This is a genomic window from Pseudomonas rosaeacicularis, assembly GCF_057128745.1.
Window position 1 is genome coordinate 1 of record NZ_JBSKHT010000013.1, and the last position, 57,671, is coordinate 57,671.

Below are 57,671 nucleotides of genomic sequence, written 5' to 3' on the forward strand. Positions count from 1 at the left end.
ACTTCGTCCAACTACTTGATATTCAAGAAGTTTTCCGTTTCGTCTGCGCCGGAAGTGGGGCGAATTATAGACAGATCCTCAGGGCCGTCAACCCCCTAGTTCATTAAATTGTCATATCGGTCAGGAACAGCAATAAAAGCAGGGATTACACCGCGCAGCGAGCCCCCATATATATAGCAATGACAGCAAAGGAACGCGAAACGGGAAAGCCTCACAACTCACCCTCCCGCGTAGAGATGCATATTGCCCAGGACGCTCAGGCCTCCCCGCCCACAACCAGCTTCACCTAAAGCAAAGCTATAGCTGCTAACCTTGCCCCAATCTGCCCCAATCAGTCGACTTGACTGAGCGCCTCACCCACTGCATCGAACATGCGGTCCAGATCCTGCGGCTTGCTGTTGAAAGTCGGGCCGAACTGCAAAGTGTCGCCGCCGAAGCGTACGTAGAAACCGGCTTTCCAGAGTTTCATCGCAGCCTCAAATGGGCGCACGATGGCATCGCCGTCACGGGGAGCAATCTGAATCGCACCGGCCAGACCATAGTTTCGGATGTCGATGACGTTCTTGCTGCCCTTCAATCCGTGCAGCGAGCTTTCAAAGTGCGGAGACGTTTCCGCTACCTGTTGCACCAGATTCTCACGTTGCAAAAGGTCGAGCGCGGCGAGACCAGCGGCACATGCCACCGGATGGGCTGAATAGGTGTAACCGTGAGGGAATTCCACTGCGTACTCAGGCGTCGCCTGATTCATGAACGTGTGATAGATCTCGCTGCTGGCAATCACCGCACCCATAGGGATCGCGCCATTGGTGACTTGCTTGGCGATGCACATAAGGTCCGGGGTTACACCAAAACTGTCAGCGCCGAACATAGAGCCTGTGCGGCCAAAGCCAGTAATGACTTCATCGAAGATCAAAAGGATGTTGTGCTGATCGCAGATCTCGCGCAGCCGTTTCAGATAGCCCTGTGGCGGCACGATCACACCAGCAGAACCGGCCATCGGCTCGACAATCACCGCGGCGATGTTTGACGCATCGTGCAGCTCGATCAGCTTGAGCATCTCGTCCGCCAAGGCAATGCCACCCTGCTCAGGCATGCCGCGCGAATAAGCATTACTGGCCAACAGCGTATGCGGTAGGTGATCGACATCCATCAACTGACCGAACATTTTCCTGTTGCCGTTAACCCCGCCCAGGCTGGTGCCAGCGATGTTTACGCCGTGATAGCCCCGAGCGCGGCCAATCATCTTGGTCTTGGACGCCTGCCCTTTCAAACGCCAGTAGGCGCGGACCATCTTGACGGCAGTATCAGCGCACTCGGAACCTGAGTCGGTGAAGAACACATGGTTGAGATTGCCTGGTGTCAGATCAGTGATTTTCTCAGCCAGTTGGAACGACAGCGGATGACCGAATTGAAAACCTGGTGAGTAGTCCAGTGTCCCCAACTGACGTGACACCGCTTCCTGGATTTCTTTACGCGTATGTCCCGCGCCGCAAGTCCACAAACCGGACAAGCCGTCGTAGATTTGCCGGCCCTTGTCGTCTGTCAGGTAACTGCCCGAAGCCGCAACGATCAGTCTCGGATCGCGATGGAAATTGCGGTTTGCGGTGTAGGGCATCCAGTGGGCATCGAGCTTCAACTGGCTGGCCAGGGACATGTCAGACGTTTCGGGCATATTCATTAGATTGGACCTCACAGGTGTGTGGGTAGGCTGTCTTTCAAGATGCAAAAGCAGGGCCGGGTTGCAGCTAAACTGCCACGGGCATAAAGTCTGAAAAATCCTGCTTTTACGATCTTTAGTTAGGTGATGACTAAACTATGAGTGCCCGCCGTCCCGACCCTCTGGCGCAAGTCAGTGATTTCGACATCCGCCTGCTGCGCATCTTTCGCAGCGTTGTTGAGTCTGGAGGTTTCTCGGCCGCCGAAAGCTCATTGGGTATAGGCCGTTCGGCCATCAGTCAGCAAATGAGCGACCTGGAGCAAAGGTTGGGATTGCGCCTGTGTCAGCGAGGGCGTGCCGGGTTTTCTCTGACAGAAGAAGGTCGTGAGGTCTACCACTCGGCTCTGCAACTGCTCAGTGCTCTAGAGAGCTTTCGTACAGAGGTGAACGGGCTGCACCAGCATTTGCGCGGCGAGCTGAACATCGGTCTGACTGACAATCTCGTCACCCTCCCCCACATGCGCATCACACATGCTCTGTCCCAATTAAAAGAACGCGGGCCGGACGTGCACATTAATATCCGCATGATCGCGCCCAACGAGGTCGAGCAAGGCGTGCTCGACGGGCGGCTGCATGTCGGCGTGGTGCCACAGGCCAATGCGTTGTCAGGGCTTGAGTATCAACCGCTCTATAGCGAGCGATCGTTGCTGTATTGCGCGGTAGGACATCCGCTTTTTTTTGTGGACGATACGCAACTGGACGACGAGCGCTTGGCAGACCAGGAAGCCATAGCGCCCACCTTCCGCTTGCCTACCGACATTCAGGCTCATTACCAAACGCTTAAATGCACAGCCAGCGCTTCGGATCGTGAGGGGATGGCGTTTTTGATTTTGACCGGTCGCTACATCGGCTATCTGCCGGATCACTACGCGACGACTTGGGTGCAGCAGGGGCGACTGCGCGCGCTAAAACCCAGAGACCGCTTTTATGACCTGAGCCTGGTAACCGTAACCCGCAAAGGTCGTCGCCCTCATTTGGTGCTCGAGAGCTTTTTGGAAACGCTGGCTGCGACGAGATGAGGCCTTTTTACTCTGTGCAGCGCTTGCGGCTAACTCAGGAGTTCGGCAGAAAAAATTTTAATTGCATGATTTAAATTAGAAAAACCCTAACGGGAATGCAACAACCTGATCAGTTGGACAGCTTTTTGCAGAGCTGACCTCGGATCCCCCTCGCTGAATCATCGTGCTACTTGCCCAAAGCAGCATGACCGACAGTCAGGGGGATCCGGCTCACTCCAAAAACCGAGAGTCCAGCATGCAACCCGATCCTTCCAGCAACAGCGAACTGATTTACGGCCTCAACGATCGCCCCAAACCATTACCCGCCACACTGGCCGCCATTCAGCACGTGCTTGCGGCGTTCGTTGGCATCATTACGCCCCCGCTGATTATCGGCTCAACGCTCGGGCTTACTGATTACTTGCCGTACCTGATCAGCATGGCCTTGATGGTTTCAGGTGTAGGAACCTTCATCCAGGCCCGCAGGCCGTTCGGCATTGGCGCTGGAATGATTTGTCTGCAGGGCACCAGCTTTGCGTTCTTGGGCGCGGTCTTGTCGGCCGGCTTTATGGTCAAGCAGCGCGGCGGCAGCCCGGAAGACATCATGGCGATGATTTTCGGTGTGTGTTTTTTCGGCGCCGCCGTGCAGATCGTCCTCAGCCGTTTTATCGGACAATTGCGCCGGATCATCACGCCATTGGTGACCGGTATCGTCATTACCCTCATCGGTGTGAGCCTGATCAAAGTCGGAGTGACCGACCTGGGCGGCGGATTTAACGCGCCGGACTTCGGCGAACCTATCAATCTTGCCCTTGGGGCCCTCGTGCTGGTTGTCATCATCCTGCTCAACCGCTCGACTGCGCCCTGGATTCGCCTTTCGGCAATCATCATCGGGCTGGCAGTGGGCTGCCTGGCTGCCTGGTTCAGCGGAAAACTAGTGCCGCAGTCGATCGCCCACGTTGCGCTGATCAGCATTCCTGCACCATTCAAGTTTGGTTTCGCCTTCGACTGGACCGCTTTCCTGCCTGTAGCGCTTATTTATCTGATCAGCAGTATCGAAACCGTGGGCGACCTTACTGCCAACTGCATGCTGTCCCGTGAGCCAATCAAAGGCCCCGGCTACATCGCCAGACTTAAAGGCGGCATTCTCGGCGACGGGGTCAGTTGCATGATCGCCGCCACGTTCAGCGCGTTTCCCAACACCACATTCGCCCAGAACAACGGGGTGATCCAGTTGACCGGCGTTGCCAGTCGCTACGTCGGCCTTTACATCGGCGTAATCCTGTTCATGCTTGGTCTGTTTCCAGTTATCGGCGCGATCCTGCAACAGATCCCCAAACCTGTACTGGGCGGCGCGACACTGGTGATGTTTGGCAGTGTCGCGGCGGCGGGCGTACGAATTCTGGCGCAGTCGCCGCTGGACCGCCGGAGCATGCTGATCATCGCTACCTCGTTCGGCGTAGGGCTGGGAATTGCGGCGCAACCTGCCCTGCTGCATCACCTGCCAAAGCTGGTCCAGAACCTTTTTGATTCGGCCATCACCAGCGGCGGCCTTACCGCCATCGTCATGTGCCTGCTGTTGCCGGAAGCCAAACAGGCCGCGCCTAAACAAAAGCATGAGATCGAGGCGTTAGAGCGCTAATTTTCCACCGCGAACGCTTGTCGGATCGTCGCGGGTGCGTTATCTGTTCACACCGTCGCACCCAATGATCCCTTGGAATCGCACATGACCCTTGAAGTCCCTGCACACAATCCCGGCGCCACGAAGCCTGCGAGCCGCATTCGTCAGAAAAACGAAGAAGCGATCATGAAAGCGGCCGAAGACGAATTTGCGCGTCACGGTTTCAAAGGCACCAGCATGAATACCATCGCGCAGAACGCCGGGTTGCCGAAGGCGAATTTGCACTATTACTTCACCAACAAGCTGGGCCTTTATATCGCGGTGCTGAGTAACATCATTGAGTTGTGGGATAGCACGTTCAACAACCTCAAGGCCGAGGACGATCCCGCTCTGGCGCTGACTCATTACATACGCGCCAAGATGGAGTTCTCTCGCCGACAACCGCAGGCGTCACGCATCTTCGCGATGGAAATCATCAGCGGCGGCGAGTGTTTGAACGAGTATTTCAGTCAGGATTACCGCACCTGGTTTCAGGGACGTGCCGGTGTGTTTCAGGCCTGGATCGACGCGGGAAAGATGGACCCGGTCGACCCCGTTCACCTGATCTTCCTGCTGTGGGGCAGCACCCAGCATTACGCCGACTTCGCCACCCAGATCTGCCAGGTCACAGGCCGCACACGCCTGACCAAGCAGGACATGGAAGCGGCGGGCGACAATCTGATTCGCATCATTCTCAAGGGTTGTGGCCTCACGCCTCCTACGCTTTGAATGCTCGAAACCTCGTGCCGTCAGTTGGAATTTTTTAATGCCTTTTACCCTTGTCGGCCCTTGTGAATGGCGTGAAGACATTCGCAAGAGCTGCTTCATCACCCTCGCCGCGCCAATCAATACGCCGGCTGACGCGCAAACCTTCATCGAGCAAAACAGCGACCTCAATGCCACGCACAATTGCTGGGCGTGGAAGCTGGGGGCTCAATACCGCAGCACTGACGACGGCGAGCCCGGCGGTACCGCAGGGCGACCGATTCTAGCGGCGATAGACGCTCAGGACTTTGATCAAGTGGTGGTGCTGGTCATTCGCTGGTACGGCGGCATTCAACTGGGCACCGGAGGCTTGGCCCGCGCTTACGGAGGGGGTGCCAATAAATGCCTGCAACAGGCAGAGCGTCTGCCACTGATCCATCGCGTGATGGTGCAGTTTGACTGCAGCTTCAGCGAACTGGCTGTGGTGAAAGTAAGACTGGCCGACATCAACGCGTTGATTCAGGAAGAGACCTTCACCGCCAACGGTGTGGAGCTGTCCGTTGCCATCGGCCCGGAACACTTCGACGCGCTGCAAAAGCAGCTTGCCGACATCAGCCGCGGCCGCATCATGCTGCATCGCGACCCTGTCCAATAAGGTCATCACTCAACTGTCACACTTGCCCACATCTACTGTGCATCCGCCTGTGGACAAGCTGAGCACATCCGTCTGCGGCCCCTGTTTTATATGGCTTTGAGACAGCTGATCAAATTTTGATCAAACATCTTATCCACTGCTTAAAAATGTCGAAAAACAGTGAGTTAGCGCGCCTTATCGCGACTCGATACTAGCGATTCTGTGGTTATGCCCATTCATTGAGCTTTCGCACATAAACGGTGGATCAACCTGTGGATAACCCGTGCAATCCTGCCTGTGGGGCTTGGGATATCTCGCCCGGTGAAGGTTGGTTGTTTTTTGTACAGCGTCAGCGGGTCATATTAAGTCGTCCTGAATCCAAAGTGCCCTGAACTGGTGCCTTGACCATACGGCTGCGCACTTGTAGGAGCGAATTCATGCGCGAGAAATACTGCGGCAACACGCCTGAGTGTTGAAATACCGACGTCTGGCAAATGAATTCGCTTCTACAGGGGCCAACCCTGGGTAGCGATCGGTGGAAATGTGGAAAACCTGACCGCCTGGCCAGGAAATTGCTAAGTGATCAGGCGATCCAATTCCAACTCGAGACATTCATGTCCAGTCCAACGGCCAATAAACGTCTGCACTTGCGTCACATCACCAAACGCTACCCCGGCTGCGTTGCCAACGACGCTATCGATCTGATGATTGAACCCGGCGAAATTCACGCCTTATTAGGTGAAAACGGCGCCGGCAAAAGCACATTGATGAAGATCATCTACGGCGTCGTGCAGCCGGACGCAGGTCAGATCATTTGGCAGGGCGAGCCAATGACCATGCGCAATCCCGCTCAGGCACGGACGCTGGGCATCGGCATGGTGTTCCAGCACTTCTCGCTGTTCGAAACCCTCACGGTCGCGCAGAACATTGCCCTGGCTTTGGGGGCAGCAGCGGGCACGCCAAAGCAGCTTGAGCCGAGAATTCGCGAGGTCTCCCAGCGCTACGGGATGGCCGTAGAACCACACCGACTGGTGCACAGCCTGTCCATTGGCGAACGGCAGAAGGTCGAAATCATTCGCTGCCTGATGCAGGACATTCGCTTGTTGATCCTCGACGAGCCCACCTCGGTGCTGACGCCGCAGGAGGCAGAAGATCTGTTCGTGACCCTGAGAAGGCTCGCGGCAGAAGGCTGCAGCATTCTATTCATCAGCCACAAACTGGGCGAAGTCCGTGCGCTATGTCACAGGGCTACCGTGCTGCGGGGAGGCAAAGTTTCCGGGCACTGCATCCCTTCACAATGCAGCGACCTGGAACTGGCGCGGCTGATGGTGGGTGATGCCGAGGGGCTGGTGGCGCAGTACCCCAAGGCCGAAGGCGGCGCGGCGTTTCTACGCGTCGAACAATTGGCCTGGCGCAATCCCGACCCCTTTGGCAGCTCACTCAAAGACATCAATCTTGCGGTGCGCAGCGGTGAGATCGTCGGCATCGCAGGTGTCGCGGGCAACGGCCAGGACGAGTTGTTGGCCCTGCTCAGCGGCGAACAAACCCTGAACAAGATCGAATCTTCGCGCATACGTTTCCGCGAACTGAATGTGGGCCATCTGCGCCCGGATGCTCGCCGCCGGCAAGGTCTGGCGTTTGTCCCGGCGGAACGGCTGGGCCACGGCGCCGTGCCAGAAATGAGCCTGGCCGATAACGCGCTGCTCACCGCGTTTCAGCAAGGGTTGGTCAGCAAAGGGCTTATCCACCGAGGCAAAGTGCAGGCCTTGGCTGAAGCGATTATTGAACGCTTCGCCGTGAAAACGCCGAATGCGCAAACACCCGCCCGCAGCCTGTCGGGAGGCAATCTGCAGAAATTCATTCTCGGTCGAGAAATCCTGCAGGCGCCGAAGTTGCTGGTCGCGGCACACCCGACCTGGGGCGTAGACGTGGGCGCCGCGGCAGCGATTCATCGTGCGCTCATCGCCTTGCGCGACGCGGGCGCAGCCATTTTGGTGATTTCCGAAGACCTCGATGAACTGTTCCAGATCAGCGATCGGCTGGGCGCCTTGTGCAGCGGCGAACTTTCACCGCTGGCACCCACCGCAAGCGTCACCCAGGCGCAAGTCGGCGGCTGGATGGCTGGGCAGTTCGAGGGCGCATCCGCCCGATCCTTTCAACCTGACGCGTCGTGACACGACTGACGGAGATTCCGATGCTGCTTTCCCTGGAACCGCGCGGGCAACAATCGCGCCCCATGTTGTGGTTTTCCCCTTTGCTGGCTGCTGCACTGACGTTGATCTGCGGCTCGCTGCTGTTTTTGCTGCTGGGTCTGGACCCGCTGCTGACGCTGCACACGCTGCTAATCGCACCGGTCAGTGATCTCTATGGCGTTTCGGAGTTACTGGTCAAAACCCTGCCGATCCTGCTGTGCGCGCTAGGCCTTGCCGTGGTGTATCAAGCGCGCATCTGGAACATCGGCGCCGAAGGGCAATTGCTGATGGGCGCGCTGGCGGGAAGTGCCGTGGCGGTCAACATCATAGACATAGAAAGCCGCTGGGCACTGGCGCTGATTCTGCTCACCGGAGTGTTGGCAGGGGCTGCGTGGGCTGGCCTGACCGCTTGGTTGCGCACTCATTTCAACGCCAACGAAATCCTCACCAGCATCATGCTCAATTACATCGCGCTGAACCTGCTGCTGTATTTCGTACACGGCCCGCTGAAAGATCCTGCTGGCATGAACTTCCCAGAGTCCGCGATGTTTGGCGACGCAAGCCGTTTGCCGCTGTTGATGGAAGACGGCCGGGCGCACGCGGGGGTGTATTTCGCGCTGCTGGCGCTGGTCGCGGTCTGGGTACTGCTGCAACGCAGCTTTGTGGGATTCCAAATCAAGGTGCTTGGCCTGGACAAACGGGCAGCCGGCTTCGTCGGGTTTCGCGAGAAACGTCTGGTCTGGCTGGCCTTGCTGATCAGCGGCGGCCTTGCGGGTTTGGCAGGTGTGTGCGAAGTCACTGGTCCCATTGGCCAACTGGTTCCGCAGGTGTCGCCCGGGTACGGCTACGCAGCAATCACGGTGGCGTTTCTTGGCCGCCTCAACCCCATCGGTATTTTGTTTTCCAGCCTGTTGATGGCGCTTCTTTATCTGGGCGGCGAGAGCGCGCAAATGACGCTCAATCTTCCACAGGCCATCACGCAGTTATTCCAGGGAATGATGCTGTTCTTCCTGCTGGCCTGCGATGTGCTGATCCTCTACCGGCCGCGCCTCAAGGTGCGCTGGTCTCGCCGCCAAGCGGCACCAATCGCCGGAGCCGTGTGATGGATATCGATCTGTTGAGCAATATTTTCTTCGCCACGGTGCGCTGCGGTACGCCGTTGTTGTTGGTGGCGCTGGGCGAGTTGATCTGCGAAAAAAGCGGCGTCCTCAACCTTGGGCAGGAAGGCATGATGCTGTTTGGCGCGGTGATCGGGTTCATCGTCGCGCTGAGCACCGGCAATTTGTGGCTGGGCGTACTGCTGGCGATGCTCGCGGGCATGCTGTTGTCATCGCTGTTCGCTCTGGTTGCGCTGGTGTTCAATGCCAATCAAGTGGCAACCGGGCTGGCGCTGACGATATTCGGCGTCGGACTTTCCAGCTTTATCGGCGCAGCCTGGGTCGGGAAGCCGCTGCAAGGTTTCGAACCGCTGGCGATTCCGTATTTGAGCGATATCCCGCTGATCGGTCGGATGCTCTTTGCTCAGGACATTTTGGTGTATCTGTCCTTCGCGCTGTTCGCTTTGGTTGCGTGGACGCTTCTGAAAAGTCGTGTCGGTTTGATCATTCAGGCTGTAGGAGAAAACCCTGACGCCGCCAGTGCGATGGGGTTGCCAGTGCTGCGGGTGCGAACAATGGCCGTGTTGTTTGGCGGGGCGATGGCGGGGCTGGCTGGCGCGTATCTGTCGCTGGCCTACACGCCAATGTGGGCCGAGAACATGAGCGCCGGACGCGGCTGGATCGCCTTGGCGCTGGTAGTGTTTGCCAGTTGGCGAGTATGGCGACTATTGCTAGGCGCTTACCTGTTCGGATTCGCCAGCATTGTGTATCTGGTAGCGCAAGGGATTGGCCTGGCGATCCCGTCCAACTTGCTCGCCATGCTGCCGTATGTCGCAACCATCGTGGTTTTGGTGATGCTCTCACGCAATGCTCTGCGTACGCGCTTGTATGCGCCGGTTTCGCTGGGGCAGCCTTGGCAGGCCGGCCACTGATTCCGAGTTTGCGAATGTCCAGCGGGAGGGAGCTTGCTCGCGGAGGGCCGCCACATTCGTTACATTGTGTCGCTCGTATTGGCGCAATCGCGAGCAAGCTCCTTTTCACAGCCTCTTCATAAAGTCGACGACCGTTGCGCAGGCAGATCAAATTCCTGCCGACGCGCGCGGTCCACTTTTCTGGAAGCTGCATTTCGTTTTCTGCACAGGAGTTACCCTTCATGCCTGCCAACAAAACTGCCCTGATCATTGGCGCGTCCCGAGGTTTGGGTCTGGGCTTGGTGCAACGCTTGACCGAGCAAGGCTGGAACGTCATCGCCACCGTCCGTGATCAACACAAAGCCGAAGAGCTGAAAAAAGTCCCCGGCGTGCGCATCGAGACGCTAGACATCGATGAGCAATCCTCGCTGGAAGTGCTTTCCCTTAATTTGAAAGATCAGACCTTCGATCTGCTGTTCGTGAACGCTGGCGTCATGGGCGCAGCCCACCAGAGCGCGGCGAAATCCACCGCCGCCGAGTTGGGCCAGCTGTTTCTGACCAACGCCGTCGCACCGATTCGTCTGGCCGAGCGCTTCGTCGGTCAGATATCTGAAACCGGCACCATCGCCTTTATGAGCTCTGTGCTGGGCAGCGTCGCCATCCCGGATGCGCCGGAAATGGCGCTGTACAAGGCCAGCAAAGCTGCGCTGAACTCGATGACCCATAGCTTTTTCACGCAACTGGGCGATAGCAAAATCACCGTGCTGTCGATGCATCCGGGCTGGGTCAGAACCGCGATGGGCGGCGAAGGCGCTGATATCGACGTTGAAACCAGCACCAGCGGACTGGTGGAACAGCTGGGCGCCTATGCCGGCAAAGGCGGGCATCACTTCATCAACTATCGTGGCGAGACGATTGCCTGGTAATACCTGAAGCAGTCGCCTGATCTGTAGGAGCCAACTTGTTGGCGAGAGGGTTTGTACGCCGGCAGGCCCCCTCGCGAACAAGTTCGCCCCTACAGAGCTCTCGTTTGAGTTGATTAGCCGATAAACGATATCTAAACTCCCATCCTCGCCCGGCGTCACTCGAAGCCGCAGCGACCCTGGATCAGCAGACAGGGCAACACTGAGCTGGCGAACCTGAACCCATTTTTCAGAGGAGCCGGCCAATGCCTGCGATCCGTATCTGGTTAAAAAACCCGCTTGCTGTTTTCACCGCCAATGACCTCGACGCCCGAGGCGGACTGGTCATCGAGGGCGGCATCATCACTGAGCTGCTGGCCAGCGGCGAGCAACCTTCGCAGCCCTGCGATCAAATCTTCGATGCCCGCGAGCATGTGCTGCTGCCGGGGCTGATCAACACCCACCATCACTTCTACCAAACCCTGACCCGCGCCTGGGGGCCGGTGGTGAATCAGCCCTTGTTCCCGTGGTTGAAAACCCTGTACCCGGTCTGGGCGCGCTTGACCCCGGAAAAGCTCGCGCTCGCCAGTAAAGTCGCGCTCACCGAACTGTTGTTGTCGGGTTGCACCACCGCTGCCGATCATCACTATCTGTTCCCGGACGGGCTGGAAAACGCCATCGATGTTCAGGTGCAAAGCGTGCGCGAGTTGGGCATGCGCGCGATGCTAACGCGGGGTTCGATGAGTCTGGGCGAGGACGACGGGGGCTTGCCGCCGCAACAAACAGTGCAGCAGGGCGAGGTCATTCTGGAGGACAGTCAGCGCCTGATCAGCACGTATCACGAGCGTGGCGACGGCGCGCAAATCCAGATCGCCCTGGCGCCCTGCTCGCCATTCTCGGTCACACCGCAGATCATGAAAGAGAGCGCCGCGCTGGCCGAAAAACTCGACGTCCGCCTGCACACACACCTGGCCGAAACCCTCGACGAGGAGGATTTTTGTCTGCAGCGTTTCGGCCTGCGCACTGTGGACTATCTGGACAGCGTCGGTTGGCTCGGACCGCGCACCTGGCTGGCCCATGGCATTCACTTCAACCCCGATGAAATCGCCCGACTGGGGCAAGCCGGCACCGGCGTGTGTCATTGCCCGAGTTCGAACATGCGTCTGGCTTCAGGGATCTGCCCGACGCTGGACCTGATCGCGGCGGGCGCGCCGATTGGGCTGGGCGTCGACGGCTCGGCCTCCAACGATGCATCGAACATGATGCTGGAAACCAAACAGGCGCTGTATCTGCAGCGACTGCGCTATGGCGCTGAAAAGATTACGCCTGAGTTGGTTTTGGGATGGGCGACCAAGGGTTCGGCGACATTGCTGGGCCGCAGTGATATTGGCGAACTGGCTGTTGGCAAGCAGGCGGATCTGGCGCTGTTCAAGCTGGATGAACTGAGGTTTTCAGGCAGCCATGATCCGGTGTCGGCTTTGTTGCTGTGCGGTGCAGACCGCGCAGATCGGGTGATGATCGGCGGTCAGTGGCGGGTCATCGACGGGCAGGTTGAAGGGTTGGATGTGCAGGGATTGATTGCTGATCATCGGCAGGCGGCGAAGGAGTTGATCAGCGGTTGACACACCTGGATCGATAACCCGTGGGAGCGGACCTGTCCGCGAATACAATCTGACTGGCAAAGATATCTGTCGAGCTTGCCGGCCTCTTCGCGGACAGGTCCGCTCCCACGAATCAGTACGATGCCTACAGCCCCAGACAAGATAACATAATGAACGTCGCGAACAGCACGAAGTGGGTCATGCCCTCTATCGCGTTGGTTTCGCCGTCGTTCAGGTTGATCGCGCTGACCAGCAAGGTAATGAAGATCATCACCGTCTGCACTGGAGTCATCGCCATTTGAAACGGCTGGCCAGTGTACAGCGCCATGGCTTCCATTACCGGTACGGTCAGGATCACTGTGGACAACGAAGCGCCCAATGCGATGTTGACCACCGATTGCATACGGTTGGCCAGGGCTGCGCGCAATGCCGTGAGAATCTCCGGCGCCGCTGAAATCGCTGCCACCAGAATTGCCGTCATCACGGGCGGCGCCCCACTTCCTTCCAGCCCCAGGTCGACGGTCTTCGACATCACCTCGGCCAGCGCGCCAATCACCACCACGCCGAACACCAGAATGCCGATGGACAGCGTGAGGTTGACCGGCTTGGCCTCTTGCTCTGGCTGGTCCTTGCGGCGCTTCTTGTCGGGGTAGCTGTAGCTGAAAAAGTAACTGTGCGGGCCGACCTGCATGCGCAGGAACAGCGTATACAGCACAACCATCGCGCCAATGGTGAACGCCGAATAGATCTTCCAGTCACCTTCGGGAATGAACTCCGGCACCACCATCGACACGCCCATGGCGGTCAGGATCATGACGCTGTAGGTTCGCGCCGAATCATCGTTGTAGGACTGTTCGCCATGCTTGAGCCCGCCCATCAGCGCGGCCAGGCCCAGAATGCCGTTGATGTCGAGCATCACGGCTGAGTAAATCGTGTCCCGCACCAGCGTTGGCGAAGGCTCGTTGTTCATCATGATCGCCAGGATCACCACTTCAACCAGCACCGCCGAAAGGGTGAGGATCATGGTGCCGTAGGGGTCGCCGACTTTTTCCGCCAGCATCTCGGCATGGTGTGCTACGCGCATCGACGCACACACGATGAAACCAACCAGCACGATGCCTGAGATCAGTGCGACGGCGTGGCCGTGGCTGAGGAATTGATGTTCGAAGCCATACGCGAAAAACGTCGCGATGAGGGCCAACAGGAGAAACTTTTCTTGCTTGAGAATCGCGCCCATTGTTGCTTTACCTTTGCCACAAAAGCCGCGGCGTCCATGAGTTGATCGAGGTCCGAGCGCTTGAGAGTGCGGTTTGTGTCCAAAGGTTTCAAGGCAAAGGGCAATAAGCGGCCGTCTGCACCAGTTCGCGTCGATATGTCGCAGCTGCGCACCGTCGCGGGCCGCGTTCGTAGCAAGCAACCGGCCCGTGAGGGGCTCAAATCCTCAGTCACACGCTTACTTGTCTAACTGGTCAGCTTTTTGCATTGATCGCCTAGCCCGCCCAGACGGCCTGGCCAACAAGACCCAAGGAGCTTGACCTGCATGCTTTCCACTCTCCACTCACGTCGTCCGCTGAAAAAATTACTGTGTGCCATGGCCGCTGTCGTTGGTCTGGGTTCCAGCCTGATGGCGATCGCAGCGGATCCGCTGAAAGTCGGCTTCGTTTATATCGGCCCGATCGGCGATCACGGCTGGACCTATCAGCATGAGCAAGGCCGCAAGGCGATGGCTGATGCACTCGGCGACAAAGTGACGACCAGTTTCGTGGAGAACGTGCCTGAAGGTGCCGACGCCGAGCGAGTCATCCGCAACATGGCCAAGGGCGGTTATGACCTGATCTTCACTACCTCGTTCGGCTACATGAACCCTACGCTGAAAGTCGCCAAGCAATTCCCGAAAGTGACGTTCGAACACGCGACCGGATACAAGCAGGACAAGAACATGGGCACCTACCTGGCCCGCACCTACGAAGGCCGTTATGTGGGCGGGTTCCTGGCAGCGAAGATGACCAAGACCAAGAAGATCGGCTACGTGGCGTCGTTCCCGATCCCGGAAGTGCTGCGCGACATCAACGCTATTCAACTGGCGCTGGACAAATACAACCCCGGCACTGAAATCAAAGTGGTGTGGGTTAACTCCTGGTTCGATCCGGGCAAAGAGGCTGATGCCGCAAACGCGCTGATCGATCAGGGCGCTGACGTGATCTTCCAGCACACCGACAGCCCGGCGCCGATCCAGGCGGCCGAGCGTCGCGGGGTCTATGCCGTGGGTTATGCCTCGGACATGGCGCACTTCGGGCCAAAGGCCGTGCTGACCTCCATCGTCAACAATTGGGGCCCGCACTACACTCAAGCGACCCAGGCCGTGCTTGATGGCACCTGGAAATCCCAGGATTACTGGGGTGGCTTGAAGGAAGGCACGGTGCAGTTGCCGATCAGCGATGTGGTGCCCGCGCAGGTGAAAACCGAAGCAGAGAAGATCATTGCTGACATTGAAAGCGGCGCCTTTCACCCTTTCACCGGGCCGATCAAGGACCAGACCGGCGCCGTGAAAATTCCGGCGGGCAGCATCGCGACCAATGCAGAACTGGCGTCAATGAATTATTACGTGGAAGGGATCAAGGCGGATTTGCCGAAGTAACCCCTGCAGGATCGGACCATTGTAGGAGCGCGCTTGCCCGCGATAGCGGTGTTTCAGACGACATCAATGTTTCTGGAATAACGCCATCGCGGGCAAGCGCGCTCCTACGCAGACCACCACGGAGCCCTCATGAACCCGCTTCCCATCATCGACATCTCCCCGCTTTACGCGAGCGACGACCAGGCTTGGCATGAAGTCGCCCGGCAAATCGACAGTGCCTGCCGCGAGTGGGGATTTTTCTACATCACTGGTCACCCCATCAGCGCGCAACGCATCGAACAGGTCATTGGTGCGGCCCAGCAATTTTTCGCACTGCCAAGTGCAGACAAACTGAAGATAGACATCACTCAAAGCCAGCACCATCGCGGTTACGGCGCCATCGCCACCGAACAGCTGGACCCTGCCCTGCCCAGCGATCTGAAAGAAACCTTCGACATGGGCCTGCATTTACCGGCGGACCACCCGGACGTGCTCGCAGGCAAACCGCTTCGTGGGCCCAATCGCCACCCAGACCTGCCAGGCTGGGAGGTGCTCATGGAGCAGCATTACAAAGATATGCAGGCCTTGGCCCTGGCGTTGCTGCGAGCCATGACGCCGGCGCTGGGCACCGACCTCGACTTTTTCGATCAGCGCTTCAAGCAACCCGTGAGCGTGCTGCGCATGATTCATTACCCACCGCGCCACACTGCCACCAGCGAACAACAGCAAGGCGCTGGCGCCCATACCGATTACGGCTGCATCACCCTGCTTTACCAGGATGTAGCGGGCGGCCTGCAGGTTCGCGACGTGCGCGGGCAGTGGGTCGACGCCCCGCCGATTGCCGACACGTTCGTGGTCAATTTGGGAGACATGATGGCGCGCTGGAGCAATGATCGGTACGTGTCGACGCCGCATCGGGTCGTCAGCCCGCTGGGGGTGGACCGTTACTCCATGCCGTTTTTTGCAGAACCCCATCCCGACACGCGTATTGAGTGTCTGCCAGGTTGCGCCGACGCGGAGCATCCACCGCTCTATCCGGTCACCACCTGCGCTGAATTTCTGCTGTCACGCTTTGCCGACACCTACGCCTATCGACGCGAACTGGAACCACCTCTGTAGGAGCGAACTTGTTCGCGAGCGTTGATTCGTGACACCGCCCATAAATGGCTCGCCAACACGTTGGCTCCCCCAGCGTTCAGCAGCGAATGAACCTTCTGGTCAGGTTTTGCCCAGCCAGCGGACATGACTCTGTAGAATGCCGACCATTGCACCTGATGAGAAAAGCACATGTACGATTGGTTGAACGCCCTGCCCAAGGCAGAACTGCACTTGCATCTGGAGGGTTCGCTGGAGCCCGAACTGCTGTTCGCACTTGCCGAACGCAACAAGATCGCCCTGCCCTGGAACGACGTCGAAGCCCTGCGTGGCGCCTACGCTTTCAATAATCTGCAGGAGTTTCTGGACCTCTATTACCAGGGCGCAGACGTGCTGCGCACCGAGCAGGATTTCTACGATCTGACCTGGGCGTACCTTGAGCGCTGCAAGGCGCAGAATGTGATTCACACCGAACCGTTCTTCGACCCTCAGACCCACACAGATCGCGGCATCCCTTTTGAAGTCGTGCTCAACGGCATCGCTGGCGCTCTGAAAGACGGTCAGCAGAAACTGGGGATCAGCAGCGGCCTGATCTTGAGTTTTCTGCGCCACCTGAGCGAAGACGAAGCTGAAAAAACCCTCGACCTGGCCCTGCCGTTTCGCGATGCCTTCGTGGCCGTAGGGCTCGACAGCTCGGAAATGGGCCACCCGCCGAGCAAGTTCAAACGCGTCTTTGATCGTGCGCGGGGTGAAGGCTTTTTAACGGTTGCTCATGCTGGCGAAGAAGGCCCGCCCGAGTACATCTGGGAAGCGCTGGATCTGCTGAAAATTCAGCGAATCGACCACGGCGTTCGCGCTATTGAAGATGAACGTCTGATGCAACGGATCATTGACGAGCAGATCCCGCTGACGGTGTGCCCACTGTCCAACACCAAGCTCTGCGTGTTCGACGATATGGCCCAGCACAACATTCTCGACATGCTCGAGCGCGGCGTGAAGGTCACGGTGAATTCCGATGACCCCGCGTATTTCGGCGGTTATGTGACGGAAAACTTCTACGCCCTGCACACCCATCTCGGCATGACTCAGGATCAGGCAAAACGCTTGGCCCAGAACAGCCTGGACGCGAGATTGATCAAACCCTGATCAGGACAACCTTCGCCAGCGACCGGCTCGTATCGGGCGCATAAAAAAGGGGCAGCTTTTGAGCTGCCCCTTTCATTCTCCCGGCGGCGAAGAAATCAGGTCAGGCGGCCGATGCGATTTTGTTGATCTCTCGCTGACCGTCCGAAGACACCTGCAACGTGCTGGATTCCTCCGTCGGACGCAACCAGCCCAGTTGCATGAACAGTTGCAGCAGACCTGCGCCCAATGCGCCTCCCAGATGCGGATTCTGCTCGACGCAGTCGGCGCAGGCACAGGCTGTTTCGCGCTGACTGTGCGCCAGCGCCGTCACAAAAATCCCGCGCTCGGCAAATTTGGATATGCCCACGCTGGTCACCTCCAACCGCTGCTCCGAATGCTCAATCCACCCCGCTCCCAGCATGCGGTTGTACAAGTCTGTACCCATTTCGCCGCCCAGGTGATCGGCGCAGATACGTGCGCGACGCAGCGCCATGACGGGCAACGGCGCAGGAGCGCTGCGACTGATCACCTGAGCGCTCACCATCGACGCACTGGCCAAGGCCTCAACCGCAGCACCCACCTGCGGTGCTGCCAGTCTGAAAAAGCGCTTTCGACCTCGTGCTTCCTGCTTGAGCAGACCGCCCGAGGCCAGCCGCGCCAGATGCGCACCCGCCGAGGATGTTGAAAGTCCGACCAGCAGCGCCAATTCATCCGCTGACCGAGAAGTCCCGTCCATCATCGCCCACATCATTGCGCTGCGCTTGGGGTCAGCCAACAGCGCGGCTATGTGGCTAATGCAAGGTGCGTTTTCCATGTGTTAACTCCCTGTTGAAACAATCGTCTATAGCGATGACATAGTGACATCGATTTGCCAGCGGCCAAGACGCTAAGCCGCCAAAAGCAAAGCCGTAATTAACATGCCAGCCTTTTTCATATACCCACTACATCGCGTCTAACAACGTACGTAATCGATCCAGTTCAGCATTATCAAATTTGCTGATTGAGATCAGTAAATGAGCACATGATGTCCGGCTGGCAAGCTCCCTACAGATTGCCTGCCATAACCCTTACAGCCCCATGTACGCACTTTTAATGCGACACACTTGGGGCATCAGTATAAGCGTTGCGTGCAGGATAGAAATTGGACCAATGCCGGCAAAGGCAGAGCAGCGGCATCCGACAGGCAGAACCCGGCACAACGTTGGCAAGACGTCGCAGATAAGATTTATCGGGTTTTCGCCTTGAAAGCCGCTCCATTTCGAGCCTGCCCTGAAATTGAATAACAGCAGGTAATTTAGCTCGAGGTAATTGCCTACAACGATTGCTCCAGGTTCCTTCATGAAAAACAGCTTTATCAAATTTCACACACAGCATCAAACTCGGTACGGACGCTTTCAATTGGCGCAGCCACAGACCTAACTTGTAAGACATATCCGCGACACAAGTAGTCCAAGCCTGCAAACTTGGAGTCGAATTCGTCTGATACATGAACAATGAAAAGTTCGCTCACACATCAATATCAGACGATTCCAATAGCTGCTATTGGAGAACACCGCCGCATTCCCCTCAAAACATCTATCTCATTCAGACTCGCACATCGGTGCGCACTGTCACCCCATCGCGCATTTTTTGCAGGCGACGAGTGAACACGGCCAGTGCCACAGCGAGCACACCACAGAGGCTGATGACCGTTGCCATTGGCACCGCAGTGCCGTCGTGCAGCACGCCGACCAATGCTGCTGCGCCTGCGGCCACGCTGAATTGCAGACAGCCCAGCAACGCCGAAGCACTCCCCGCGCGCTGCCCTTGCCCGGTCATTGCGCAGGCAGACGAGTTAGGAATGATGAAACCCAGACTGGCGATGTAGACGAACAGCGGCACCAGCAACGGCCATAGTTTTGCCGTGTGCATGTTGGCAATCAGCAGCATCACCAGCGCCGCCGCCAGGTACACCCAGACGGCCCGCGACAGCAGCCATGCCGGCCCATAACGACCGACCATCCGGGCGTTCACCTGGGCGGTCAAAATAAAGCCTGCGGCGTTGATCCCGAACAGCCAGCCATAGTGCTCCGCGGGCACGCCATAAAGCTTGATAAAGACGAAAGGGGAACCTGCGATGTAGGCGAACATCCCGGCTATAGCGATGCCGCCAGTCAATGCATGACCCAGAAATACGCGATCTCCCAGCAGCCGCCGATACTGCGTGAATGCGCCGGAGAGCGGCTGACGCGGATGATTGGCAGCCATGCTTTCCGGCAGCCCCAAAGCGACGGCCAACGAGCTGAGCGCGCTGAATACTGTCAACACCAGGAAGATCGACTGCCAGCCATATACGTTGACCAACAGGCCGCCGAGCATCGGCGCGAGAATCGGCGCCAGGCCCATGACAAGCATCAGCTGTGAGAAGACTTTGGCCGACTCCACCGGATTGCATTTGTCACTGACAATTGCCCGCGACAACACCATCCCGGCACACCCGCCCAACGCCTGGATGAAGCGCGCGCCGATCAGCCACTCAAGGCTTGGGGCGAACGCACAGGCGAGCGACGCCACGGTGAACAATCCGACGCCAAACAACAGAGGAATACGCCGACCGAACCGATCTGCCACCGGCCCATATGCCAATTGCCCGATGCTCAACCCCAGAAAATAGGAGGCAAGGGTGAGCTGCACATGTTTTTCATCGGTGCCGAATGCCAACGCGATGGCTGGGAATCCGGGTAAATAAAAGTCGATGGCCAAAGGGCCAAAGGCGCTGAGCGCGCCAAGAATCAAAATGGTTCTGAGGTTCATCCGGCTTCCAAAGCTGTTCAAGCAGACTGGCTAGTCTAACGCCCTTGAATGATCGCAGGCCGTCTAGAGGAAAATTACTAAAATTTTTTTCAGAACGCTCTGCCGTTGGGCGTAATGGCTGAACTAAACGCGCTGTACCGAGCATCGGTTAATGCATTTCTCACCGCGTATTCACGAGTAACTCACAAATCCGCTTCTAGACTTTCCTTAACTATTGAGGGATAGCAAATGAACGCGCGCTGGGTTGTGCTGTGGTGTGTGGTAGTGATTGCCGGCTGTCAGTCTTCTCATGACCAATTATTGGCTGAAGGTTATCCCCCCGCCTTTGCTGATGGATTTCAGGACGGCTGCGGGAGCGGCCGGCAGGCTGTCGATGTGATGAAGGGGCAATTCAAAAAGAACGTGCCGCGCTATTTGAAGGATTCGTTGTACGCCCAAGGGTGGGGTGACGGGTTCCGGCAATGCCAAGCCATGCTGGAAAATCAGAACAGTCAGGATCAGGGCCGCGCCAGTATCTGGAACGACCGCGACCGGGACTGGGACCATCAGACGACCCAAGATATGGGACGCGCTTATCGCTCTAAGTGACATTGGTCATCAGGCTGTCAAAAGTTGCGGCTGAACATCCAGCGAAACTATTACGGCCCAAGCGTGGCCCAACTTTCATGACCTTAACATGGGAGAACGTCATGAGCAGGGCTTTTGTCAACGAAGACAACGCTGCCGCGCAGGCCGATCAACCGGTCGAGCGCCAAGTCAGCGAGCAAACCAATTACGTTACTGCCAGTGGTCTGGCGCAGCTGCAGGTCCATGTGGCATCGCTGCAAGCGCAGCACAGCGAACAATCTGCGCTGGGCGAACAGGCGGATAAACAGCGGCAGGCGGATATCGAGCGTGATCTGCGCTATTTCAATCAACGGCTGCAAAGCGCGCAAGTAGTTACGCCAGCCGTGTCCACGGAAAAAATCCAGATCGGCAGCTGGGTAACGTTTGCCGACGAAGATGATCAGCAACAGCGTGTCCAACTGGTGGGCGAAGATCAGGCCGATGCCGGCAGTGGCTTGATCAACTGGGCCTCCCCCTTGGGACGAGCGTTGCTCGGCGCGCAGACAGGGGATGAAGTGAACTGGAAACGCCCGGCGGGTGATCAGGTGATTGAAGTCGTCGCCATTGAGGCGGATGTTTGATAGATGACTGCGCCGACCTCGCCGGAGCGAACCTGTCCGCGAAGAGGCCGGTTCCTTCAACCGAGAACTGACCAATCACAATCATCGCCAGAGCAGACGCATTCGCGGACAGGTCCGCTCCCACGGGATTCGCGTCCGGCGTGGTCGTGAGAAAACTTTGATGTCGCCCACAAAAAAACGGAGCCCGAAGGCTCCGTTTTTCATGACACCGCTGTAATCACGCCAGTTTCTTGTGACGCACGCGGTGCGGCTGGGCTGCAGCTTCACCCAAACGTTTTTTACGATCAGCTTCGTACTCGGTGTAGTTGCCTTCGAAGAAGATCGCTTGCGAATCGTCTTCGTAGGCCAGGATGTGAGTCGCCACACGGTCAAGGAACCATCGATCGTGAGAGATCACAATGGCAGCGCCCGGGAAGTCCAGCAGCGCTTCTTCCAGCGAACGCAGGGTTTCAACGTCAAGGTCGTTGGACGGTTCGTCGAGCAGCAACACATTGCCGCCCTCTTTGAGCGTCAACGCCAAGTGCAGACGACCACGTTCACCACCGGACAGATCCTTCACGAACTTCTGCTGATCGCCGCCCTTGAAGTTGAAGCGGCCCACGTAAGTGCGCGACGGAATCTCGTAGTTGCCGATCTTGATCTGATCAGAACCGTCGGAAATCTGTGCGAACACCGTCTTGCTGCCGTCCAGATCGTCGCGGCTTTGATCGACACATGCCAGTTGTACGGTTTCACCGATTTCGATGCTGCCCGAATCCGGCGCTTCCTTGCCCATCAGCATGCGGAACAGCGTGGACTTACCAGCACCGTTACCGCCGATAACCCCAACGATCGCGCCTTTGGGCATGGAGAACGACAGGTTGTCGATCAACACGCGATCGCCATAGCCTTTTGAAACGTTCTTGAATTCGATGACCTTGTCGCCCAGACGCGGGCCGGCCGGGATGTAGATCTCGTTGGTCTCGCTGCGCTTCTGGAATTCCTGCGATTGCAGTTCTTCGAAGCGTTGCAGACGGGCCTTGGATTTGGATTGCCGGGCTTTGGCGCCTTTGCGCACCCACTCCAGCTCTTCTTTCATGGCCTTTTCGTGGGCCGACTGCTGCTTGGATTCGGCAGCCAGACGGTCGGATTTAGCTTCGAGCCAGCCCGAGTAGTTACCTTCGTAAGGAATGCCCGCGCCGCGGTCGAGTTCCAGAATCCAGCCCGCCACGTTGTCCAGGAAGTAACGGTCGTGCGTGATCGCGACGACAGTACCCGAGAAATCATGAAGGAAGTGCTCCAGCCAGGCGACAGAATCGGCGTCCAGGTGGTTGGTGGGTTCGTCGAGCAACAGCATGTCCGGCGCCGACAGCAGCAAACGGCACAGCGCGACACGACGCTTTTCACCACCGGAGAGGTGTTCGATCTTGGCGTCCCACGCTGGCAGACGCAGCGCATCGGCGGCGACTTCCAGTTGGCGCTCAAGGTTGTGGCCGTCGCTGGCCTGCAAGATAGATTCGAGCTTGGCCTGTTCGGCGGCCAACTTGTCAAAGTCGGCGTCCGGCTCGGCATAGGCGGCGTAGACTTCGTCCAGACGCGCCTGGGCATCCTTGATTACGCTGACGGCTTCTTCGACCACATCGCGTACGGTCTTGGTCGGATCCAGCTGTGGTTCCTGAGGCAGGTAACCGATGTTGAGCTCCGGCATCGGGCGCGCTTCGCCATCAAACTCGGTATCGACACCGGCCATGATTTTCAACAGCGTGGATTTACCCGAACCGTTGAGCCCGAGAACGCCGATCTTGGCGCCGGGGAAGAACGACAGCGAGATGTTTTTCAGGATTTCCCGCTTCGGCGGAACAACTTTGCTCAGCCGATGCATGGTAAAGACGTATTGAGCCATGAAGTAAAAACCTAGCGTATGAGACTGTGAATAAGGCCGCGAGCTTGAGGTTGCGTCGCAGATTTGTCGCAGCTTTGCCTCAAGTGCGGCATTTATTTTTCGACCGACACTTGCCGTCTGGCTATTCCGGGCCTTGAATTGAACAGGCTGGTCCGCAATAGCGGCGCGTACACTCAAGTGCGATGAGTAAGCTGGAGCAAAGCTTGCAAGCGTGGGATCACGTTTGCAGAAGTCGGACACGCTGCGCGTCGGGCAAAGCTACCCGAATGCGCTCGACAGGGCAAACCGTAAGGCCCAATGGGGCTGGCAGTTCGCCACAAGGCAAGGCATGCTAGCCGCCCTTTTGGCGTCAAGCTTATAGTGCCTTTCGCACCCGCTGATTCAGTCCAGTAGTCAGGATCAAAGTTTGCCAACGACACCTGCGGTTCCCTCATTGCGCTCTGCAAAAAGCGCAGCATCCTCGCCTTGGCGGGGCTCGCTCAAAGGCATGTTGGCAGTATCAATGCTGCTCCTGCTCATGCTGCTGTTGTGGCAATTGATCGAGCAGTTTCACCAGACCCAGGCAAGTCAGCGCCAGCGCAGTGTCGATTACAGCGTGCAAGTGGCCGATCGCCTGAGCCTGAACTTGGCGCTCACCGCGCAGGTCGCCCTGAATCTGCTGGACGATTCCAGAAACAGCCCACACACCGCCGACCAACAAGCGTCACTGCAAGCCCGGCTGCGCAGTACCCTGCCTGCGCTAACCAGCTTCGACTGGATCGACGCGCCCGGCACCATTGCGCAGCAAAGCGCCAGCGTTGATCCGGACGCTGCGTTCGTAGCGCAGACCCTGGCGAACAATCCGGACCACCCTTATTTCTACGCAGATGCGCCTGATGGCACGCAGCTTTATCTGTTTATTCGCCAGCCGGGCACTGACAGCCGCAGCTATTGGGTACTGCGCTTTACCACGCAAATGTTCGAAGCGTTAACGCGGCACAGTACCCAAGACTTCCAGCCTGTCTGGCGGCTGGAAAACACCAATAGCCAGCACGTCGTTTACAGCAACGGCAGCCCAGAGGCCCTTGAGAACAAAGACAGCCCTGACGCCGAGACAGTACTGCTCGTCCCCTTGGCCAATAGCGATTGGCAGCTGCGCGCCCTTTATGATGCTGGCCAGTCGCGTCAGGAGCTGATCGCGCCACTGATCGGTAAATGCCTGGTTGCCCTGCTGTGTTTCATCGTGCCGCTGCTGGCCTTGCTTGGATTGCGCCGGCGCCAACGTGAATTGCACGACAGCCGCCGACGCTACAAAGACATTTTCGAAGGCACCGGCGTTGCGCTTTGTGTGCTCGATCTGTCTGACCTGCCGGACTACCTCAAGCGTCTTCAATTACAGACCAGCGAAGAGCTGACGGCGCGACTGGAACGTCATCCCGCGCAGCTCCAGGGCCTGCTGCATCAACTGCGCATCACTGAAGTCAATCAGGTTGCAGCGTGCCTTTTGCGTAGCGAAACACCCGAGCAGATCTGGAGACAACTCATCGAGGGCTGCCCTCTGACCGGCCAAGGCATTGGGCTACTGCTGTTGCATGCCGTGCTCGACGGCAGCAGCCAGCTGGAGATGGAAATTTGCCTGCCCGACGCGCAAGGGGCCGATCAGCACCTGTGGCTGGTGGTGAGGCTCCCTGAGCAACCCGACGATTTCAACGCTGTTATTCTCAACATCACCGACATTTCCCGACGCAAGCAGATCGAACTGTCCCTACAGGAGCGCGAAAGCTTCTGGTCGGACGTCGTGCGCACAGTGCCCGACCATTTGTACGTCCAGGAGGTCATCTCTGGACGCGTGATTTACAGCAACCATCACTTGGGGCAAACCCTGGGCTACGACAAAGCCGAGCTGTTGGAGATGGGCGAGTATTTCTGGGAAATCCTCCTGCACCCTGATGATGCCCAACGCTACCAACAGCTGCGCGTCGAACGTCTGGACGAAACACGTGGCGATCTGAGGCAATTCCAACTGCGTTTTCGCAACAGGCAAAATCAGTGGCGCCGCTTCGACATCCGTGAACAGGCCTTGGCACGCAACGATAGCGGACAAGTCACGCGGATCATCGGCCTGGCCAAGGACATCACCGAGCAGATAGAGGCCAGCGAATCACTGCGCGACAGCGAACAGCGTTATCGGATGCTCGCTGAAAGCATCAGCGACGTGATCTTCTCCACCGATAACGCCCTCAAACCCAACTATGTCAGTCCGTCTGTTCATGCCGTGCTGGGCTACAGCGCCGAATGGGTGCTCAAAAACGGCTGGGCTTCTGCCATCGCCAACCCGCAGCAGCTTTCGGGCTTGTATGACCTGGTGAGTCGCGTCGACAAAGCGCTGGCCGACCCGCAAGCACTGGCGCTGTTGCAAGGTCAGATACCGGCGCAGTTGTTTCTGTTTGATTGCCTGCGCGCCGACGGCCGCAAGATTCCGGTTGAACTGCGGCTGGTGTTGGTCTGGGGCGAGGACGGGGCGTTTGAAGGGATTCTCGGCGTGGGCCGCGACATCAGCCAACAGCGACGCGCGGAAAAAGACTTGCGCATGGCCGCCACCGTATTCGAACACTCGACCTCGGCCATTCTGATCACCGACCCTGCCGGGTATATCGTTCAGGCCAACGATGCATTCAGCCGTGTCAGCGGTTACGCCGTGGCGCAGGTGCTTGATCAACTGCCAATGATGCTGACCGTCGAAGATCAGCAGGAAGCCCATCTGGGTTACATCCTCAAGCAACTCAATCAACGCGGCAGCTGGGAAGGCGAAGTGTGGCTCAAGCGGCGCAATGGCGAACATTATCCGGCGTGGGTTGGCGTCACGGCGGTGGTCGACGACGAAGGCGACCTGGCGAGTTACGTGTGCTTTTTCTCTGACATCAGCGAGCGCAAGGCGAGCGAACAACGCATTCATCGACTGGCCTACTACGACGCATTGACGCATCTGCCCAACCGCACGCTGTTTCAGGATCGTCTGCACACCGCCCTGCAACAGGCTGAACGCCAGCAGGCGTGGGTGGTGCTGATGTTTCTTGATCTGGACCGTTTCAAGCCGATCAACGACTCCCTTGGGCATGCCGCAGGCGACCGCATGCTCAAAGACATGGCCGCACGTTTGCTTGAATGCGTGGCCGAAGACGATACCGTTGCGCGGATGGGCGGCGACGAGTTCACCCTGTTGCTGCAACCGGGCGCCAACCAACAGGTTGCGCTCAATCGAGCGATCCATGTCGCTGAACAGATCCTCGCCAGTCTGGTAAAACCCTTCGTGCTGGAAGGGCGTGAGTTCTTCGTCACGGCCAGTATCGGCATCGCACTCAGCCCGCAGGATGGTAATGAGCTGAGTCAGCTGATGAAAAACGCCGACACTGCCATGTACCACGCTAAAGAGCGCGGCAAAAATAACTTCCAGTTCTATCAGGCCGATATGAACGCCAGCGCGCTTGAGCGTCTGGAGCTGGAAAGCGATTTGCGACACGCGCTGGAGCAACAGGAATTCACGCTGTATTACCAGCCGCAATTCAGTGGCGACGGCAAGCGCTTGACTGGCACCGAAGCCTTGCTGCGCTGGCGTCATCCGCGCCGAGGGCTAGTGCCACCCGGCGAATTCATTCCCGTGCTGGAAGAATTGGGCTTGGTGGTGGAGGTCGGCGATTGGGTGTTGACCGAAGCATGCCGTCAGCTCAAGGAGTGGCACAAAGCCAAGGTGCGCGTACCGAAAGTGTCGGTCAATATTTCTGCGCGGCAGTTTGCGGACGGGACATTGGGCACGCGCATCGCCACGATCCTCAATGAAACCGGACTGCCGCCGGCCTGCCTGGAGCTTGAGCTGACCGAAAGTATCCTGATGCGCGAGGTCAACGTGGCGATGTTGATTCTCGATGGCCTCAAGCGTCTGGGCCTGAGCATTGCGGTGGACGACTTCGGCACGGGTTATTCGTCGTTGAATTACCTCAAGCAGTTTCCGATCGATGTGCTGAAAATCGATCGCACTTTTGTCGACGGTTTGCCATCCGGCGAGCAGGATGCACAGATCGCTCGAGCCATCATCGCCATGGCCCACAGTTTGAATCTTTCGGTGATTGCCGAGGGCGTCGAAACCCACGAGCAACTGGAGTTTCTGCGCGAGCATGGCTGCGATGAGGTTCAGGGCTATCTGTTCGGCCGCCCCATGCCGCCGGCGCGCTTTGAAGCGCAGTTCAGCAACGATGCGCTGTTTATGTTGGACTGACACACGCCGCTCCCTGTAGGAGCCAACTTGTTGGCGAAGCGGTCGACGTGTTGTTTCATATATTGCGTCTCGCGAACAAGTTCGCTCCTACAGAAGCCATGCGCCAGCGCCCCAAATGAAAACCGCTTGTCCCGCACATGACTGCCTTTCATATGCCAGACAAAAGCCGATAGGTTAGAATGCCCTCCTTTTTTACTGCCCCACGCCCCGAGGACCGCCATGTTCAGCCGTAATTTGACTATCGCCAAGTACGACTCCGACCTTTATGCCGCCATGGAAAAGGAAGCCAAGCGCCAGGAAGATCACATCGAGCTGATTGCCTCGGAAAACTACACCAGCCCCGCAGTCATGGAAGCCCAAGGCTCGGTACTGACCAACAAGTACGCTGAAGGCTATCCGGGCAAGCGTTACTACGGCGGCTGCGAATACGTCGACATCGTCGAACAACTGGCCATCGACCGCGCCAAAGAACTGTTTGGCGCCGATTACGCCAACGTTCAGCCACACGCAGGCTCCCAAGCCAACAGCGCTGTCTACCTCGCGCTGCTCAACGCCGGCGATACCATTCTGGGCATGAGCCTGGCCCATGGCGGTCACCTGACCCACGGCGCCAGTGTTTCTTCCTCCGGCAAGCTGTACAACGCCGTTCAATACGGCATCGACGGCAACGGCCTGATCGACTACGACGAAGTCGAGCGCCTGGCCGTAGAGCACAAACCAAAAATGATCGTGGCGGGCTTCTCGGCCTACTCGCAAATCCTCGACTTCCCGCGCTTCCGCGCCATTGCTGACAAGGTTGGCGCTTACCTGTTCGTCGACATGGCTCACGTTGCCGGTCTGGTTGCAGCAGGCGTCTACCCGAACCCGATCCCATTCGCCGACGTTGTTACCACCACCACCCACAAAACCCTGCGCGGTCCACGTGGCGGCCTGATCCTGGCCCGCGCCAACGCCGAAATCGAGAAGAAGCTGAACTCAGCCGTCTTCCCGGGCGGTCAGGGCGGTCCTCTGGAACACGTCATCGCCGCCAAGGCCATCTGTTTCAAAGAAGCGTTGCAGCCTGAGTTCAAAACCTACCAACAACAAGTGGTGAAAAACGCCAAGGCCATGGCCGGTGTGTTCATCGACCGTGGTTTCGATGTGGTGTCGGGCGGTACTGAAAACCACCTGTTCCTGCTGTCGCTGATCAAACAGGACATCTCCGGTAAAGACGCCGACGCCGCTTTGGGCAAAGCATTTATCACCGTGAACAAGAACTCCGTGCCAAACGATCCACGCTCCCCGTTCGTGACCTCCGGCCTGCGCTTCGGCACCCCGGCGGTGACCACTCGCGGCTTTAAAGAGGCAGAGTGCAAAGAATTGGCGGGCTGGATCTGCGACATCCTGGCTGACCTGAACAACGAATCCGTGATCGACGGGGTTCGTGAGAAAGTCCAAACCATCTGCGCCAAGTTGCCGGTTTACGGCGCGTAAGAAATAACGCCTCACCTGTAGGAGCGAATTTATTCGCGAGCCCGGTACAGCCGATGAAAGTACATCGGTTGTACCGACCTATATCGCGGACATATCCGCTCCCACGGCTCTAATACGCCACATCCGCCTCTCGCGAATAAATTCGCTCCTACAGAATTTGCGTTGTCGCCCTACTCCGCTGCCACCTTCGCAAACCCCGCCCGAATCTTCTCTTCCGGCAAGTCATCGGCAATGAACACGATCACGCTTTCGCGCTTCTCGCCCTCCTCCCACTCGGTGTCCCAGTCGAAGCCGTACAACTTCAGCACGCCCTGAAACACCATCCGTCGCGATTCGCCGGCGATGCTCAGCACGCCTTTGTAGCGCAGCAGTTGTTTGCCATGCTCTTCGAGCAGTTCATTCATGAATTCGCTGAGTTTCTCGATATCCAGCGGTGTGTCGCTGCGCAGCACCAGGCTGCTGATGCGGTCGATGGAGTTTCCGGCGGGCGCGACGGGACGCAGGCTCATGCCGCCGCCCAGGTCCGCGTTGAGGTTGAAGCCGCGTACGTCGAGCAGTTCTGCCAGGTCGATTTTGCCGTGCTCGACCACACGAATCGGCGCCCGACGATTGATCCGGGTCAGCCGGTCGCTCAATGCGTTGAAGGTCGCTTCGTCTACCAGATCGCGCTTGCTCACCAGCAACCGATCGGCGAAACCGATCTGCGCCTGGGCGATGGTTTGCAGCAGATGGGTGTCGGCGTGGGCCGCGTCGACCAGCGTGATGATGCCATCGAGGATGTAGCGCTCGCGCAGGTCTTCGTCGATGAAGAACGTCTGAGCGACAGGTGCAGGATCGGCCAGGCCAGTGCATTCGATCACCAACCGGTCGAAGGTGATTTCGCCGCTGTCCAGACGCTCCAGCAACAGGTAGAGCGCTTTGGTCAGATCGGTGTGGATGGTGCAGCACACACAGCCGTTGGAGAGGGTCATCACCTGCACAGGTTCATCACCAAGCAACTGGGTGTCGATGCCGGCATCACTGAATTCGTTTTCGATCACGGCGATTTTCAGGCCGTGTTCTTCCTTGAGCAGATGACGCAGCAAGGTGGTTTTGCCGGCGCCGAGGAAGCCGCTAAGAATGGTGACCGGGATTGGTGTGGACAAGCAAAAATCTCCCATGAGCTTAAAAAACTGTAGGAGTGAACTTGCTCGCGATTCTGTCTGGCACCGCAGCGGTGTCTGAACTGACAAAATCGCGAGCAAGCTCACTCCTACAAGTACAAGTGGCCTAGCAAATCAACAGCACTTGGGCCCGCCCTTGCCGCCGTAACGCGCATCCTGACGTTCCCGGAAGAATATCTCGTAGCTCATCACCGGCTTGTCGGGGTGGGTCTTGTGCATATGTTCGACGTAATTGTCGTAGTCGGGCATGCCCACCATAAGGCGCGCGGCCTGACCGAGGTATTTCCCGAGTTTGCTCAGGTCATTGAACATACGCAGTGCTCCGGTCGATCAATGGGTTTCAGGGAATGGCTGGAACGGCGATTCCTTGTCCGTACGTTCTTTTTTGACCCACGCCGCGCGACCGACTTTGATTGCGTAGAAAAGAATGCTCAGCACTACGAACAGGAACAGGACGGTCAACGTGGCGTTGGTGTACGCGTTGAAGATCACGTGCTGCATCTGGTCCATGGTTTTTGCCGGGGCCAGGATCTGACCCGCATCGGCAGCGGCGCTGTACTTCTTCGCCAGTGCCAGGAAACCAACGGCCGGGCTTGGGTCGAACAGCTTGATGAAGCCTGCGGTCACGGTGCAGATCAGCAGCCACGAAGCGGGCAGAATCGTCACCCACGCATAGCGCTGACGCTTCATTTTGATCAGCACGACGGTCGCCAGCATCAGCGCGATACCCGCCAGCATCTGGTTAGAGATACCGAACAGCGGCCACAAGGTGTTGATTCCGCCCAGTGGATCGATAACGCCCTGATACAGCAAGTAGCCCCACAGCGCGACGCATCCGCCGGTGCCAATGGCGTTGGCGGTCCAGGATTCGGTGCGTTTGAGCGATGGCACGAAACTGCCGAGCAAGTCCTGCAGCATGAAACGACCTGCACGGGTGCCAGCGTCAACGGCCGTCAGGATGAACAACGCTTCAAACAGGATCGCAAAGTGGTACCAGAACGCCATGGTGTTCTGGCCAGGGAATGCCTGGTGCAGGATCTGCGCGATACCGACAGCCAGGGTCGGCGCACCACCGGCGCGGGCAAGCACCGTGTTTTCGCCAATGTCCTTGGCCACCGCGATCAGTTGATCGGGTGTGATCAGGAAGCCCCAACTGGAGACCATCGCCGCCACCGAGTTGACGTCGGAACCGACAATCGCCGCCGGGCTGTTCATGGCGAAGTACACGCCTGGCTCGATGACCGAAGCAGCCACCATGGCCATGATCGCTACGAACGATTCCATCAACATGCCGCCATAACCGATATAGCGGGCGTTGGTTTCGTTATCCAGCAACTTGGGCGTGGTACCCGAAGAGATCAGCGCGTGGAAGCCCGACACTGCACCGCAAGCGATGGTGATGAAGAGGAACGGGAACAACGAACCTTTCCAGACCGGGCCGGAGCCGTCGGTGAACTGGGTCAGCGCAGGCATTTTCAGCTCAGGCGCGAGGATCAGGATGCCAATCGCCAGAGCGACGATGGTGCCGATCTTCAGGAAAGTAGACAGGTAATCACGAGGCGCCAGCAGCAGCCAGACCGGCAGCATGGCGGCGACGAACCCGTAGCCGACGAGCATCCAGGTGATTTGCACGCCGGTGAACGTGAACATCGGCGCCCATTCCGGGCTGGCGGCAACCTGGCCACCGAGCCAGATGGACAACAGCAACAGGACCACGCCCACCACCGATATCTCGCCGATACGGCCCGGACGGATGTAGCGCATGTACACGCCCATGAACATCGCAATCGGGATCGTCGCGATGACAGTGAACATCCCCCATGGGCTTTCAGCCAGGGCTTTGACCACGATCAGCGCCAGCACCGCAAGGATGATGATCATGATCAAGAAGCAGCCGAACAACGCGATGGTGCCGGGGATGCGGCCCATTTCCTCACGGACCATATCGCCCAGCGAGCGGCCGTTGCGCCGAGTAGACAGGAACAGAATCATGAAGTCCTGCACCGCGCCAGCCAGCACCACGCCCGCGATCAGCCACAGCGTACCGGGCAAGTAACCCATTTGCGCAGCCAACACCGGGCCGACCAGGGGGCCAGCGCCAGCAATAGCGGCGAAGTGGTGACCGAAAAGAATGTGTTTGTTGGTCGGGACGTAATCCAGACCGTCATTGTTGAGGACCGCAGGCGTGGCCCGGGTTGCATCAAGTTGCATGACGTGAGTGGCGATAAACAGACTGTAGTAACGATACGCGACCAGATAAATGGCAACCGCCGCAACAACGATCCAGAGTGCGTTAATCGCCTCCCCGCGACGCAACGCAACTACCCCCAGAGCGCACGCCCCGAGAATCGCAACAATCAGCCAGGGCACATGGCGCAGCAGACTATTAGTGTTTTTCATTTTTTTTATTTTTCCAACTGAGTGGACTTGGATGAGCAGCCACCAGAGTTTAGCGCTGCTGCGCCGAATGACCACCCCCCACCATGGTCTAGAGCGAGTTTTCGCCTATAGTCAGTGCACTAAAGGAGAACTCGCCCATGACAGATTCCCACTTGGACCGCCGTCGTTTTAAGCGCATCGCATTCGATGCCAAGACTGAACTCACCCAAGGGTCAAAAAGCTGGCCGGTCAGGTTGATCGATCTGTCTCTTAAAGGGCTATTGATCGAACGACCTTCGCTCTGGCTGGGCAATCCGGACCAGGTGTTTATTGTCGACATTCATCTGAATGTCGACATCGATTTGCAGATGGAGGTACGCCTGACCCACGATGATCACAACCATCTGGGGTTTGTCTGCGAGCACATCGGATTGGAATCGGTGACGCATTTGCGACGACTGATCGAACTCAACCTGGCAGACCCGGCGGAGCTTGAACGGGAGCTGGCGGCGTTGATTGAGGTGTGAGGCCGCAGGGCTTAAATCCGTGGGAGCGGACCTGTCCGCGAATACAATGTCTGGGGCGCTGAAAATGCAGTGGATGTACCGGCCCCTTCGCGGACAGGTCCGCTCCCACAGGTTCTCGGCACCTCAGACATCTGCGCAGCACCCCGAAACGCGTTACTCAAACAACGCATCCAGCGCCTGATCCAGCCGTGTCACGCCAATGACCGTCAGCCCCGGCGGTGACTCTTTCGGCGCGTTGCCCTTGGGCACGATCGCGCGCTTGAAGCCATGCTTGGCCGCTTCTTTCAAGCGCTCCTGCCCGCTCGGCACCGGGCGCACCTCCCCCGACAGCCCGACTTCCCCGAACACCAGCAAGTCATTGGGCAACGGGCGATTGCGCAAGCTGGACATCACCGCTGCCATCAAAGCAAGGTCCGACGCGGTTTCCAGTACTTTCACCCCCCCGACCACGTTAAGAAACACGTCCTGATCGTGGGTCGGGATGCCGCCATGCCGGTGCAACACCGCCAACAGCATCGCCAGCCGGTTCTGATCCAGCCCCAACGTCACCCGACGCGGATTGGACAAATGGCTGTCATCCACCAGCGCCTGAACTTCAACCAGCATGGGTCGGGTGCCTTCCCACGTTGCCATGACCACGCTGCCGGCGACTTCTTCCTGTGCTCGCGTCAGAAAGATCGCCGACGGATTGGAGACCTCCTTCAAGCCCTTGTCGGTCATACCGAACACGCCCAGCTCATTGACTGCACCGAAGCGGTTCTTCACCGCGCGCAGCAAACGCAGTCGACCATCCGATTCACCCTCGAAATACAGCACGGTATCCACCATGTGCTCAAGCACGCGCGGGCCCGCCAACGCACCCTCTTTAGTGACGTGCCCCACGAGGAAAATCGCCGTGCCGCTCACCTTCGCGTAACGCACCAGCAACGCCGCGCTTTCGCGCACTTGGGAAACACCGCCCGGCGCGGACTGCAATTGTTCGGTGAAAATGGTCTGGATCGAGTCGATGACCATCACCTTGGGCTGCTCGATGCGCGCCGTGGCAATGATGGTTTCGATGTTGGTTTCGGTCATGACCTTGAGCTTGTCCTGCGGCAGACCCAAGCGTCGGGCACGCATGGCGACCTGCTGCTGGGACTCTTCGCCGGTGACATACAGCGCAGGCATGCGCTCGGCGATGGCGCAAAGGGTTTGCAAGAGGATGGTGGACTTGCCGATGCCGGGATCACCGCCAATCAGCACGACCGAGCCGTCTACAAGGCCCCCACCCAGCACACGGTCCAACTCAGTGGAGTTGGTGGAGAAACGCGGGACCTCCTCGACACTGACCTCAGCCAGGGTCCGGACTTGCGCCTGCTGACCGGTCCACCCGGAACGACCGCTGGGCGCTGCAGCCCCGCCGTTCTCGATGACCGTTTCGACCAAGGTGTTCCAGGCGCCGCACTCGGTGCACTGCCCGGCCCATTTAGGAAACGTCGCGCCGCACTCGGTGCAGCCGAACATGCGTTTGGCCTTGGCCATGACACCCCCGATCTGAAAAGGGGGCAATCATAGCGCAACGCTCAAGCAGCCGCGTTTGCGGGGAGACAAAGGGACGTTTTTGGCTGTTTCGATAAAACTAACCAGACCTGAGTCGGTCGATTGCAGGGACTGCGCACAATGCGCAGAGCTGTCTTACACTGCAATACAACCACTCATGTGTAACAAAGGAAGAAAACCTATGGGCGTACTAAGCGAGTTCAAAGCCTTTGCCGTCAAAGGTAACGTGGTCGATATGGCCGTCGGTATCATCATTGGCGCGGCATTCGGCAAGATCGTTTCGTCGTTCGTCGGCGATGTAATCATGCCGCCCCTTGGGCTGCTGATCGGCGGCGTAGATTTTAGTGATCTGGCTGTCATGTTGAGGCCGGCCGAGGGCACAGCTCCTGCTGTCGTCCTGGCTTACGGCAAGTTTATCCAGACCGTGATCGACTTCATCATCGTGGCATTCGCAATCTTCATGGGCGTCAAGGCGATCAATCGTCTGAAGCGCGAGGAAGCCAAGGCGCCGACACTGCCGCCAACGCCGACCAAAGAAGAACTGCTGCTGGGTGAGATTCGTGACCTGTTGAAAGAGCAGAACAGCCGGCCTGCTGCGCCGATCACTGTTGATCCACTGCGTCCGGTTTAACACCTTACCTCTGTAGGAGCGAACTTGTTCGCGATGCGTCTTTTCTGAAACAACGCATTAACGGCCTCGCCAACAAGTTGGCTCCTACAGAGACCAGGAGTAATTACCAATAATTCTCCACCGCAATCTGCCCGGGCTTACGGCTCAGGTTCAAGCGCATGTCGCGCTGCTTCAATACCGCTCGCGTGTCCTCGATCATTTGCGGGTTGCCGCAGATCATTACCCGTGAATATTCCGGGCTCAGTTCAACCCCCGCCGCTTTTTCCAGTTCTCCGTTTTCGATCAACGTGGTGATTCGTCCGTTGAGCGCGCCGGGATGCTGTTCGCGCGTGACAGTGGCAATAAACTGGAATTTGTCAGCGTACTCCGCCAGGTAATCGCGCTTGGTCAGCTGCGCGATCAGTGCCTGATACGCCAACTCTCTGCCCTCTCTTGCGCTATAGACCAGGATGATTCGTTCGAATTTTTCCCACACTTCAAAATCCTGAAGAATCGACAGAAACGGCGCAACGCCGGTGCCGGTTGATAACAACCACAAGTCGCGACCATCGGAAAACCGATCCGCCGTCAGGTAGCCCACCGCCTGTTTCTCCACCATTAGCGTGTCGCCTTCGCGCAGACGGCTGAGCTCACTGGTGAATTCGCCGCCCGGCACGACAATCGAAAAGAACTCCAGAAACTCGTCATGGGGCGAAGACACCATCGAATAGGCGCGCCAAGCCGTGGTGCCGTCGGCCTTGGTCACGCCTAAGCGCGCGAACTGTCCGGCTTGAAACCGGAATCCCGGATCTCGCGTCGTGCGCAAAGTGAACAGGCTTGGCGTCAGCGGCGTAACGCTCAGCAGCGTTTGCCGGGTGAATTTCTCATCACTGGCGGTCATGGGCGTACCGGTTTCCTGTCGTTCGATATGGGCTCACAGTGTCCCGTAAAGCTGGCGTGATAAACACCGAGGGTTTGTAGTGATATCCGTGAAGGCGCGCCGTTGGCCTGCTTAGAGCATTTTGCGATTGACGTTATAGCGGGCCTACCGCCATTAGAGCCCTGATAAAGGTTAAGCCGTTGAAAATCCTCTACCGCTTGGTTGCTTGTGTCATCGCCGCTGCCTCATCGATCACCCCACTCGTCAGACGTACCAGGAGTGCCGGGTACGCAGAAGGGTTTCGTTTCTAAACTGCAAAGAACGGCATCACACACCCGAGCATGGAGGCTTGTCATGGAACGTAAAGAGCGTGATTCACTATTGGACAGCCCTATCAGTGGCAACCTGTCGATTGGCCTCACTTGCCGCGAAGTTGAAATACTGAGGTGGTGCGCAGCCGGCAAAACTGCCGAAGAGATCGGCACCATCCTCAATCTCAAATCCCGAACGGTAAATTTTCATGTCGGCAAAGCCATTCATAAGATGGGCGTCAGCAACAAGACGGCGGCCGCTGTCCAGGCAGCATTGAGCGGTGCGTTTCTGACCACACAAAACCAGTGAGCTATCACGGGCCAGCCGTCAATCGGTCGTAAACGTCAGGTGCCAAAGTTTGAAAAGCACGTAAAATCGCCGACTTCTTTGTGAGAGCGGCTGACTCGGTGCCCGCCTGACATTTGCCGACCGCACGCGTGCGTCGCCCACGAATGGATCTTCCCGCTCATGCCTTTGCTTGACAGCCCTTTTGCTCAGCTCGATCTGATCCGCCAGCCAGAACAGTCAGATGAACCGTTGCAGGCGTTTGATGCAGCAGACGAATATTTGCTCAACCACATCGCCGAGCATGGGCTAACCCTGCAAACCCGGGTGCTGGTACTCAATGACAACTTTGGTGCGCTAGCCATCAGCCTCGCCCCCCACGCGACGGTTGTCAGCAGCACCGATTCGTTTCTTGGCGTTCAGGCGCTCGAGAAAAACCTGGCCCGCAACGGTCAGGCGTTCGACGCCGTGCCGGTCATCCCCGCCAGCGAACCGCTGACCGGTGTGTTCGACTGGGTATTGATTCGGGTACCCAAAACTTTGGCGCTGCTGGAAGAACAGTTGATTCGCCTGCACGGCAAACTGGCCCCCGGCGCGAAGGTCATTGCGGCCGGGATGATCAAACACCTGCCCCGCTCCGCCGGTGAATTGCTGGAGGAATACATTGGGCCGGTGCAGGCTTCGCTGGCGGTCAAAAAAGCCCGCTTGCTGTTCGTAACCCCCGAAGAAAAACCGGTCCCGTCCTCGCCGTATCCCACTCGCTACACGCTGGACGAGCCAAAAATCGAACTGCTCAATCACGCCAACGTCTTTTGCCGCGACGGTCTGGACATCGGCACGCGGGCCTTCCTGCCGTTTCTGCCGAAAAACCTGGGCAGCGCGCGCGTCGCCGACCTGGGATGCGGCAACGGCGTGTTAGCAGTTGCCAGCGCGCTGGACAATCCTGACGCGCAATACACGCTAGTGGATGAGTCATTCATGGCCGTGCAATCGGCGCAGGAAAACTGGCGCGCGGCTTTGGGCGAGCGCGACGCGGTGATTCAGGCTGGAGACGGCCTGGCCGGTCAAGCGCCGGATTCGCTGGACGTGGTGCTGTGTAATCCGCCCTTCCACCAACAACAGACAGTGGGTGATTTCCTGGCCTGGCGCATGTTCCAACAGGCACGCGCAGCACTGGTGACCGGCGGCGCGCTGTACATCGTGGGTAACCGACATCTGGGCTATCACAGCAAACTGGCGCGACTGTTCCGGGGTGTTGAGCAGGTGGGGTCGACGCCGAAGTTTGTGGTCCTCAAGGCCCGTAAATAACCCGATATTTGCTTCTGCCCGGAGGGCGTAGGAGCGTGGCTTGTCCCGAGATCTGCTGGGGACCGGCAGTAACACCTGAGAATGCGGTCTGCCTGGTGTTCCGAGGCGCTTGGATTTGGGGCCGCTTCGCAGCCCATCGTCGGCAAGCCGGACTCCTACGCCCTTCGGGCAGAAACGGGGGTCGCGGTGGATTCTCAGGGCGAGAGCAGAGTTGAGTGGGTAAAACTCAAATCCCAGGCAAAAAAATACCCTCCGAAGAGGGCATGAGAATCCACGCGTGTGTCGTGGAACGGGAACGGTTTCAGTGGGTTTTCATGCCCGCCGCGGTCATGAACATGCGCAGCAGCGTGGCGACGATGAACAGCGCGAAGACGCTGCCTCCCCAGATGACGACCAGCCAGCCGATCCGTTTCCAGAGCGGGTGTTTGAGTGCTGGGTCTTCTTCGTGATGAAAAGATTCTTTGCCGGACATCGCTAAATCCTCCTCGCTCGAACATCGGCCCCCGACCATCATCAGGGGCCAAGTCCACTAGTGGTAGCCGTCTTCGTGGGTAACTTTGCCGCGGAACACGTAGTAGCTCCAGAAGGTGTAACCCAGGATCAACGGGATGATGAACAGCGTGCCGACCAAGATGAAACCCTGGCTCTGCGGTGGCGACGCGGCGTCCCAGATCGAAACCGCCGGCGGAATGATGTTCGGCCATAAGCTGATACCCAGACCGCTGTAGCCCAGGAAAATCAGCACCAGCGTCAGCAGGAACGGCGTGTAGTTGGCATTACGCGCCACGGCCTTGAACAGTCCGTACATCGTGACCAGAACCAATGCGGGCACCGGCATGAAGTAGAACAGGTTCGGCAGACTGAACCAGCGATCAGCAATGTCCTGATGCGCCAGTGGGGTCCACAGACTCACAACCGCCATTACCACCAGCGTGGCAATGGCCAGAGGACGTGCCAGATCGTGCATCGCTTTCTGCAGTGCGCCTTCGGTTTTCATGATCAACCAGGTGCAGCCGAGCAAAGCGTAAGCCACGATCAGCGCCAGCCCGCAGAACAGCGAGAACGGCGTCAGCCAGTCCAGGCCGCCCCCAGCGTAAGCGCGGTTCACCACAGGAATGCCATCGATGTAGGCGCCCAACGCAACGCCCTGGAAGAACGTTGCCACCAACGATCCGCCGATAAACGCCTTGTCCCACAAATGACGCTTCTGGGCCGTAGCCTTGAAACGAAACTCGAACGCCACACCGCGAAAGATCAGGCCAAACAGCATGAAGATCAGCGGCAGATAAAGCGCCTCAAGCACAACCGAGTAGGCCAGCGGAAAGGCGCCGAACAAACCCGCGCCCCCCAGTACCAGCCACGTTTCGTTACCGTCCCATACCGGCGCGACGGTGTTCATCATCACATCGCGGTCCTGTTCTTCCTTCATGAACGGGAAGAGGATGCCGATGCCGAGGTCAAAGCCGTCCATAATGACGTACATCATGATGCCGAAGATGATGATCACGGCCCAGATCAGTGGAAGATCAATACCCATGACTCAGTTCCCCTCACGCAGGCTGTCGGTTGGGCTGTCGTCGCTGCCCTCTTGGGCGGCAGACAGTGGACGTGCCGGTGTACGTTTCTGCCCTGGGCCGCCGTGTGGAACGTCGTCGCCCTCGTGGGTTTTCGGACCTTTGCGCACCAGACGCATCATGTAGCCGAAGCCTGCACCGAACAGCGTGAAATACACCACAACGAACAGCACCAGCGTCAGCGACATCTGCTCGACGCTATGGTTGGAAGACGCATTGGCGGTTCGCATCAGGCCGTAAACGACCCACGGCTGACGCCCGATTTCAGTGGTAAACCAGCCCGCCAGCATGGCGATCAAACCGGCCGGCCCCATGCACATCACCAGTCGCAGGAACAGGCGATTGCTGTACAGCCCGCCGCGCCAGCGCAACCAGGCACTCCAAAGCCCGACCGCAATCATCAACATGCCCAGCGCGACCATGACCCGGAACGACCAGAACACAATCAGCGAATTAGGGCGGTCCTCAGGCGGGAACGATTTGAGCGCCGGAATCTGCTTGTCCAGACTGTGGGTCAAAATCAGGCTGCCCAGGTACGGAATTTCAACCGCGTACTTGGTGCGCTCTTCTTTCATGTCGGGGATACCGAACAGGATCAGCGGGGTCGGTTCGTCGCCGACGTTTTCCCAGTGGCCTTCAATCGCAGCAATTTTTGCTGGCTGGTGCTCCAGAGTGTTCAAGCCATGGGCGTCACCGACCACTGCCTGAATGGGAGCGACAATCAGCGCCATCCACATGGCCATGGAGAGCATTCTGCGGATCGCCGGATTGTCGCGACCGCGCAGCAAATGCCAGGCCGCCGATGCACCCACGAAGAACGCGGTGGCAACGAACGCGGCAATCGCCATGTGCGTCAGCCGGTAAGGAAACGAGGGGTTGAAAATGACTTTGAACCAGTCAACCGGAATGACCCGACCGTCGACGATTTCAAAACCTTGAGGCGTCTGCATCCAGCTGTTGGAGGCCAGAATCCAGAAGGTCGAGATCAGTGTGCCGACGGCGACCATGACAGTGGCGAAGAAGTGCAGACCACGGCCAACACGGTTCCAGCCAAACAGCATCACACCCAGGAAGCCTGCTTCGAGGAAAAATGCGGTCAATACTTCGTAGGTCAGCAGCGGCCCGGTGACGGCGCCGGCGAAGTCTGAAAATCGACTCCAGTTGGTGCCGAACTCGTAGGCCATGACGAGGCCCGAGACCACGCCCATACCGAAGTTGACGGCGAATATCTTCGACCAGAAATGGTACAGATCGCGGTAGGTATTGTCCTTGGTCCGCAGCCATAGCCCTTCGAGCACGGCGAGGAAACTCGCCAGTCCGATGGTGATGGCGGGGAACAGAATATGGAACGAGACAGTAAATGCGAACTGCATTCGGGCGAGATCGAGTGCCTCTAAACCGAACATGGGTCTTCCTCTATCAGGTGATACCGGCTTCAGACCAGGGCCTGCAGCGACTGCCCCCACGATTATTGAGTACGACGCTAAAGCTTTCGTTCTTTTTAGTTTCTTAGCGCGGGGAATATGTCCAGTCAACGCGTCACTCAAAGCCGTTGCGGGCATTGATACAGGTCAACCGACGATGAAAGAGTAGTCCCATTTCGGCACATGGCCTGCGTGGTCTTTTGTCGCGTGGCGAGTTGCCTCACCCCTAACGATCGGAACCAACCTGTAGGAGCCAACTTGTTGGCGAGGCGTTCGGTCAAGCGCGTGAGATATTCCGTTTTGCCAACAAGTTGGCTCCCTACAGGATATTCGTCCGAATTGGCCTACAGCGGTCCGCGAATAAACCCGAGCAACGCTTCGACCAATCGCTCATACAATTCATCCACCTCTGACACCAAGCCCTTACCCCTCAAGCAGCCATGAACGAGGCCAAGGCCGGGATGTAATTGCGTGGCGACGCCTGCTTCTCGCAACAGACGCTCGTACGACGTGCCGTCGTCACGCAACGGATCGAACTGCGCGACGGCTATAAATGCAGGCGCCAGCCCGCTGAAGTCCGTCGCACTAAGCGGCATCGCGTAGGGCGAGCGGGCATGCTCTGGGTCGGTCAGGTACAGGTCCCGATAAAAATAGAGGTCTTCGCGGGTCAGCAACGGCGCGTCGCGGCACTCGGTGCGCGACGGCAAATCATCCGCGCCACCCAGGCCCGGATAAATCAGTGCCTGACCCACCGGTTGCGTTTCTCCAGCATCGCGTAGCGCCAGGCACACCGCAGCAGCGAGGTTTCCCCCGGCGCTGTCACCGGCAATGGCTACCCGCCGAGGGTCGATATCCAGGCGCGGCGCCTGAATCTGCAGCCCATGCCAAACCGCCAGACAATCGCCAAACCCTGCCGGAAATCCCGCTTCCGGGGCCAGACGATAATCCACGGCAATGACGACCACGTTGAGGTCGACCGCCAGCGCACCGGTCAGAAAATCATGGGAGTCCAGATCGCCCACTACCCATCCGCCGCCGTGCAGGTAAATCACACAGGGCGCAGGGTGTTCCAGGGTCAGGCGATGCGGACGATAGCTGCGCACGGGGACGTTGGCTATTTTGAAGTCTTGCACCTCAAGCCCGGCGGGCCGCTCAGGCGTGAAAGCCCGACACATGCGTGAATACGCCGCGCGTTGAGCGGCGATGTCGGAGGACTCCACATTAAAGCTGTTGGTTTTCGCGACGAAGGAGGCCATCGCTGCAGACAGCGGATAAGACAGGGGCATCAACCACTCCAGCCCGCCCCACAAGGTGGAGGGGCCGGGCACTATTTATCACGCAGGCTGAAGCTTACTTATTGACCGCCAGTTGAACCGCGGCCATCGCGTCTTTGCCATCGAAGGTCGTCACACCGGATAACCAGCGTTGCAGGTCATCGGGGTGAGCCTTGAGCCAGGCCTTGGCAACATCAGTCGGCGCTTTGCGGTCCATGATCGGCACCATCATTTGCGACTCTTGAGCTGCGGTGAACTGAAGATTGCTCATCAGCTTGCTCACATTCGGACAGCGAGTGGCGTAATCCGGGGCGGTGACAACCGACACTGTTGCGGCGCCTTCCTGCGGGCCGAATACGTCTTCACTGCCGGTCAGGTAATCGATCTTCATGTTGATGTTCATTGGATGCGGGGTCCAGCCGACGAACACGACCCACTCATTGCGTTTAACGGCGCGTTGCACCGCCGCCAGCATGCCCGCTTCGCCCGACTCCACCAACTGGAAGCCGCCCAAACCGAATTGATTCTTCTCGATCATGCCCTTGATGTTGGCGTTGGCGCCCGTGCCTGGCTCGATGCCATAGATCTTGCCGCCGAGTTTGTCTTTGAATTTGGCGATGTCAGCGAACGTTTTCAGGCCACCTGAGGCGACGTAATCGGGCACAGCCAAGGTTGCCTGAGCGTCACTCATGCTCGGTTTATCGAGGACCTTGACCTGATTGGCGGCAATGAAGGGCGCGATATTCTTGTCCATCGCCGGCTTCCAGTAACCGAGGAAAACGTCGAGACGATCATCCCGCAAGCCGCCGAAGACGATTTGCTGGGCAGCGCTGGTCTGCTTGACGTCGTAACCCATGTTCTGCAGCAGCACCTCGGCGACTGCACTGGTGGCGACCACATCGGTCCAGTTGACCACGCCCATGCGCACGTTCTGACATTTGGCGGGCTCGGCCGCCAGCAACGCGGTGCTGGTCAGCATCATCACACCGCAACTGATATGACGGAAAAATCTGTTCATGCGTGCTCCTCGGGTCGGCTCGTTATTTTTTTAGCGCTGTTTCGGCAGCTTTCTAAGGCTTCAAGACCCACGGCAATACGAGTGCTGCCGCGTTGTTGCAAATTACGCAGCAGCACCCTGCATGAAACGCACCAGCGCGACCTGTGGTTGCACTGGGGCGACATTGAGAATCGGGAATGAGAGGGTCAACACGGGACCGTTGGAGCGAGGCTTGCCCGCGAAGCTTTTGATTCTGCACGGAGGTCGTAGGAGCGCAGCTTGCTCGCGATCTGCCGGGGACCGGCAGCAAAACCTGAGAACACGGTATGTCCGGCATACCAAGATGCCTGGATTTGGGGCCGCTTCGCAGCCCATCGTCGGCAAGCCGGACTCCTACGCCCTCCGGGCAGAGGCGTGATCACGTCGTACACAAGACCTGTTGGAACGCCGCCTGCTCGCTCCAACAATTAGCTTTACAGGACTTTATCGAGGGTAATCGGGAACTCCCGAACGCGCTTGCCGGTGGCGTGATACACCGCGTTAGCGATGGCCGACGCCACGCCGACGATGCCAATCTCGCCCACGCCCTTGGAACCCAAATCATTAACGATGCTGTCGTTCTCCTCGACGAAGATCACGTCAATCTCGCCAATGTCCGCGTTCACCGGGATGTGGTACTCGGCCAGGCTGTGGTTCATCACTCGGCCCAGATTGTGGTCGGTGTGTGATTCTTCCTGTAACGCCTGGCTGATACCCCACACCACACCGCCGAGAATCTGGCTGCCGGCCGTCTTCGGGTTGACCACACGCCCGCCAGCAATGGCGCTGACCACGCGGTTCACACGAATGTTGCCCAAGTCTTCGTCCACATGCACTTCGACAAATACCGCTGAGTGCGTCGCAGTGGAGTAAGCCTCGCGCTTCTCGTCCGGTTTTGAATCGATCTGTACTTCCAGCACCTCGTGAGAAGAGTCCCGAACGATGTCGCCCAGCGCAAAACGCTGATCGCGAATGTGCAGGTAGCCGTCACCGAACCCGACTTCCTCCATGTCCACCACGGCGTATTCAGGGTGAGCCATGCGCACGGCGTCGAGCAGTTTTGCGCGCAAAGCCTTGCATGCCTGCTGCACTGCGGTGCCCACGGATGACACCGTGAACGACCCGCCCTGCAACGGCGCAGTCGGAAGCGAGGAGTCGCCCAACACGAAGGTCACGTCGTCAGGCATCACGCCCGCAGCATCTGCAGCGATTTGCGTCATCACCGTGTAGGTTCCGGTGCCGATGTCAGTGGTTGCGCTGCTGACTGTCAACTTGCCATTGGCGTCGATGCTGGCCTTGGCGCTGGCTGGCATTTGCATGGCCTCCCACACACCGCCTGCCATGCCCCATCCGACCAATTGCCGACCGGAACGCATGCTGCGCGGCTCAGAATTACGCTTGCTCCAGCCGAAACGCTCAGCGCCCTGCTCGTAGCACGCCTTCAACTCTTTGCTGGAGTACGGCTTGTCTTCGTTGCCGTTGCGCTCGGCGAAATTTACGACGCGCAGTAGCACCGGGTCCATGTTGAGGGCGACCGCCAACTCATCCAGCGCGCACTCAAGGCCGACCATGCCCGATGTCGCACCCGGCGCGCGCATGTCCAGCGGCGTATAGACGTCCAGTGGCGCCAGCTTGTAGCCCAACTGCACGTTGTCGCACTGATACAACATCCCGCTCCACTCGACGACGTGCTCGGTAAAATCCTCAAACCGTGAGGTCTGGCCAATGACGTCGTGGCTGATAGCCGAGAGCTTACCGTCGCTGGTAGCACCCAGGCGGAGGCGCTGCAGGGTGCTCGGGCGATAGCCGAACGTGAACATCTGCTGACGGGTCAGGGTCAGGCGCACTGAACGTTTGAGCTTCAACGCCGCCATCACCGCCAGTGGCAGTTGGTACTGAGGACGCAAACCCGAACCGAATGCACCGCCGACGAATGCCGCCAGGATGCGAATCTTGTCTTTCTCAAGGCCGAAGACTTTGTGCAGGTAGTCCTGACAGTTTTGCGGACCTTGTGTCTTGTCATGGATTTCGAGGCTACCGTCGGCCTGATACATCACGGTGGAGGCGTGGGGCTCCATCGGGTTGTGATGTTCGTTGGGGGTGCTGTATTGCGCATCGATACTGACCGGAGCGCTTGCGAATTCGGCCTGAAAATTCCCGCGCGGCTTGGGGGTTTCGGCGGGTGCGGTGTGGGCTTCGTCTTTTACCGACTGCAGATTGGTTTGGTGACTGTCGACTTCGTACTCGATGTGCACCAACGAGCCGGCATGACGCGCAAGTTCCAGTGTCTCGGCCACGACCAGCGCCAGCGGCTGACCGCTGTACAACACACGGTCGTTGTAAAACGGGCGAAACGGCGAACCTTCAGCCGCGTCGGCGTCCTCATAATCCTTGTCATAACTGGCGATCGGAGGGCGATTGGTGTGATCGATCACTGCGACAACACCCGGCACGGCCAAAGCTTTAGAGGTGTCGATGCTCAGCACACGACCACGTGCGATGGTGCTTGAGACAACGCTGCCATGCAGCAGTCCCTGTTCCGGAAACTCCCCGGCGTAGCGTGCCTGACCGGTGACTTTGAGCATACCGTCCACGCGATCGAGCGGTTTGCCGAGTGGCGAATTAGTCGCGTTCATTAGAGGGCACCTCCGGTTGCAGCATCGCTCAAGGCACGCACAATCGCGCGACGAGCCAGTTTGATTTTGAAAGCGTTGTGTTCCAGCGGTTGAGCGTCACGCAACATCGCATCGGCGGCGGCAACAAAAGCTTCGCGGGAAACCGGTTGACCTTTGAGCGACGTTTCCACTGCTTTGTCACGCCACGGTTTGTGCGCAACGCCGCCCAGCGTCAGGCGCACATCGCGAATGATGTCGCCGTCCAGCTCAAGCGCTGCGGCTACGGACACCAAAGCAAAGGCGTAGGACGCGCGATCACGAATCTTCAGATAATGGCTGTGCGCGGCGAAACCTGCGGCTGGCAGTTCAACGGCAGTGATCAACTCGTCATCGGCCAACTGGTTGTCGCGCTCAGGCGTATCGCCCGGCAGGCGGTGGAAATCAGCGAATTCGATCTGTCGTTTACCGGCGCGGCCTTGGACATGCACCACTGCTTCCAGCGCGGCCAACGCCACGCACATGTCAGACGGATGCGTAGCGACGCACGCTTCGCTGGCACCCAGAATCGCGTGAATCCGGTTCAGACCGTCCTTGGCCGGGCAACCGCTGCCGGGCTCACGTTTGTTGCACGGCACGGTGGAGTCATAAAAATAGTAGCAACGGGTGCGCTGCAACAGGTTGCCGCCGGTGCTCGCCATGTTGCGCAGTTGAGGCGAAGCGCCGGCCAACACAGCTTGTGACAGCAGCGGATAGCGGCTTTCGATCAGCGGGTGCCATGCCAAGTCAGCATTGCTCACCAGCGCGCCGATCATCAGGCCGCCGCTGGCAGTCTCTTGAATGTCGGTCAGTGGCAACCCAGTGATATCGATCAGATGTTCCGGGCGGGCGATGTTTTCTTTCATCAGGTCGAGCAGGTTGGTGCCGCCTGCGATGAAGCGCGTGGCGGGGCCCGCTAGGTTGATCGCCTGACTGACGTCGGTTGGCTTGCTATAGCTAAAAGGATTCATGAGCGGCGCCCCCCTTGGTCAGGAGCGGGATCGAGCTGCGGAATGACTTCCTGCACCGCCGCGCGGATGTTGCTGTACGCACCACAGCGACAGAGGTTGCCGCTCATCAGTTCTTTGATCTCGTCATCGGTGGTCGCGCGGCCTTCGTTAGCCAGCCCTACCGCTGAGCAAATCTGCCCCGGGGTGCAGTAACCGCACTGAAAAGCGTCGTGTTTGATGAAGGCTTGCTGCATCGGGTGCAATTGCCCTTCCTGGGCCAGCCCTTCGATCGTGGTCAGCTGCGCGCCGTCACACATGATCGCCAGGGTCAGACAGGCGTTGATTCGCTTGCCATCGCGCAACACCGTGCAGGCGCCGCATTGGCCGTGGTCGCAGCCTTTTTTGGTGCCCACCAGATCGAGTTGTTCACGCAACAAGTCAAGCAAGGTGGTCCAGGGTTGCACGGTCAGTTGTCGGGTTGCGCCGTTGAGAGTCAAAGAAATCGCATGGCCAGCGAAGTCCTGTTGGGGGGTCGCGCTCATGAAAGCCTCACGGTAGGTATGAAATGCGCAGTTGATCTGCGTCTCAAGGGGTACGACTCGTGGGTTTTCGGAAACGTTCAGGGTTTGTGATGGGCGTAGGAGCGCGCCGCATATCCGTGTGGGAGCGGACCTGTCCGCGAAGACGGTATTCGAGCTGTCAGATAATTAGCGGATATACCGGCCTCTTCGCGGACAGGTCCGCTCCCACTAGAGATCCAATGCGCGCCGATTAACATCAGCAGCCATCCCCCAACGCTGCTGGTATGATGCGCGGCTTTTTGCGACCCGCAGCGAAGACCGGCCCGTTCTGTGCTTTGCTGTTTCAGTCGATTTCATTAATGGCGCGATTGCGTCACCGGGAGCCACACATGCTGGAGCGGCTGTTTCAACTCAAGGCACATAACACCAATGTGCGCACCGAAATCCTGGCCGGGGTCACGACCTTTCTCGCCATGGCCTACATCCTGTTCGTCAACCCGAGCATCCTCGGCGAGACCGGCATGGACAAGGGCGCGATCTTCGTCGCCACCTGCCTTGCGGCCGCCATCGGCTCTACGGTCATGGGTCTGATCGCCAACTACCCGATTGCCCTCGCGCCGGGCATGGGCCTGAACGCCTTCTTCACCTACACCGTCGTCCTGCACATGGGCCACACCTGGCAAGTGGCACTGGGTGCGGTGTTCATTTCTGCAGTGATGTTCTTCCTGCTGTCGATCTTTCGCATCCGAGAGTGGATCATCAACAGCATCCCCCTGCCCCTGCGCTCGGCGATCGCTGCCGGCATCGGCCTGTTCCTGGCACTGATCGCGCTGCACAACGCGCAGATCGTGGTCAGCAACCCGGCTACCATGGTCGGCCTGGGCGATCTGGCAAAACCTGCGCCGATTCTGGCGACGTTGGGCTTTTTCCTGATCGTGGCACTGGAAGCCCTGAAAGTACGCGGCGCCGTGCTGATCGGCATTCTGGCGGTGACGATTGTCTCGATCCTCTTCGGCTTCACCCCGTTCGGTGGCGTGATGTCGATGCCGCCGTCCCTGGCGCCGACCTTCATGCAGCTGGACATTGCCGGCGCGCTGAACATCGGTCTGGTGAGCGTGATCTTCTCGTTCTTGTTCGTTGATCTGTTCGATAACTCGGGCACGCTGATCGGCGTCGCCAAGCGCGCAGGCCTGATGGGAAAAGACGGCCACATGCCAAAAATGGGCCGCGCGCTGATCGCTGACAGCACCGCGGCCATGGCCGGTTCACTGCTGGGCACCTCGACCACCACCAGTTACATCGAGTCCGCTGCGGGCGTGAGTGCCGGCGGCCGCACTGGCCTGACCGCCATCGTCGTGGCGGCGCTGTTCCTGCTGGCGCTGTTTTTCGCGCCGTTGGCGGGCAGCGTTCCGGCCTTCGCCACCGCGCCTGCGCTGTTGTTCGTTGCCGTGCTAATGACCTCGGGCCTTGCGGAAATCAACTGGGACGACATCACCGAAGCCGCACCCGTGGTGATTACCGCGCTGGCCATGCCGTTCACCTATTCCATCGCCAACGGCATCGCCTTTGGTTTCATTGCCTGGACGGCGATCAAGCTGTTGTCGGGTCGCGGCCGTGAACTGAATTCGGCGCTGGTGATTCTGTCGATCCTGTTCGTGATCAAGTTAGGCTTTTATCCATGAGTTCTGTTTTCGACCCCGCGAGCTACAGCCTGCAGCTCGATGAAAAAGCCCAGCGCCTGCGCGACTTGCTCGCGCCGTTCGACGCGCCTGAGCCGCAGGTGTTTGACTCCCCGACGTCGCATTACCGTCTGCGCGCCGAATTCCGTCTGTGGCGCGACGACGGCAAACGGCACTATGCGATGTTCGCGCCGGGTGACAAGCACACGCCGATCCTGATCAACGAATTCCCCATCGCCAGCCAGCAGATCAACACCCTGATGCCGGTGTTGCGCGAGCGTTGGGAAGCCAGCAAAAACCTGAACAACAAGCTGTTCCAAGTAGATTTCCTGACCACGTTGTCCGGCGACGGGATGATCACCCTGTGCTACCACCGTCCGCTGGATGCTGCGTGGCAGCTTGAGGCTGAACAGTTGGCGGCAGACTTGAAAGTCAGCGTGATCGGCCGCTCCAAAGGCCAGCGTCTGGTGATCGGACGCGATTACGTGACTGAACAACTGGATGTGGCGGGACGGACTTTCAGCTATCGCCAGCCGGAAGGTGCGTTCACTCAGCCCAATGGCAGCGTGAACCAGAAGATGCTGAGCTGGGCGTACGAGGCGTTGGGCGAGCGCGAAGACGATTTGCTGGAGCTGTATTGCGGCAACGGCAACTTCACCCTGCCGCTGGCGACACGGGTGCGCAAAGTACTGGCGACCGAGATCAGCAAGACGTCGGTGAACGCAGCGCTGAGCAACTTGGCCGATAACGCGGTGGATAACGTGTCGTTGGTGCGGTTGTCGGCAGAAGAGCTGACCGAAGCACTGAATGACGTGCGCCCATTCCGGCGTCTGGCGGGCGTGGATCTGAAGAGCTACGACTTCGGCAGCGTGTTCGTCGACCCGCCCCGCGCGGGGATGGACCCGGATACGTGCGAGCTGACCCGGCGTTTCGAGCGCATCCTTTATATCTCCTGCAACCCGGAAACCCTGGCGGCCAACATCGCCCAGCTTCATGACACTCACCGGGTCGCGCGTTGCGCGTTGTTTGATCAGTTTCCGTATACGCATCATATGGAGTCGGGGGTTTTGTTGGTTCGCCGCTGACGCCAGCACTTCCCTCTAATCGAACGCATATCCCGTGGGAGCGGACCTGTCCGCGAAGAGGACCTTACATCCGGCGAATCTCTAGCGCCTGATACACAGTCTTCGCGGACAGGTCCGCTCCCACGTTGGATTTCTTCATCAAAAGTTTGCGCAATACACATAATTCCCACCACCCATCATGAAATTTCTGACAGCTGCGGCATTTGGGCGCAGGTTGCGGTATAACCTTCGGCCGTCTTTCGCCCCGATGGATGTCTTGTCTTGAGTTCCGAATCTTCCCCCTCCAGTGCCAAGCCCTCGACGGGCAGTGCGCTGCGTCAGCCAGGTTTTCTGGCATTCCTGAGTGCTCGCCTCGCCGCCGTTTTCGCCATGCAGATTCAAGCCGTGGTGGTCGCCTGGCAGGTTTACGACATGACCCGCGACCCGATGTCCCTGGCGTACGTAGGGCTGGCGCAATTCATCCCCATGCTGCTGTTGCTGATGCCCGCCGGGGATTTGATCGACCGTTACGATCGCAAATTGATCCTGACCTGTAGCTGGTTGGTGCAAGGCTGTTGCAGCCTGGGGCTGATGCTGTTTTCCATCACTGAACACCACGACACCCGCCTGATCTACGCCACATTGGCCGTGTTCGGTTGCGCGCGGGCGTTCACCGGTCCTGCGCTGCAAAGCCTGTTGCCGCAAGTGGTCCCCCGTGAACAACTGGCCTCGGCGATTGCGACCAACAGCATGATCATGCGCATCGCTACCATCGCCGGACCTTTGGTGGGCGGTGGTCTTTATGCGCTGGGCGGTGGCGGCCTGACGTATAGCGTGTGCATGGCGAGCTTTGTCAGCGGCGCATTTTTGCTGACCCGCGTGCCGGTCATTTTCGCCGAGAAGAAGGTGGCTCTGGAGTCCACGGCCTGGAAGCGCTTCACTGCTGGCATCCTCTTCATTCGCTCGCGCCCGATCATTCTCGGCACCATTTCGCTGGATCTGTTCGCCGTATTGCTCGGCGGCGTGGTGGCTTTGTTGCCGGTCTACGCCCATGAAGTGCTGCATCTTGGGCCCCAAGGTTTGGGCGCGTTGCGCAGCGCCATGAGTCTGGGCGAGGTCAGTACCGGTCTTTATCTGAGCATGCGGCCACTGGATCGCAATGTCGGGATGACGATGTTCATCGCGGTGGCGATATTTGGTGTCGCGAACCTGGTGTTCGCGCTGTCGACGCTGTTCTGGCTGTCGTTACTGGCGCTGATGATTGCGGGCGCGGCCGACATGGTCAGCGTCTATATTCGCTCGACGCTGGTGCAGTTCTCCACCCCCGACAACATGCGCGGGCGGGTCAATGCGGTGAATATGCTGTTCATTGGCTCATCCAATGAGCTGGGCGAATTCCGCGCCGGCAGCAGCGCCGCGCTGTGGGGCGCGGTGCCGGCAGCGATCATTGGTGGGGTGTGTACGTTGAGCGTGGTAGGTGCGTGGATGGTCGGGTTCAAAGCGCTTCGGCAGGTCAATCACTTCGCCGATGCGTCGCCCACGGATGTGACCGAAAAGCAGACGGCGCGGGTTTAGCTGCTGACAAGCACATCGCGAGCAAGCTCCCTCCCACGGGAATCATACCCATCCTGTGGGAGGGAGCTTGCTCGCGAAAATGTAGAGCGCAGCCACTCAGAACGAGGGCAAGATTACGGGGCGGAGTGCCAGGCGACCTGTGTCGTTAGCTTCGCGGGCAAGCCTCGCTCCAACAATCACAGCGCTTTGATCTGCCCGATCCCCAGTGCAGGCACTCCCTCTCCGATTCCGTTCTCAAGCGGTGCACCGAACTCATCCAGACTGATCTGAAACTGATCGCCCGGCTGGGTTTTCACGCCATCGGCAAACGACAAAGTGGCCGTGCCGAAGTAGTGAATGTGAACATCGCCAGGCCGCAAGAACTGCGCATATTTGAAGTGATGAAATTCAAGGTTGGCCAGGCTGTGGCACATGTTGTCTTCGCCGCTCAGGAACTCCTTCTCCCAGATCACCTCGCCGTTGCGCTTGATGCGGCTCATGCCCGCCAAATGACGCGGCAGTTCACCCACGCGCAATTCGGGACCGTAGGCGCAGTAACGCAGCTTTGAATGCGCCAGGTACAGGTAATTGCGGCGCTCCATCACATGGTCGGAAAACTCGTTGCCCAGCGCGTAGCCCAGGCGATACGGCAGACCGTCGTCGCCGATTACGTAGAGCCCGGTCAGCTCAGGCTCTTCACCCGCGTCTTCGGCGAAGGCGGGCACCGGAAAGTCGCCGCCCGGACGCACAACGATGCCGCCGTCGCCTTTGTAGAACCACTCCGGCTGCGCACCAACCTGGCCCGAAGCAGGTTTACCGCCGTCGATGCCCCATTTGAAAATCTTCATGGTGTCGGTCATGCCGGCTTCGACTTCGCCGTCGTGCTGATGCATTTTGTCCCGGGCGGCGGCGCTGCCGAGGTGAGTAAGGCCGGTGCCGCTGATCAGGCAATGGGCTGGGTCTTCGTGGTCCAGGGGCGGCAGAATGTGTCCGCTTTTGAGCAGGGCCGCATAGTCAGGACCGGAGTCAGTGCCGCGTTGGGCGACTTCTTGCTGCAGGCTGTGTTGCGCGCGGATGGCAGACAGTGCGAGTTCGCGGGTGCTCGCGGTTTCGCGAACGATTTGAACCTGCGAGCCATCGACAACGCCAACCTGGCGCTGTCCGTGGGTGTTTTCAAATTGAATCAGGCGCATGGGCCGGATCTCCAGAAAGGGGGAATGCGATCTAGCTTCTGCCCGGAGGGCGTAGGAGCGCAGCTTGCTCGCGATCTGGCGCGAAGCGGCAGCAAAACCTGCGATTGGGTTGCATCAGGAGGAACTCAATTGCAGGTTTTACGACTGCTCCGCAGCCGATCGCGAGCAATCTACGCTCCTACGCCCTCCGGGCAGAATCAACATCTCGGTTACTCGATGATGTTGAATTCGCTCAAGTACTCATCCGAGATTTCCAGGCCCAGGCCCGGCAGGTTGTCGTCCAGCTGGATGTAGCCGTTGACCGGCTGTGGCTCGCCCTTGAACACGTAGTAGAACAGTTCGTTGCCGACTTCGACGTCGAACACCGGGAAGAACTCGGCCATCGGCGAGGCGGTGGTGGACATGGTCAGGTGGTAGTTGTGCATCTGCCCGGCGTGAGGGATCACCGGCACCGACCAGGCTTCGGCCATGGCGTTAATTTTGCGCGCGGCAGTGATGCCGCCCACACGGTTGGTGTCGTACTGAATCACATCGACCGCGCGGCGTTCGAGCATGTCTTTGAAACCGTACGAGGTGAATTCGTGCTCGCCGCCGGAGATCGGCATGATGCCCATCTTCTTCAGCTCAACGTAGCCTTCCAGGTCATCGGCGATCACTGGTTCTTCCAGCCAGCGCGGTTCGAATTCGGCCAGTTTGGGCAGCATGCGGCGCGCGTATTCCAGGGTCCAGCCCATGTAGCACTCGAGCATGATGTCGATATCGGGACCCGCCAGATCACGCAGCGCACGGACCTGCTCGATGTTTTTGCGCATGCCCGCCGGGCCGTCTTTCGGGCCGTAGCCGAAGCGCATTTTCATCGCAGTGAAGCCTTGGCTGAGATAGCCCTGAGCTTCTTCAAGGAACAGATCCAGATTGTCGTTGGCGTAAAGTTTGGAGGCGTAGGTCCAGATCTTTTCCTTGGTGCGCCCACCGAGCAGTTTGAAAACCGGCTTGTTCACGGCCTTGCCCATGATGTCCCAGATGGCGATGTCGATCGCCGAAATGGCCGCCATGCCAATGCCTTTGCGACCCCAGGCGTGGCTCTGGCGATACATTTTCTGCCAGATGTATTCGTTGTCGAACGGGTCTTCGCCGATGGCAATCGGAGCGAGGTAGGTGTCGATGATTTCCTTGGCGACCCGTGGCGCCAGCGCGCAGTTACCGATGCCGACGATGCCGTTGTCAGTCTCGATTTCAACCACCAGCCAGCCGTGAAAGCGAAACGAGCCCATGGCGTCGCCGCGCTCGAACAGGATGTCGCTGGCGTTGGTGCAAAAGTGCGACTGAGGTGGAACGACTTTGCCTTTCCACTCAAAAACTCGGGTACGGATTGCTTTGATTTTCATGAAGACGGGTTCCTTGATTGCCAGTGAATCCTGCGCGGTGCGGGACTGGCTTTTTGTAGTTGTTTATTCGCCTCGCGTGTCCGACGTAGAGCCGTGCTGCGCGAATCGATGGAACGACTTTGCCAGCGCTGATGGACGCGCGGCTAATCACTTATGCGTATCCAGTGATAGCTACAGGTGATCGGCTGGAAGGGTTAATCGAGCCCGGAGTTATAGGTACGGGATTTTCTGTAGGAGCCAACTTGTTGGCGAAAGATTTCGAATCAAAACCAGATCAAATGCCTCGCGAACAAGTTCGCTCCTACAGATTCGGCGCCATCCGGAGCACAGCAAATCGAACGCAAAAAAAACCGCAGAACGCACTGCATAAGCGTTCTGCGGCAAAAACGTGGTTGATTTGGAACGTGCGGAATCAGACGTTACTCTGCCCCATCCGGCAGGCGATCTGGAACGCCTGAGCAATTGCGCCCACGTTCGCGCTGCCCTTGCCGGCAATGTCGAACGCCGTGCCGTGTGCCGGCGTGGTGATCGGGATTGGCAACCCGCCCTGTACCGTTACGCCTCGTGAGAAGCCCATCAGTTTGATCGCGATCTGGCCCTGGTCGTGGTACATCGTCACCACGGCGTCGAAGGCTTTGGCATCGCCCTGCACTTTCAGGAAAATCGTGTCTCCCGGATAAGGGCCATCAGCGTTGATGCCCAAACTCTGCGCGGTCTTCACGGCCGGGCCGATGATGTCGATTTCCTCGCGCCCGAACGAGCCGTTATCGCCGTTGTGCGGGTTCAGACCGCAGACACCGATGCGCGGAGCCTTGAGACCATTGCGCTTGAGCGCATCGTCGATCAGGCGAATGGCTTCGATCACCCGCTGCTGACTGAGCATGCCCGGCACCGCCGACAGCGCGACATGAGAAGTCACGCGTGAGGTCCAGAGATTGTCCAGCACGTTGAATTCACAGAACGGCCCGTTGAAACCCAGCAGCTCAGCGAACCAGTGCAACTCATCGTTGTGCGCCATACCGGCCATGTGCAGCGAGGTCTTGTTCAACGGCCCAAACAACACAGCATTGGTGGTTTTGGCGGCGGTCAGTTCCACGGCGATTTTCAACGTATCCAGGCAATAGCGGCCGCCGATGGCGCTGGCCTGGCTGCGGGGAAACTCGCCGACAGCATCGCCCCGGAAGTTATAGAACAACGGCGTGTCATCGCTGAACTCAAGATTGTCCAGCGAATCGATTGGCCGATACGGAAACTCCAGACCGGCGATGTCCATGCCCCTTCGCATCTCGGCTTCATCGGCGATGAGAATTACCTCGGCCTGGCTGCGCACTTCGGCGCTGGACAGCAGACGTGCGATCAACTCAGGACCAATGCCCGCGGGATCACCCAATACCATCGCAATACGTGTCTTGCTCATGCTTCACTCCTCACCTGTTCAGGTCGCGGCTGCGCGCTGGCGCTTGGCTCACAACGGTAAATACGTCGCGCGTTGCTGTAGAAAAGACGCTCCTGATCGGCACGCGGCAGATCACGAACGATGTGTTTGAAACCGCTATAAATGTCGTCGAACGAGCCGCACAGGCTGTCCACTGGAAAGTTGCTGGCGAACATCGCTCGGCCGGCGCCGAACATGGCGATGATTTCCCGCACGATCCAGGCGTTGTCCTCGGCGCGCCACGGTTTGCCGCCCTGCCCCAGTCCGGAAATTTTCACCACCACGTTGGGCTGTTCGGCCAGTAGTGACATCGCTGCGTGCCACCCGGCGAGGCCTTTTTCGCTGCGATCGGACGGCAAACCGGCGTGGTTCAGAATCAGCGTCGTCGCAGGAAAGTCCTGGGCCAGCCGCTCGGCTTCAGGCAGATTCCACCACGGCGTTTGCAGATCGAAATGCAAGCCGAGGTTGTGCAGCGCGGCATAGCTTCTTAGCCAATATTCATCGCTCATCAAAGTGCGTTGTTGGCCCACTTGCTCAGGCGAAGTGGGTCCGCCCGGCTTGTGCCGAACGCTGCGCACGCTTTTGAATGCAGCTTGTTCGGTCAACAGCGCAACGGCGTCCGGGTGATCGAGCCAGGCCTGGGCCACCACGGCGTTGGGCACGCCGTATCGGGCGGCGATGGTCTCGATGAAGCGGGTTTCGCCAATCGGATCGGTCGGGTCCCATTCGGTTTCGACGTAGACGGTCTCCACCACTTGATGCTCGCCAGCGTCCTGAAAGTATTCCGGTGGCAGGTAGCGGCGCTTGATCGCTGAATAATCGCCGTAGCGGAACGGGATGTTCGTGCCCTGTGAGAGCCACGGGTGATGGTTCACCTGCGGGTCCCAGAAATGATGATGGGCGTCGACAATCGGGCCGTTCCAGATGCTCGACTCAGACATTGCCAGACTCCTGCGGGCCATCGAGGCTGATCAACAACGTGGCCAGTACGAACAGCGCCGCGCAGATCGCGAAGAACGCCAGCACAGCACCGAAACCGCCGAAGAACTGCAAAATCACGCCCACTAGAATCGGTACGAAGATGCCGCCGATACTGCCCGCCAGGTTCATCACACCGCCGATCAAACCGACCCGTGCTGGCGCTGCCAACAAGGCCGGGAAGCTCCAGTACAAGCTGCCCCACATCAGGAAAAACGCCGTCATCGCCAACACCGCCACGGCGGCGAAAGGGTCGGTTAAACGCGGCAAGAGCAGCAGTGCGCCCAGTGCGATCACGCCGGAGAAGGTCAGCAACCCTTTAACGGCCAAGCCTCGGCGCACGCCCTTGCGGATCAGGCCGTCACACAGGAAACCGCCGGTCAACGAACCCAGTGAGCCGCAGATGAAAATCACGAACGTGGCAAAACCGATGCCTTTGATATCGAAGCCCCGGGCCTGCGCCAGGTAGCTTGGACCCCAAGTCAGGAGACCGAAATACACCATCGCCCAGCTGGAGCGCCCCACGAGCAAGCCGGTCAGCGAGCGGGCAGCGATGCCCAACCCTTTGACCTTGGCCCGTGCGGCTTCAGCAGCAGGGGTTTCGCGGCCGGCGTTGATTTTCTCCAGTTCTGCGGCGTTTACTTGGGGATGAACAGAAGGGTCATCCCGCAGGTAGCGCCACGACACCAGACCCAGCGCGAGGGTGGCGATGCCGGCGATGACAAAGGCCATGCGCCAAGAGTCCAGCGAGACGATCAGGTAGGCGATGATCAAACCGCCCAAGGCCACGCCGAGCGGGCTGCCGCTGTCCATCATCACCGCGCCTCGGCTTCGTTCGCTCGGCGCCAGCCACAGGGAAATCAGCTTTCCGCCCGAGGGGAACAACGGCGCTTCGGCGGCACCAAGAAACATTCGCGCGAACAATAATGACGCACCACCGGTAGCAAAACCGGCCAGCACTTGAAAGGTGCCCCACAGGCCAGTGGACCAGGTGATCACGCGGCGCGGGCCGAAGCGGTCGATCATCCAGCCGCCGGGGATCTGCAACAGCGCGTAAGCCCAGAAGAAGCTGCTGAGGATCAAACCCTGCATGGCCGGCGTGAGGGAGA

General features: G+C 58.6%; 46 protein-coding genes (1 of these 46 running past the window's edge). 23 read left to right on the forward strand and 23 right to left on the reverse strand.

What is annotated here, in order from left to right; translation table 11 throughout:
- Nucleotides 1-331: 331 nt before the first annotated feature.
- Nucleotides 332-1,678: an omega-aminotransferase AptA gene (aptA, locus tag ACWKWM_RS17455; protein ID WP_483847343.1), complete on the reverse strand. Its 1,347-nt coding sequence runs from the start codon at nt 1,676-1,678 to the stop codon at nt 332-334.
- A 137-nt stretch (nt 1,679-1,815) separates the two neighbouring features.
- Between aptA and ACWKWM_RS17460 the strand changes: the two genes are divergently transcribed.
- The 9 genes from ACWKWM_RS17460 to ACWKWM_RS17500 all read left to right on the forward strand — a co-directional run bounded on the left by ACWKWM_RS17460 (nt 1,816) and on the right by ACWKWM_RS17500 (nt 12,438).
- Nucleotides 1,816-2,736 (forward strand): LysR family transcriptional regulator, encoded by a 921-nt coding sequence (locus tag ACWKWM_RS17460; RefSeq protein ID WP_483847344.1) that lies wholly within the window; start codon nt 1,816-1,818, stop codon nt 2,734-2,736.
- Nucleotides 2,737-2,971: 235 nt separating this feature from the next.
- Complete coding sequence (locus tag ACWKWM_RS17465; protein WP_483847345.1) at nt 2,972-4,357, forward strand: uracil-xanthine permease family protein; 1,386 nt, start codon at nt 2,972-2,974, stop codon at nt 4,355-4,357.
- Nucleotides 4,358-4,441: 84 nt separating this feature from the next.
- Nucleotides 4,442-5,104 carry a TetR/AcrR family transcriptional regulator gene (locus ACWKWM_RS17470; protein ID WP_483847346.1) on the forward strand — a complete coding sequence of 221 codons (663 nt, stop codon included), beginning with the start codon at nt 4,442-4,444 and terminating at the stop codon, nt 5,102-5,104.
- Nucleotides 5,105-5,141: 37 nt separating this feature from the next.
- Nucleotides 5,142-5,735: an IMPACT family protein gene (locus tag ACWKWM_RS17475; protein WP_483847347.1), complete on the forward strand. Its 594-nt coding sequence runs from the start codon at nt 5,142-5,144 to the stop codon at nt 5,733-5,735.
- A gap of 593 nt (nt 5,736-6,328) precedes the next feature.
- A complete protein-coding gene (locus ACWKWM_RS17480; protein WP_483847348.1) occupies nt 6,329-7,888 on the forward strand; it encodes an ABC transporter ATP-binding protein in 1,560 nt (519 codons plus the stop codon).
- Nucleotides 7,889-7,908: 20 nt separating this feature from the next.
- Nucleotides 7,909-9,009: an ABC transporter permease gene (locus ACWKWM_RS17485; protein ID WP_483847349.1), complete on the forward strand. Its 1,101-nt coding sequence runs from the start codon at nt 7,909-7,911 to the stop codon at nt 9,007-9,009.
- A complete protein-coding gene (locus tag ACWKWM_RS17490) occupies nt 9,009-9,935 on the forward strand; it encodes an ABC transporter permease (RefSeq protein WP_483847350.1) in 927 nt (308 codons plus the stop codon). The genes ACWKWM_RS17485 and ACWKWM_RS17490 overlap by 1 nt, the downstream gene beginning before the upstream one ends.
- 221 nt (nt 9,936-10,156) lie before the next feature.
- Nucleotides 10,157-10,840, forward strand: a complete 684-nt coding sequence (locus ACWKWM_RS17495) for an SDR family oxidoreductase (RefSeq protein WP_483847351.1) — start codon at nt 10,157-10,159, stop codon at nt 10,838-10,840.
- A gap of 242 nt (nt 10,841-11,082) precedes the next feature.
- The gene (locus ACWKWM_RS17500; RefSeq protein WP_483847352.1) at nt 11,083-12,438 is read left to right on the forward strand and encodes an 8-oxoguanine deaminase; all 1,356 of its coding nucleotides are present in this window, start codon (nt 11,083-11,085) and stop codon (nt 12,436-12,438) included.
- A 124-nt stretch (nt 12,439-12,562) separates the two neighbouring features.
- On the opposite strand, the gene ACWKWM_RS17505 is transcribed toward ACWKWM_RS17500, so the two are convergent.
- On the reverse strand, nt 12,563-13,654 hold the full coding sequence (locus ACWKWM_RS17505; RefSeq protein WP_483847353.1) for a calcium:cation antiporter: 1,092 nt from the start codon (nt 13,652-13,654) through the stop codon (nt 12,563-12,565).
- Between the two features lie 303 nt (nt 13,655-13,957).
- Here ACWKWM_RS17505 and ACWKWM_RS17510 point away from each other — a divergent pair, with 303 nt between their 5' ends.
- The 3 genes from ACWKWM_RS17510 (at nt 13,958) to ACWKWM_RS17520 (ending at nt 17,275) form a co-directional block, all read left to right on the forward strand.
- Nucleotides 13,958-15,055 (forward strand): BMP family ABC transporter substrate-binding protein, encoded by a 1,098-nt coding sequence (locus ACWKWM_RS17510; RefSeq protein ID WP_483847354.1) that lies wholly within the window; start codon nt 13,958-13,960, stop codon nt 15,053-15,055.
- 129 nt (nt 15,056-15,184) lie between these two features.
- Nucleotides 15,185-16,153, forward strand: a complete 969-nt coding sequence (locus tag ACWKWM_RS17515; RefSeq protein ID WP_483847355.1) for a 2-oxoglutarate and iron-dependent oxygenase domain-containing protein — start codon at nt 15,185-15,187, stop codon at nt 16,151-16,153.
- A gap of 168 nt (nt 16,154-16,321) precedes the next feature.
- Nucleotides 16,322-17,275, forward strand: coding sequence for an adenosine deaminase (locus tag ACWKWM_RS17520; protein ID WP_483847356.1), 954 nt, complete (start codon nt 16,322-16,324; stop codon nt 17,273-17,275).
- 100 nt (nt 17,276-17,375) lie between these two features.
- Here the strand turns inward: ACWKWM_RS17520 and ACWKWM_RS17525 are convergent, their stop codons facing one another.
- Nucleotides 17,376-18,068: an ArsR/SmtB family transcription factor gene (locus ACWKWM_RS17525; RefSeq protein ID WP_483847357.1), complete on the reverse strand. Its 693-nt coding sequence runs from the start codon at nt 18,066-18,068 to the stop codon at nt 17,376-17,378.
- A gap of 770 nt (nt 18,069-18,838) precedes the next feature.
- Nucleotides 18,839-20,047 (reverse strand): multidrug effflux MFS transporter, encoded by a 1,209-nt coding sequence (locus tag ACWKWM_RS17530; RefSeq protein WP_483847358.1) that lies wholly within the window; start codon nt 20,045-20,047, stop codon nt 18,839-18,841.
- Between the two features lie 228 nt (nt 20,048-20,275).
- On the opposite strand from ACWKWM_RS17530, the gene ACWKWM_RS17535 reads away from it, so the two are divergent.
- Nucleotides 20,276-20,635 (forward strand): hypothetical protein, encoded by a 360-nt coding sequence (locus ACWKWM_RS17535; RefSeq protein WP_483847359.1) that lies wholly within the window; start codon nt 20,276-20,278, stop codon nt 20,633-20,635.
- 101 nt (nt 20,636-20,736) lie between these two features.
- A complete protein-coding gene (locus ACWKWM_RS17540) occupies nt 20,737-21,234 on the forward strand; it encodes a GreA/GreB family elongation factor (RefSeq protein ID WP_483847360.1) in 498 nt (165 codons plus the stop codon).
- A 217-nt stretch (nt 21,235-21,451) separates the two neighbouring features.
- On the opposite strand, the gene ettA is transcribed toward ACWKWM_RS17540, so the two are convergent.
- Complete coding sequence (gene ettA / locus ACWKWM_RS17545) at nt 21,452-23,116, reverse strand: energy-dependent translational throttle protein EttA (protein WP_483847361.1); 1,665 nt, start codon at nt 23,114-23,116, stop codon at nt 21,452-21,454.
- 487 nt (nt 23,117-23,603) lie between these two features.
- Here ettA and ACWKWM_RS17550 point away from each other — a divergent pair, with 487 nt between their 5' ends.
- Complete coding sequence (locus ACWKWM_RS17550) at nt 23,604-27,368, forward strand: sensor domain-containing protein (RefSeq protein WP_483847362.1); 3,765 nt, start codon at nt 23,604-23,606, stop codon at nt 27,366-27,368.
- Nucleotides 27,369-27,587: 219 nt separating this feature from the next.
- Complete coding sequence (glyA, locus tag ACWKWM_RS17555) at nt 27,588-28,841, forward strand: serine hydroxymethyltransferase (RefSeq protein ID WP_483847363.1); 1,254 nt, start codon at nt 27,588-27,590, stop codon at nt 28,839-28,841.
- Nucleotides 28,842-29,011: 170 nt separating this feature from the next.
- Here glyA and yjiA read toward each other — a convergent pair whose 3' ends face one another.
- From yjiA to ACWKWM_RS17570, 3 genes are all read right to left on the reverse strand, one after another.
- Nucleotides 29,012-29,986, reverse strand: a complete 975-nt coding sequence (yjiA, locus tag ACWKWM_RS17560) for a GTPase (protein WP_483847364.1) — start codon at nt 29,984-29,986, stop codon at nt 29,012-29,014.
- Between the two features lie 132 nt (nt 29,987-30,118).
- Nucleotides 30,119-30,316 carry a YbdD/YjiX family protein gene (locus ACWKWM_RS17565; protein WP_483847365.1) on the reverse strand — a complete coding sequence of 66 codons (198 nt, stop codon included), beginning with the start codon at nt 30,314-30,316 and terminating at the stop codon, nt 30,119-30,121.
- A gap of 18 nt (nt 30,317-30,334) precedes the next feature.
- The gene (locus ACWKWM_RS17570) at nt 30,335-32,404 is read right to left on the reverse strand and encodes a carbon starvation CstA family protein (protein WP_483847366.1); all 2,070 of its coding nucleotides are present in this window, start codon (nt 32,402-32,404) and stop codon (nt 30,335-30,337) included.
- A gap of 137 nt (nt 32,405-32,541) precedes the next feature.
- Between ACWKWM_RS17570 and ACWKWM_RS17575 the strand changes: the two genes are divergently transcribed.
- Complete coding sequence (locus ACWKWM_RS17575) at nt 32,542-32,910, forward strand: PilZ domain-containing protein (protein ID WP_483847367.1); 369 nt, start codon at nt 32,542-32,544, stop codon at nt 32,908-32,910.
- 153 nt (nt 32,911-33,063) lie between these two features.
- Here ACWKWM_RS17575 and radA read toward each other — a convergent pair whose 3' ends face one another.
- Nucleotides 33,064-34,431 carry a DNA repair protein RadA gene (radA, locus tag ACWKWM_RS17580; protein ID WP_483847368.1) on the reverse strand — a complete coding sequence of 456 codons (1,368 nt, stop codon included), beginning with the start codon at nt 34,429-34,431 and terminating at the stop codon, nt 33,064-33,066.
- A gap of 199 nt (nt 34,432-34,630) precedes the next feature.
- On the opposite strand from radA, the gene mscL reads away from it, so the two are divergent.
- The gene (gene mscL, locus ACWKWM_RS17585; protein ID WP_483847369.1) at nt 34,631-35,080 is read left to right on the forward strand and encodes a large-conductance mechanosensitive channel protein MscL; all 450 of its coding nucleotides are present in this window, start codon (nt 34,631-34,633) and stop codon (nt 35,078-35,080) included.
- 103 nt (nt 35,081-35,183) lie between these two features.
- On the opposite strand, the gene ACWKWM_RS17590 is transcribed toward mscL, so the two are convergent.
- Nucleotides 35,184-35,960, reverse strand: coding sequence for a ferredoxin--NADP reductase (locus tag ACWKWM_RS17590; protein WP_483847370.1), 777 nt, complete (start codon nt 35,958-35,960; stop codon nt 35,184-35,186).
- A gap of 333 nt (nt 35,961-36,293) precedes the next feature.
- Here ACWKWM_RS17590 and ACWKWM_RS17595 point away from each other — a divergent pair, with 333 nt between their 5' ends.
- Together ACWKWM_RS17595 and ACWKWM_RS17600 are read left to right on the forward strand one after the other, a co-directional pair.
- Nucleotides 36,294-36,560 (forward strand): helix-turn-helix domain-containing protein, encoded by a 267-nt coding sequence (locus ACWKWM_RS17595; RefSeq protein ID WP_483847371.1) that lies wholly within the window; start codon nt 36,294-36,296, stop codon nt 36,558-36,560.
- Between the two features lie 159 nt (nt 36,561-36,719).
- Nucleotides 36,720-37,844 carry a methyltransferase gene (locus ACWKWM_RS17600; RefSeq protein WP_483847372.1) on the forward strand — a complete coding sequence of 375 codons (1,125 nt, stop codon included), beginning with the start codon at nt 36,720-36,722 and terminating at the stop codon, nt 37,842-37,844.
- 301 nt (nt 37,845-38,145) lie between these two features.
- Here ACWKWM_RS17600 and ACWKWM_RS17605 read toward each other — a convergent pair whose 3' ends face one another.
- The 8 genes from ACWKWM_RS17605 to ACWKWM_RS17640 all read right to left on the reverse strand — a co-directional run bounded on the left by ACWKWM_RS17605 (nt 38,146) and on the right by ACWKWM_RS17640 (nt 47,295).
- Entirely contained in the window at nt 38,146-38,316 is a 171-nt protein-coding gene (locus ACWKWM_RS17605; RefSeq protein ID WP_483847373.1) for a DUF2474 domain-containing protein, read from the reverse strand.
- 57 nt (nt 38,317-38,373) lie between these two features.
- Nucleotides 38,374-39,381, reverse strand: a complete 1,008-nt coding sequence (gene cydB / locus ACWKWM_RS17610) for a cytochrome d ubiquinol oxidase subunit II (RefSeq protein ID WP_483847374.1) — start codon at nt 39,379-39,381, stop codon at nt 38,374-38,376.
- 3 nt (nt 39,382-39,384) lie between these two features.
- On the reverse strand, nt 39,385-40,824 hold the full coding sequence (locus tag ACWKWM_RS17615; protein WP_483847375.1) for a cytochrome ubiquinol oxidase subunit I: 1,440 nt from the start codon (nt 40,822-40,824) through the stop codon (nt 39,385-39,387).
- Nucleotides 40,825-41,186: 362 nt separating this feature from the next.
- On the reverse strand, nt 41,187-42,128 hold the full coding sequence (locus ACWKWM_RS17620) for an alpha/beta hydrolase (protein WP_483847376.1): 942 nt from the start codon (nt 42,126-42,128) through the stop codon (nt 41,187-41,189).
- Nucleotides 42,129-42,192: 64 nt separating this feature from the next.
- On the reverse strand, nt 42,193-43,134 hold the full coding sequence (gene choX / locus ACWKWM_RS17625; protein ID WP_483847377.1) for a choline ABC transporter substrate-binding protein: 942 nt from the start codon (nt 43,132-43,134) through the stop codon (nt 42,193-42,195).
- Nucleotides 43,135-43,586: 452 nt separating this feature from the next.
- On the reverse strand, nt 43,587-45,788 hold the full coding sequence (locus tag ACWKWM_RS17630; protein WP_483847378.1) for a xanthine dehydrogenase family protein molybdopterin-binding subunit: 2,202 nt from the start codon (nt 45,786-45,788) through the stop codon (nt 43,587-43,589).
- On the reverse strand, nt 45,788-46,774 hold the full coding sequence (locus ACWKWM_RS17635; protein ID WP_483847379.1) for an FAD binding domain-containing protein: 987 nt from the start codon (nt 46,772-46,774) through the stop codon (nt 45,788-45,790). Before ACWKWM_RS17635 ends, ACWKWM_RS17630 begins: the two co-directional genes overlap by 1 nt.
- Nucleotides 46,771-47,295 (reverse strand): (2Fe-2S)-binding protein, encoded by a 525-nt coding sequence (locus ACWKWM_RS17640; RefSeq protein ID WP_483847380.1) that lies wholly within the window; start codon nt 47,293-47,295, stop codon nt 46,771-46,773. Before ACWKWM_RS17640 ends, ACWKWM_RS17635 begins: the two co-directional genes overlap by 4 nt.
- 368 nt (nt 47,296-47,663) lie before the next feature.
- Between ACWKWM_RS17640 and ACWKWM_RS17645 the strand changes: the two genes are divergently transcribed.
- The 3 genes from ACWKWM_RS17645 (at nt 47,664) to ACWKWM_RS17655 (ending at nt 51,592) form a co-directional block, all read left to right on the forward strand.
- Nucleotides 47,664-48,956 (forward strand): NCS2 family permease, encoded by a 1,293-nt coding sequence (locus tag ACWKWM_RS17645; protein ID WP_483847381.1) that lies wholly within the window; start codon nt 47,664-47,666, stop codon nt 48,954-48,956.
- The gene (gene trmA / locus ACWKWM_RS17650) at nt 48,953-50,038 is read left to right on the forward strand and encodes a tRNA (uridine(54)-C5)-methyltransferase TrmA (RefSeq protein WP_483847382.1); all 1,086 of its coding nucleotides are present in this window, start codon (nt 48,953-48,955) and stop codon (nt 50,036-50,038) included. Before ACWKWM_RS17645 ends, trmA begins: the two co-directional genes overlap by 4 nt.
- 261 nt (nt 50,039-50,299) lie before the next feature.
- Nucleotides 50,300-51,592 (forward strand): MFS transporter, encoded by a 1,293-nt coding sequence (locus tag ACWKWM_RS17655; RefSeq protein ID WP_483847383.1) that lies wholly within the window; start codon nt 50,300-50,302, stop codon nt 51,590-51,592.
- Nucleotides 51,593-51,768: 176 nt separating this feature from the next.
- Here ACWKWM_RS17655 and araD1 read toward each other — a convergent pair whose 3' ends face one another.
- The 5 genes from araD1 to ACWKWM_RS17680 all read right to left on the reverse strand — a co-directional run.
- On the reverse strand, nt 51,769-52,764 hold the full coding sequence (araD1, locus tag ACWKWM_RS17660; RefSeq protein ID WP_483847384.1) for an AraD1 family protein: 996 nt from the start codon (nt 52,762-52,764) through the stop codon (nt 51,769-51,771).
- 209 nt (nt 52,765-52,973) lie between these two features.
- Nucleotides 52,974-54,149: an L-rhamnonate dehydratase gene (locus ACWKWM_RS17665; RefSeq protein ID WP_483847385.1), complete on the reverse strand. Its 1,176-nt coding sequence runs from the start codon at nt 54,147-54,149 to the stop codon at nt 52,974-52,976.
- A gap of 412 nt (nt 54,150-54,561) precedes the next feature.
- The gene (locus ACWKWM_RS17670) at nt 54,562-55,566 is read right to left on the reverse strand and encodes a 4-hydroxythreonine-4-phosphate dehydrogenase PdxA (RefSeq protein WP_483847386.1); all 1,005 of its coding nucleotides are present in this window, start codon (nt 55,564-55,566) and stop codon (nt 54,562-54,564) included.
- Nucleotides 55,563-56,525 carry an amidohydrolase family protein gene (locus tag ACWKWM_RS17675; RefSeq protein ID WP_483847387.1) on the reverse strand — a complete coding sequence of 321 codons (963 nt, stop codon included), beginning with the start codon at nt 56,523-56,525 and terminating at the stop codon, nt 55,563-55,565. Before ACWKWM_RS17675 ends, ACWKWM_RS17670 begins: the two co-directional genes overlap by 4 nt.
- A protein-coding gene (locus ACWKWM_RS17680) for an MFS transporter (RefSeq protein WP_483847388.1) crosses the window boundary here: on the reverse strand, nt 56,518-57,671 show its 3' portion. The gene runs 193 nt beyond the window's last position; the window shows 1,154 of its 1,347 coding nt (coding positions 194-1,347); its start codon lies beyond the right edge, outside the window; it ends in the stop codon at nt 56,518-56,520. The genes ACWKWM_RS17675 and ACWKWM_RS17680 overlap by 8 nt, the downstream gene beginning before the upstream one ends.

Excerpts from the sequence above, each read along its gene's own strand:
- glyA (WP_483847363.1), top strand. The coding sequence starts at position 27,588 with ATGTTCAGCCGTAATTTGACTATCGCCAAGTACGACTCCGACCTTTAT.
- radA (WP_483847368.1), bottom strand. The coding sequence starts at position 34,431 with ATGGCCAAGGCCAAACGCATGTTCGGCTGCACCGAGTGCGGCGCGACG.
- ACWKWM_RS17495 (WP_483847351.1), top strand. The coding sequence starts at position 10,157 with ATGCCTGCCAACAAAACTGCCCTGATCATTGGCGCGTCCCGAGGTTTG.
- araD1 (WP_483847384.1), bottom strand. The coding sequence starts at position 52,764 with ATGCGCCTGATTCAATTTGAAAACACCCACGGACAGCGCCAGGTTGGC.
- ACWKWM_RS17470 (WP_483847346.1), top strand. The coding sequence starts at position 4,442 with ATGACCCTTGAAGTCCCTGCACACAATCCCGGCGCCACGAAGCCTGCG.
- ACWKWM_RS17505 (WP_483847353.1), bottom strand. The coding sequence starts at position 13,654 with ATGGGCGCGATTCTCAAGCAAGAAAAGTTTCTCCTGTTGGCCCTCATC.
- ACWKWM_RS17590 (WP_483847370.1), bottom strand. The coding sequence starts at position 35,960 with ATGACCGCCAGTGATGAGAAATTCACCCGGCAAACGCTGCTGAGCGTT.
- ACWKWM_RS17665 (WP_483847385.1), bottom strand. The coding sequence starts at position 54,149 with ATGAAAATCAAAGCAATCCGTACCCGAGTTTTTGAGTGGAAAGGCAAA.
- ACWKWM_RS17615 (WP_483847375.1), bottom strand. The coding sequence starts at position 40,824 with ATGTTCGGTTTAGAGGCACTCGATCTCGCCCGAATGCAGTTCGCATTT.
- ACWKWM_RS17630 (WP_483847378.1), bottom strand. The coding sequence starts at position 45,788 with ATGAACGCGACTAATTCGCCACTCGGCAAACCGCTCGATCGCGTGGAC.
- ACWKWM_RS17515 (WP_483847355.1), top strand. The coding sequence starts at position 15,185 with ATGAACCCGCTTCCCATCATCGACATCTCCCCGCTTTACGCGAGCGAC.
- ACWKWM_RS17595 (WP_483847371.1), top strand. The coding sequence starts at position 36,294 with ATGGAACGTAAAGAGCGTGATTCACTATTGGACAGCCCTATCAGTGGC.
- ACWKWM_RS17675 (WP_483847387.1), bottom strand. The coding sequence starts at position 56,525 with ATGTCTGAGTCGAGCATCTGGAACGGCCCGATTGTCGACGCCCATCAT.
- ACWKWM_RS17480 (WP_483847348.1), top strand. The coding sequence starts at position 6,329 with ATGTCCAGTCCAACGGCCAATAAACGTCTGCACTTGCGTCACATCACC.
- ACWKWM_RS17525 (WP_483847357.1), bottom strand. The coding sequence starts at position 18,068 with ATGGAAAACGCACCTTGCATTAGCCACATAGCCGCGCTGTTGGCTGAC.
- ACWKWM_RS17635 (WP_483847379.1), bottom strand. The coding sequence starts at position 46,774 with ATGAATCCTTTTAGCTATAGCAAGCCAACCGACGTCAGTCAGGCGATC.
- aptA (WP_483847343.1), bottom strand. The coding sequence starts at position 1,678 with ATGAATATGCCCGAAACGTCTGACATGTCCCTGGCCAGCCAGTTGAAG.
- ACWKWM_RS17565 (WP_483847365.1), bottom strand. The coding sequence starts at position 30,316 with ATGTTCAATGACCTGAGCAAACTCGGGAAATACCTCGGTCAGGCCGCG.
- ettA (WP_483847361.1), bottom strand. The coding sequence starts at position 23,116 with ATGGCTCAATACGTCTTTACCATGCATCGGCTGAGCAAAGTTGTTCCG.
- ACWKWM_RS17510 (WP_483847354.1), top strand. The coding sequence starts at position 13,958 with ATGCTTTCCACTCTCCACTCACGTCGTCCGCTGAAAAAATTACTGTGT.
- ACWKWM_RS17535 (WP_483847359.1), top strand. The coding sequence starts at position 20,276 with ATGAACGCGCGCTGGGTTGTGCTGTGGTGTGTGGTAGTGATTGCCGGC.
- ACWKWM_RS17475 (WP_483847347.1), top strand. The coding sequence starts at position 5,142 with ATGCCTTTTACCCTTGTCGGCCCTTGTGAATGGCGTGAAGACATTCGC.
- trmA (WP_483847382.1), top strand. The coding sequence starts at position 48,953 with ATGAGTTCTGTTTTCGACCCCGCGAGCTACAGCCTGCAGCTCGATGAA.
- ACWKWM_RS17530 (WP_483847358.1), bottom strand. The coding sequence starts at position 20,047 with ATGAACCTCAGAACCATTTTGATTCTTGGCGCGCTCAGCGCCTTTGGC.
- choX (WP_483847377.1), bottom strand. The coding sequence starts at position 43,134 with ATGAACAGATTTTTCCGTCATATCAGTTGCGGTGTGATGATGCTGACC.
- ACWKWM_RS17600 (WP_483847372.1), top strand. The coding sequence starts at position 36,720 with ATGCCTTTGCTTGACAGCCCTTTTGCTCAGCTCGATCTGATCCGCCAG.
- ACWKWM_RS17570 (WP_483847366.1), bottom strand. The coding sequence starts at position 32,404 with ATGAAAAACACTAATAGTCTGCTGCGCCATGTGCCCTGGCTGATTGTT.
- ACWKWM_RS17460 (WP_483847344.1), top strand. The coding sequence starts at position 1,816 with ATGAGTGCCCGCCGTCCCGACCCTCTGGCGCAAGTCAGTGATTTCGAC.
- ACWKWM_RS17540 (WP_483847360.1), top strand. The coding sequence starts at position 20,737 with ATGAGCAGGGCTTTTGTCAACGAAGACAACGCTGCCGCGCAGGCCGAT.
- ACWKWM_RS17640 (WP_483847380.1), bottom strand. The coding sequence starts at position 47,295 with ATGAGCGCGACCCCCCAACAGGACTTCGCTGGCCATGCGATTTCTTTG.
- mscL (WP_483847369.1), top strand. The coding sequence starts at position 34,631 with ATGGGCGTACTAAGCGAGTTCAAAGCCTTTGCCGTCAAAGGTAACGTG.
- cydB (WP_483847374.1), bottom strand. The coding sequence starts at position 39,381 with ATGGGTATTGATCTTCCACTGATCTGGGCCGTGATCATCATCTTCGGC.
- ACWKWM_RS17485 (WP_483847349.1), top strand. The coding sequence starts at position 7,909 with ATGCTGCTTTCCCTGGAACCGCGCGGGCAACAATCGCGCCCCATGTTG.
- ACWKWM_RS17575 (WP_483847367.1), top strand. The coding sequence starts at position 32,542 with ATGACAGATTCCCACTTGGACCGCCGTCGTTTTAAGCGCATCGCATTC.
- ACWKWM_RS17605 (WP_483847373.1), bottom strand. The coding sequence starts at position 38,316 with ATGTCCGGCAAAGAATCTTTTCATCACGAAGAAGACCCAGCACTCAAA.
- ACWKWM_RS17465 (WP_483847345.1), top strand. The coding sequence starts at position 2,972 with ATGCAACCCGATCCTTCCAGCAACAGCGAACTGATTTACGGCCTCAAC.
- ACWKWM_RS17645 (WP_483847381.1), top strand. The coding sequence starts at position 47,664 with ATGCTGGAGCGGCTGTTTCAACTCAAGGCACATAACACCAATGTGCGC.
- ACWKWM_RS17550 (WP_483847362.1), top strand. The coding sequence starts at position 23,604 with ATGTTGGCAGTATCAATGCTGCTCCTGCTCATGCTGCTGTTGTGGCAA.
- ACWKWM_RS17670 (WP_483847386.1), bottom strand. The coding sequence starts at position 55,566 with ATGAGCAAGACACGTATTGCGATGGTATTGGGTGATCCCGCGGGCATT.
- ACWKWM_RS17620 (WP_483847376.1), bottom strand. The coding sequence starts at position 42,128 with ATGCCCCTGTCTTATCCGCTGTCTGCAGCGATGGCCTCCTTCGTCGCG.
- ACWKWM_RS17500 (WP_483847352.1), top strand. The coding sequence starts at position 11,083 with ATGCCTGCGATCCGTATCTGGTTAAAAAACCCGCTTGCTGTTTTCACC.
- ACWKWM_RS17520 (WP_483847356.1), top strand. The coding sequence starts at position 16,322 with ATGTACGATTGGTTGAACGCCCTGCCCAAGGCAGAACTGCACTTGCAT.
- ACWKWM_RS17490 (WP_483847350.1), top strand. The coding sequence starts at position 9,009 with ATGGATATCGATCTGTTGAGCAATATTTTCTTCGCCACGGTGCGCTGC.